General features: G+C 38.4%; 57 protein-coding genes and 1 riboswitch (1 of these 58 only partly in view). Of the genes, 27 read left to right on the forward strand and 30 right to left on the reverse strand.

The window, feature by feature from the left end; translation table 11 throughout:
- From FCS21_RS07440 to ccoG, 4 genes are all read left to right on the forward strand, one after another.
- Positions 1-990, forward strand: the end of a protein-coding gene (locus tag FCS21_RS07440; protein WP_138621993.1) for a PqiB family protein. The gene continues 2,145 nt to the left of window position 1, outside the view; only the last 990 of its 3,135 coding nucleotides appear in the window; its start codon lies beyond the left edge, outside the window; the stop codon is at positions 988-990.
- 204 nt (positions 991-1,194) lie between these two features.
- Entirely contained in the window at positions 1,195-2,172 is a 978-nt protein-coding gene (locus FCS21_RS07445; protein ID WP_138621995.1) for a methylenetetrahydrofolate reductase, read from the forward strand.
- Between the two features lie 203 nt (positions 2,173-2,375).
- A complete protein-coding gene (locus tag FCS21_RS07450; RefSeq protein ID WP_138621997.1) occupies positions 2,376-3,797 on the forward strand; it encodes a sigma-54 interaction domain-containing protein in 1,422 nt (473 codons plus the stop codon).
- A gap of 169 nt (positions 3,798-3,966) precedes the next feature.
- Positions 3,967-5,361, forward strand: coding sequence for a cytochrome c oxidase accessory protein CcoG (gene ccoG, locus FCS21_RS07455; protein ID WP_138621999.1), 1,395 nt, complete (start codon positions 3,967-3,969; stop codon positions 5,359-5,361).
- 166 nt (positions 5,362-5,527) lie between these two features.
- On the opposite strand, the gene FCS21_RS07460 is transcribed toward ccoG, so the two are convergent.
- Both FCS21_RS07460 and FCS21_RS07465 read right to left on the reverse strand, forming a co-directional pair.
- A complete protein-coding gene (locus tag FCS21_RS07460) occupies positions 5,528-6,295 on the reverse strand; it encodes a TSUP family transporter (protein ID WP_138622001.1) in 768 nt (255 codons plus the stop codon).
- A 216-nt stretch (positions 6,296-6,511) separates the two neighbouring features.
- The gene (locus FCS21_RS07465; protein WP_246047090.1) at positions 6,512-8,347 is read right to left on the reverse strand and encodes an SUMF1/EgtB/PvdO family nonheme iron enzyme; all 1,836 of its coding nucleotides are present in this window, start codon (positions 8,345-8,347) and stop codon (positions 6,512-6,514) included.
- Positions 8,348-8,770: 423 nt separating this feature from the next.
- Between FCS21_RS07465 and FCS21_RS07470 the strand changes: the two genes are divergently transcribed.
- Positions 8,771-9,460, forward strand: a complete 690-nt coding sequence (locus FCS21_RS07470; RefSeq protein WP_138622005.1) for a phosphoglycolate phosphatase — start codon at positions 8,771-8,773, stop codon at positions 9,458-9,460.
- A 53-nt stretch (positions 9,461-9,513) separates the two neighbouring features.
- Here the strand turns inward: FCS21_RS07470 and FCS21_RS07475 are convergent, their stop codons facing one another.
- The 3 genes from FCS21_RS07475 to FCS21_RS07485 all read right to left on the reverse strand — a co-directional run bounded on the left by FCS21_RS07475 (position 9,514) and on the right by FCS21_RS07485 (position 12,117).
- Positions 9,514-11,001 carry an FAD-binding oxidoreductase/lyase gene (locus FCS21_RS07475; RefSeq protein ID WP_138622007.1) on the reverse strand — a complete coding sequence of 496 codons (1,488 nt, stop codon included), beginning with the start codon at positions 10,999-11,001 and terminating at the stop codon, positions 9,514-9,516.
- Positions 11,002-11,139: 138 nt separating this feature from the next.
- Positions 11,140-11,361, reverse strand: coding sequence for a cysteine-rich CWC family protein (locus tag FCS21_RS07480; RefSeq protein ID WP_138622009.1), 222 nt, complete (start codon positions 11,359-11,361; stop codon positions 11,140-11,142).
- A gap of 48 nt (positions 11,362-11,409) precedes the next feature.
- Positions 11,410-12,117, reverse strand: a complete 708-nt coding sequence (locus FCS21_RS07485; protein ID WP_138622011.1) for a lipoate--protein ligase family protein — start codon at positions 12,115-12,117, stop codon at positions 11,410-11,412.
- 489 nt (positions 12,118-12,606) lie between these two features.
- On the opposite strand from FCS21_RS07485, the gene FCS21_RS07490 reads away from it, so the two are divergent.
- Entirely contained in the window at positions 12,607-13,458 is an 852-nt protein-coding gene (locus tag FCS21_RS07490) for a delta-class carbonic anhydrase (protein WP_138622013.1), read from the forward strand.
- A gap of 99 nt (positions 13,459-13,557) precedes the next feature.
- Here the strand turns inward: FCS21_RS07490 and FCS21_RS07495 are convergent, their stop codons facing one another.
- The 9 genes from FCS21_RS07495 to FCS21_RS07535 all read right to left on the reverse strand — a co-directional run bounded on the left by FCS21_RS07495 (position 13,558) and on the right by FCS21_RS07535 (position 24,406).
- A complete protein-coding gene (locus FCS21_RS07495; RefSeq protein WP_138622015.1) occupies positions 13,558-14,019 on the reverse strand; it encodes a methyltransferase family protein in 462 nt (153 codons plus the stop codon).
- A 37-nt stretch (positions 14,020-14,056) separates the two neighbouring features.
- Positions 14,057-15,646 carry a thiamine phosphate synthase gene (thiE, locus tag FCS21_RS07500; RefSeq protein ID WP_246047093.1) on the reverse strand — a complete coding sequence of 530 codons (1,590 nt, stop codon included), beginning with the start codon at positions 15,644-15,646 and terminating at the stop codon, positions 14,057-14,059.
- Positions 15,647-15,893: 247 nt separating this feature from the next.
- Positions 15,894-16,688, reverse strand: coding sequence for a thiazole synthase (locus FCS21_RS07505; RefSeq protein WP_138622017.1), 795 nt, complete (start codon positions 16,686-16,688; stop codon positions 15,894-15,896).
- Positions 16,689-16,692: 4 nt separating this feature from the next.
- Positions 16,693-16,905 (reverse strand): sulfur carrier protein ThiS, encoded by a 213-nt coding sequence (thiS, locus tag FCS21_RS07510; RefSeq protein ID WP_138622019.1) that lies wholly within the window; start codon positions 16,903-16,905, stop codon positions 16,693-16,695.
- Positions 16,905-18,074, reverse strand: a complete 1,170-nt coding sequence (locus tag FCS21_RS07515; RefSeq protein WP_138622021.1) for an FAD-dependent oxidoreductase — start codon at positions 18,072-18,074, stop codon at positions 16,905-16,907. Before FCS21_RS07515 ends, thiS begins: the two co-directional genes overlap by 1 nt.
- Positions 18,075-18,203: 129 nt before the next feature.
- Positions 18,204-20,180 (reverse strand): phosphomethylpyrimidine synthase ThiC, encoded by a 1,977-nt coding sequence (thiC, locus tag FCS21_RS07520; protein WP_138622023.1) that lies wholly within the window; start codon positions 20,178-20,180, stop codon positions 18,204-18,206.
- 149 nt (positions 20,181-20,329) lie between these two features.
- Positions 20,330-20,427, reverse strand: a riboswitch (TPP riboswitch).
- Positions 20,428-20,652: 225 nt separating this feature from the next.
- A complete protein-coding gene (locus tag FCS21_RS07525) occupies positions 20,653-21,459 on the reverse strand; it encodes a hydroxypyruvate isomerase family protein (protein ID WP_222927954.1) in 807 nt (268 codons plus the stop codon).
- Positions 21,459-22,388 carry an NAD(P)-dependent oxidoreductase gene (locus FCS21_RS07530; protein ID WP_222927955.1) on the reverse strand — a complete coding sequence of 310 codons (930 nt, stop codon included), beginning with the start codon at positions 22,386-22,388 and terminating at the stop codon, positions 21,459-21,461. The genes FCS21_RS07525 and FCS21_RS07530 overlap by 1 nt, the downstream gene beginning before the upstream one ends.
- A gap of 134 nt (positions 22,389-22,522) precedes the next feature.
- The gene (locus FCS21_RS07535; protein ID WP_138622027.1) at positions 22,523-24,406 is read right to left on the reverse strand and encodes a methyl-accepting chemotaxis protein; all 1,884 of its coding nucleotides are present in this window, start codon (positions 24,404-24,406) and stop codon (positions 22,523-22,525) included.
- A 273-nt stretch (positions 24,407-24,679) separates the two neighbouring features.
- Between FCS21_RS07535 and lexA the strand changes: the two genes are divergently transcribed.
- The 10 genes from lexA (at position 24,680) to FCS21_RS07585 (ending at position 34,304) form a co-directional block, all read left to right on the forward strand.
- Positions 24,680-25,315, forward strand: coding sequence for a transcriptional repressor LexA (gene lexA / locus FCS21_RS07540; protein ID WP_138622029.1), 636 nt, complete (start codon positions 24,680-24,682; stop codon positions 25,313-25,315).
- Positions 25,316-25,836: 521 nt separating this feature from the next.
- The gene (gene coxB / locus FCS21_RS07545) at positions 25,837-26,979 is read left to right on the forward strand and encodes a cytochrome c oxidase subunit II (RefSeq protein ID WP_138622031.1); all 1,143 of its coding nucleotides are present in this window, start codon (positions 25,837-25,839) and stop codon (positions 26,977-26,979) included.
- Between the two features lie 89 nt (positions 26,980-27,068).
- Positions 27,069-28,628, forward strand: a complete 1,560-nt coding sequence (gene ctaD / locus FCS21_RS07550; protein ID WP_246047119.1) for a cytochrome c oxidase subunit I — start codon at positions 27,069-27,071, stop codon at positions 28,626-28,628.
- Between the two features lie 5 nt (positions 28,629-28,633).
- On the forward strand, positions 28,634-29,203 hold the full coding sequence (locus FCS21_RS07555) for a cytochrome c oxidase assembly protein (RefSeq protein WP_138622035.1): 570 nt from the start codon (positions 28,634-28,636) through the stop codon (positions 29,201-29,203).
- Positions 29,204-29,229: 26 nt separating this feature from the next.
- Positions 29,230-30,114 (forward strand): cytochrome c oxidase subunit 3, encoded by an 885-nt coding sequence (locus tag FCS21_RS07560; RefSeq protein ID WP_138622037.1) that lies wholly within the window; start codon positions 29,230-29,232, stop codon positions 30,112-30,114.
- An 11-nt stretch (positions 30,115-30,125) separates the two neighbouring features.
- Complete coding sequence (locus FCS21_RS07565; RefSeq protein WP_246047095.1) at positions 30,126-30,980, forward strand: SURF1 family protein; 855 nt, start codon at positions 30,126-30,128, stop codon at positions 30,978-30,980.
- Positions 30,973-31,557 (forward strand): redox-active disulfide-containing membrane protein, encoded by a 585-nt coding sequence (locus FCS21_RS07570; protein ID WP_246047096.1) that lies wholly within the window; start codon positions 30,973-30,975, stop codon positions 31,555-31,557. The genes FCS21_RS07565 and FCS21_RS07570 overlap by 8 nt, the downstream gene beginning before the upstream one ends.
- Positions 31,558-31,561: 4 nt before the next feature.
- Positions 31,562-32,617: a COX15/CtaA family protein gene (locus tag FCS21_RS07575; protein ID WP_138622041.1), complete on the forward strand. Its 1,056-nt coding sequence runs from the start codon at positions 31,562-31,564 to the stop codon at positions 32,615-32,617.
- A 41-nt stretch (positions 32,618-32,658) separates the two neighbouring features.
- Positions 32,659-33,567, forward strand: a complete 909-nt coding sequence (cyoE, locus tag FCS21_RS07580; RefSeq protein ID WP_246047121.1) for a heme o synthase — start codon at positions 32,659-32,661, stop codon at positions 33,565-33,567.
- Positions 33,568-33,644: 77 nt separating this feature from the next.
- Complete coding sequence (locus tag FCS21_RS07585) at positions 33,645-34,304, forward strand: SCO family protein (protein WP_138622045.1); 660 nt, start codon at positions 33,645-33,647, stop codon at positions 34,302-34,304.
- Between the two features lie 45 nt (positions 34,305-34,349).
- Here the strand turns inward: FCS21_RS07585 and FCS21_RS07590 are convergent, their stop codons facing one another.
- Positions 34,350-35,423 carry a polysaccharide deacetylase family protein gene (locus FCS21_RS07590; RefSeq protein ID WP_138622047.1) on the reverse strand — a complete coding sequence of 358 codons (1,074 nt, stop codon included), beginning with the start codon at positions 35,421-35,423 and terminating at the stop codon, positions 34,350-34,352.
- A gap of 71 nt (positions 35,424-35,494) precedes the next feature.
- Here FCS21_RS07590 and FCS21_RS07595 point away from each other — a divergent pair, with 71 nt between their 5' ends.
- The gene (locus tag FCS21_RS07595; protein WP_246047098.1) at positions 35,495-36,838 is read left to right on the forward strand and encodes an MATE family efflux transporter; all 1,344 of its coding nucleotides are present in this window, start codon (positions 35,495-35,497) and stop codon (positions 36,836-36,838) included.
- A gap of 44 nt (positions 36,839-36,882) precedes the next feature.
- Here FCS21_RS07595 and FCS21_RS07600 read toward each other — a convergent pair whose 3' ends face one another.
- From FCS21_RS07600 to FCS21_RS07615, 4 genes are all read right to left on the reverse strand, one after another.
- Positions 36,883-37,248, reverse strand: a complete 366-nt coding sequence (locus FCS21_RS07600; RefSeq protein ID WP_138622049.1) for a VanZ family protein — start codon at positions 37,246-37,248, stop codon at positions 36,883-36,885.
- A gap of 13 nt (positions 37,249-37,261) precedes the next feature.
- Complete coding sequence (locus FCS21_RS07605) at positions 37,262-37,522, reverse strand: hypothetical protein (protein WP_118056146.1); 261 nt, start codon at positions 37,520-37,522, stop codon at positions 37,262-37,264.
- Positions 37,523-37,559: 37 nt separating this feature from the next.
- Positions 37,560-38,138, reverse strand: a complete 579-nt coding sequence (nfuA, locus tag FCS21_RS07610; RefSeq protein ID WP_138622051.1) for a Fe-S biogenesis protein NfuA — start codon at positions 38,136-38,138, stop codon at positions 37,560-37,562.
- Positions 38,139-38,387: 249 nt separating this feature from the next.
- Positions 38,388-39,143 (reverse strand): ComF family protein, encoded by a 756-nt coding sequence (locus tag FCS21_RS07615; protein ID WP_138622053.1) that lies wholly within the window; start codon positions 39,141-39,143, stop codon positions 38,388-38,390.
- Between the two features lie 87 nt (positions 39,144-39,230).
- Here FCS21_RS07615 and bioH point away from each other — a divergent pair, with 87 nt between their 5' ends.
- From bioH to FCS21_RS07630, 3 genes are all read left to right on the forward strand, one after another.
- Positions 39,231-40,046: a pimeloyl-ACP methyl ester esterase BioH gene (gene bioH, locus FCS21_RS07620; RefSeq protein ID WP_138622055.1), complete on the forward strand. Its 816-nt coding sequence runs from the start codon at positions 39,231-39,233 to the stop codon at positions 40,044-40,046.
- A 90-nt stretch (positions 40,047-40,136) separates the two neighbouring features.
- Complete coding sequence (locus FCS21_RS07625) at positions 40,137-40,451, forward strand: hypothetical protein (protein ID WP_138622057.1); 315 nt, start codon at positions 40,137-40,139, stop codon at positions 40,449-40,451.
- A 44-nt stretch (positions 40,452-40,495) separates the two neighbouring features.
- Positions 40,496-41,518: a putative metalloprotease CJM1_0395 family protein gene (locus FCS21_RS07630; RefSeq protein ID WP_138622059.1), complete on the forward strand. Its 1,023-nt coding sequence runs from the start codon at positions 40,496-40,498 to the stop codon at positions 41,516-41,518.
- Here FCS21_RS07630 and FCS21_RS07635 read toward each other — a convergent pair.
- Positions 41,515-42,171: a TetR/AcrR family transcriptional regulator gene (locus tag FCS21_RS07635; RefSeq protein ID WP_138622061.1), complete on the reverse strand. Its 657-nt coding sequence runs from the start codon at positions 42,169-42,171 to the stop codon at positions 41,515-41,517. The two genes, FCS21_RS07630 and FCS21_RS07635, sit on opposite strands and share 4 nt — an antisense overlap.
- Before the next feature lie 227 nt (positions 42,172-42,398).
- Between FCS21_RS07635 and coaD the strand changes: the two genes are divergently transcribed.
- The gene (gene coaD, locus FCS21_RS07640; RefSeq protein ID WP_138622063.1) at positions 42,399-42,869 is read left to right on the forward strand and encodes a pantetheine-phosphate adenylyltransferase; all 471 of its coding nucleotides are present in this window, start codon (positions 42,399-42,401) and stop codon (positions 42,867-42,869) included.
- Between the two features lie 8 nt (positions 42,870-42,877).
- Here coaD and mutM read toward each other — a convergent pair whose 3' ends face one another.
- From mutM to radC, 5 genes are all read right to left on the reverse strand, one after another.
- Positions 42,878-43,693: a bifunctional DNA-formamidopyrimidine glycosylase/DNA-(apurinic or apyrimidinic site) lyase gene (gene mutM / locus FCS21_RS07645; RefSeq protein WP_138622065.1), complete on the reverse strand. Its 816-nt coding sequence runs from the start codon at positions 43,691-43,693 to the stop codon at positions 42,878-42,880.
- Between the two features lie 37 nt (positions 43,694-43,730).
- Positions 43,731-44,228 carry a hypothetical protein gene (locus FCS21_RS07650; protein ID WP_138622067.1) on the reverse strand — a complete coding sequence of 166 codons (498 nt, stop codon included), beginning with the start codon at positions 44,226-44,228 and terminating at the stop codon, positions 43,731-43,733.
- 202 nt (positions 44,229-44,430) lie between these two features.
- Positions 44,431-44,586: a 50S ribosomal protein L33 gene (gene rpmG, locus FCS21_RS07655; RefSeq protein WP_011041084.1), complete on the reverse strand. Its 156-nt coding sequence runs from the start codon at positions 44,584-44,586 to the stop codon at positions 44,431-44,433.
- 24 nt (positions 44,587-44,610) lie between these two features.
- Positions 44,611-44,847, reverse strand: coding sequence for a 50S ribosomal protein L28 (rpmB, locus tag FCS21_RS07660; protein ID WP_033080349.1), 237 nt, complete (start codon positions 44,845-44,847; stop codon positions 44,611-44,613).
- Positions 44,848-45,047: 200 nt separating this feature from the next.
- Positions 45,048-45,785, reverse strand: coding sequence for a RadC family protein (gene radC, locus FCS21_RS07665; RefSeq protein WP_138622069.1), 738 nt, complete (start codon positions 45,783-45,785; stop codon positions 45,048-45,050).
- 148 nt (positions 45,786-45,933) lie between these two features.
- Here radC and coaBC point away from each other — a divergent pair, with 148 nt between their 5' ends.
- The 4 genes from coaBC (at position 45,934) to FCS21_RS07685 (ending at position 50,363) form a co-directional block, all read left to right on the forward strand.
- Positions 45,934-47,145, forward strand: a complete 1,212-nt coding sequence (gene coaBC / locus FCS21_RS07670; RefSeq protein WP_138622071.1) for a bifunctional phosphopantothenoylcysteine decarboxylase/phosphopantothenate--cysteine ligase CoaBC — start codon at positions 45,934-45,936, stop codon at positions 47,143-47,145.
- Positions 47,146-47,211: 66 nt separating this feature from the next.
- Positions 47,212-47,808, forward strand: a complete 597-nt coding sequence (slmA, locus tag FCS21_RS07675) for a nucleoid occlusion factor SlmA (protein WP_138622073.1) — start codon at positions 47,212-47,214, stop codon at positions 47,806-47,808.
- 120 nt (positions 47,809-47,928) lie between these two features.
- On the forward strand, positions 47,929-49,392 hold the full coding sequence (locus FCS21_RS07680) for an aminoacyl-histidine dipeptidase (RefSeq protein WP_138622075.1): 1,464 nt from the start codon (positions 47,929-47,931) through the stop codon (positions 49,390-49,392).
- Positions 49,393-49,703: 311 nt separating this feature from the next.
- Positions 49,704-50,363, forward strand: a complete 660-nt coding sequence (locus tag FCS21_RS07685; protein ID WP_138622077.1) for a response regulator — start codon at positions 49,704-49,706, stop codon at positions 50,361-50,363.
- 141 nt (positions 50,364-50,504) lie between these two features.
- Here FCS21_RS07685 and fre read toward each other — a convergent pair whose 3' ends face one another.
- The 4 genes from fre to trxA all read right to left on the reverse strand — a co-directional run bounded on the left by fre (position 50,505) and on the right by trxA (position 54,814).
- Positions 50,505-51,224 carry an NAD(P)H-flavin reductase gene (gene fre / locus FCS21_RS07690; RefSeq protein ID WP_138622079.1) on the reverse strand — a complete coding sequence of 240 codons (720 nt, stop codon included), beginning with the start codon at positions 51,222-51,224 and terminating at the stop codon, positions 50,505-50,507.
- A 61-nt stretch (positions 51,225-51,285) separates the two neighbouring features.
- Positions 51,286-52,767 carry a 4-hydroxy-3-polyprenylbenzoate decarboxylase gene (gene ubiD / locus FCS21_RS07695; RefSeq protein WP_138622081.1) on the reverse strand — a complete coding sequence of 494 codons (1,482 nt, stop codon included), beginning with the start codon at positions 52,765-52,767 and terminating at the stop codon, positions 51,286-51,288.
- Between the two features lie 200 nt (positions 52,768-52,967).
- Positions 52,968-54,227, reverse strand: coding sequence for a transcription termination factor Rho (gene rho / locus FCS21_RS07700; protein WP_138622083.1), 1,260 nt, complete (start codon positions 54,225-54,227; stop codon positions 52,968-52,970).
- A 260-nt stretch (positions 54,228-54,487) separates the two neighbouring features.
- On the reverse strand, positions 54,488-54,814 hold the full coding sequence (trxA, locus tag FCS21_RS07705; protein WP_138622085.1) for a thioredoxin TrxA: 327 nt from the start codon (positions 54,812-54,814) through the stop codon (positions 54,488-54,490).
- Positions 54,815-54,979: 165 nt separating this feature from the next.
- On the opposite strand from trxA, the gene rhlB reads away from it, so the two are divergent.
- Positions 54,980-56,266, forward strand: coding sequence for an ATP-dependent RNA helicase RhlB (gene rhlB / locus FCS21_RS07710; protein ID WP_138622086.1), 1,287 nt, complete (start codon positions 54,980-54,982; stop codon positions 56,264-56,266).
- 27 nt (positions 56,267-56,293) lie between these two features.
- On the forward strand, positions 56,294-57,295 hold the full coding sequence (locus tag FCS21_RS07715; protein ID WP_138622088.1) for a Ppx/GppA phosphatase family protein: 1,002 nt from the start codon (positions 56,294-56,296) through the stop codon (positions 57,293-57,295).
- A 66-nt stretch (positions 57,296-57,361) separates the two neighbouring features.
- Here FCS21_RS07715 and FCS21_RS07720 read toward each other — a convergent pair whose 3' ends face one another.
- A complete protein-coding gene (locus FCS21_RS07720; protein WP_138622090.1) occupies positions 57,362-57,664 on the reverse strand; it encodes a hypothetical protein in 303 nt (100 codons plus the stop codon).
- Positions 57,665-57,671: the final 7 nt, after the last annotated feature.

Genomic DNA, 57,671 nt, shown 5'->3' on the forward strand with positions numbered 1-57,671 from the left:
AGTGGCGTCAGCATTTCCGGTGGTTTAAGTGATTTTGTCGTGAAAACTGAGTCACTTGATGCTATTTTACGCGGTGGTATCAGTTTTTATAATCCAGATATGTCACTCACCTCATCGTCACAAAAAGGCGCTGCGCCAGTGAAAGAGTTATCAAATTTCACCTTATTTAAACATATTGAACATGCTCAAAATGCCGGGCAAACTATTAGTATTTATTTTAATGATGTTAGAGGCTTAAAAGTAAACACTAAAGTTGTCTATCAGGAAATTACCATAGGAAAAGTTGAGCGATTAATATTTAGCGAAGATAAAGTAGGGGTTACCGCTTTAGTACTGTTAAATGATTTAGGTAGTCAATTCGCACGACAAGGTACAAAATTTTGGAAAATAGAGCCGCAAATTGGCTTAGTTGGCTCTAAAAATGTTGCAGCGCTACTTGATGGTGTATTTATTGGCTTACTACCGTCACATAACATAAAAGCTAAAGCCAAAAGTGACTTTCAAGCACTGCAATTAGCCCCTACTGTTGAACAGCTGAGTTATGGTTTAAATATTAAATTAACCGCTGATCGCCTTGGTTCGGTGCGCGTCGGTAACCCTGTACTCTACCGGCAAATAAAGGTCGGTAAAGTGATTGGTGTCGACTTATCTCCTACCGCTGATCAAGTGAATATTTTTATTAATATTGCCAAACGTTACGCATCACTGGTTAATCAACAAAGTCAGTTTTGGAATACTAGTGGTGTAAATATTGAGGCTGGTATTTTCTCTGGTATTAATATTGATTCTGAATCAATAGAAACATTACTTGCTGGCGGCATTGCCTTTGCAACTCCAGAGATTAACGACAAGCAGAGTAAACAATCAACCACTGAGGTTGATAAACAAATGGTAAAACTGCCAACAAGTTTTACTCTTCATCAGAATGTCGATAAAGACTGGTTAAAGTGGCAACCTAAAATAACCATCAATAATGAAAGTATGTTGTAGAGCAATAAAACCTTATCTAGCTAATACGGTACGCCCTGTCCCGTATTCAACGACTAAGCCGCTGCTATCAATAGAGCTAACTAAACTTGTTATAACTTAGTGAATAAAGATTCAACGAAGAAGTGAGTCAATGGTTGACACTTTAGGCAAATTGAAAGATTATATAGCCATCTAAACGTCCGTTAAAAATAAAGAAGAGATATTTTGACTACACAATCAGAGTTACAAGCTAGGTACAATGATATTAATCGAGGTGTTTATTTTATTGGTACTACTCCCCCTAAGAGTGATACACCACTTGATAAAGTTGCTGACATTGCTGAAAAATTACTTGAGCGTGTTAGCGATATCGACTTTGACGGCCTGATTGTTTATGACATTCAAGATGAAGATTCTCGCATTAGTAAACCTAGACCTTTCCCATTTAAGTCAACTCATGATACCCGTCTGTATTCTTCTTTATTGAATAAAAAGTCAAGCCGACCAGTAATTACCTATAAAAGTGTTGTTCAATCTAATGGTGATGATTTTAATCAATGGGCCAACGAAGCTTGGGAAAAATATGGAGTAAAAGATGTGGTGCTAGTAGGTAGCCCATCTAAAAACAATGATATTTCATTACCCTTAGCTAGCGCCTATAAAACCTTAGTAGATAATCAGCATAATTTCTTTGTTGGTGGTGTCACTATAGCTGAGCGCCATGCTAGTAAAAAAGATGAACATGAGCGTTTAATTGCCAAACACCAACAAGGTTGTAGTTTCTTTATTTCACAAGCAATATACGATCCTCAAGCGACTATCGACTTACTAACTCGCTACGCTATTGAATGTAAAAAACAAGGCATAAAACCACAACGTTTAATATTAACCTTCTCTCCCTGTGGTAGTGAAAAAACCTTAGAGTTTATTGAATGGTTAGGTGTTAATGTACCTGAAGCAACGAGTTTGCGCATCCTTAATGCACCAAAACCTTTATATGAATCAATTCGCATTTGTGTCAATAGTTTACAACAGATTTTAGATGCAATACTGCCATATAATTTACCACTAGGTTTAAATATTGAAAGCTTAACCAATCGAAAAGAAGAAATAGATGGCTCTATTTTACTTTATAAATTACTACGTTCAGAAATGGATAACTTTTTAGCTAAAAAAGAATTATCCGCGTTAAATAAGTCATAAAAATTTAAAGGCTCATTGTAAGAGTGAGCCTTTAAACTTTCCTCAAGCGACAATCAATTTTTATTTCAAGAATAAGATTAACTGGTAGTGTACTAATATCGCTGCTTCCTATCCTTATAGTATCGATATCACCTGATATTTCTTTTTATACCTGATAAAATACAACCACGATATATCGTGTATTTAATTATAATAAGTATTTTATGACCATAGATATAAAAGAATTTTTAACTGACTCTCTATTACTAAATGCCGTAAGTGAAGGAGTCTATGGTTTTGATACAGATGGCAATGCTGTGTTTGTTAACCCTGCCTCAGAACAAATGACGGGCTGGAAATCAGCAGAACTATTGGGTAAAAACATCCATAAATACCATCACCATACCCATGCCAATGGCACCCCTTACCCTAGCGATGAATGTAACATCTATAACACCATGCGAGATGGTATAGAACGTAAAATAACCCACGAAATTTTTTGGCGAAAAGATGGTACTAGTTTCCCTGTAGAATATACTTCAACCCCCGTATATAAAAACGGTGAGTTAATTGGCGCAGTAGCAGTATTTCGTGATGTTAGCCAGCAAAGGTTGGCTGATAATAACCTGCGCGCCGCGTTGAAAAAAGTACAAGACCTCACTAAAAAACTACAAGCACAAAACAGCTATTTACAAGATGAAATTAATGAGAGTTTTCAAGACTCAGGCTTAGAGGGAAATAGCCAAAATTTTATCGCAATGTTACAACAAATAAAAATCGTCGCACAAACGGATAGTACTGTACTTATCCTTGGGGAAAATGGAACAGGTAAAGAACTTGTTGCACGTAACTTACATCAATTAAGTCAACGAAAAAATACACCGTTGGTTAAAGTTAACTGCGCTGCTTTTTCTGACAACTTACTTGAGTCCGAGCTTTTTGGTCATGAAAAGGGGGCTTTTACTGGGGCAAGTGAAAAACGACGAGGTCGCTTTGAACTCGCTGATAAAGGAACACTTTTCTTAGATGAAATAGGTGAATTATCACCTGACGCTCAAAGCAAATTACTCAGAGTATTACAAGAGCGAGAGTTTGAACGTGTTGGTGGTAATAAAACTATCAAGGTAGATATTCGTATTATTGCCGCAACAAACCAAGATTTATTCGCCATGGTTCAGCAAGGTAGATTTCGAATGGACTTATATTACCGATTAAATGTTTTTCCTATTTTTATGCCCACATTAAGAGAGCGAATCGAGGATATTCCTTTACTTTGTCATAGTATTCTAAGGCAATTAAATAAAAAACTTCATAAAAATATCAAGGGCATCAGTAAAAAAAGCTTAAGAAAACTGGCTGATTACCATTGGCCCGGTAATATTAGAGAGTTGCAAAACATTCTCGAGCGAGAAGTTATTTTATCTAACTCTCATACACTGCATATTCAACAAAAATTAGATAAATCGCACGCTGTGTCACCCACATTTGACAAACCATTAGCAGAGGTTGAAAAGACTTACATTATTGGCGTCTTAAAGGTGTGTTGCTGGAAAATTGGTGGTGAAAATGGTGCAGCCAAAGTTCTAGGCTTACCAGATAGTACTTTACGTTCACGTATGAAAAAACTACAAATACAGCGATCTTAATTTAGTTTACCTAAAAAGCCACGACATATCACAAAAGCCACGCTATGCCGTGGCTTATTAGCTTTATAAGAGACAAAATAATCTTTTAAAAACAATCGGTTAAATGATTTATTTCATGGCATATTTCTTGATATAGATATATTACTCAATTATGTCACGGTAGTAATAAATGAAATTTAATATCAAAGAAGAGCACCTCATCATTAAACCCCATAAATCTCAAACATCCGTTTATGTTAGAGAGCAAAAGGGTTTTTACCAAAAAATTCGCCGTTATTCTAACTGGTTACTGATGTTTGCCTTTATTATCATACCTTTTGTGCAATTTAATAATAAACAAGCCGTATTGCTTGACGTAGTAAAGCAAGAGTTTAGGATTTTCAATTTCACCTTCTGGCCACAAGATTTTATCCTACTCGCGGGAGTTTTCCTGGTCGCAGCCTTTGCCCTTTTTTTTATAACAACTTGGCTTGGACGGGTTTGGTGTGGTTATGTGTGTCCTCAAACCGTCTGGACACTCGCCTATGTTTGGGTAGAGCACAGAATAGAGGGAACCCGTAATAAACGGCTAGCTTTAGATAAAGCTCCTTGGACATTACGTAAAGTTTACAAAAAAACACTTAAGCATCTAATTTGGCTATTGATGTCATTGATTACTGCTACAACCTTTCTATCCTACTTTATCCCAATGAATGAGCTTTATAGCACTATGCTTACCTTTGATTGGAGTGGAGCAGTGACTTTTTGGGTATTATTTTTTGCCCTAGCCACATACGCTAACGCAGGATGGATGAGAGAACATGTCTGCATTCACTTATGTCCTTACTCTCGTTTTCAATCTGCTATGTTTGATAAAAATACGCTGCTGGTAGCTTATGATGCTGATCGTGGCGAGAATAGAGCTGCGCGTAAACAAAAAGATGATCGTTCCATGCTAAAAGATGAAAAGGGGTTAGGTGATTGTGTTGATTGCAATTTATGTGTTGAAGTTTGTCCCGCTGGTATAGATATTCGTAACGGTATTCAATATGAGTGTATTAACTGTGGTCTATGTATTGATGCTTGTGATCAAACCATGGAAAAATTTAACTATCCAAAAGGCTTAATTAGTTACACCAGTGAACAAAAAATCGCAGGTAAAAAAACAAAGCGTTTTAATGTAAAACTCATTTCTTATGGGATGCTGACGCTATTATTAATTATACTATTAGGGCTATGGATTAATAACAGAATACCGATTGAAGCCAATATAATTCGTGATAGAACAGCTCTATATCGCGTTGATTTTGAAGGCACTGTTGAGAACACCTATACATTTAAGCTCCTTAACAAAACTCAAGTGCCATTACATTTCAATATAGGGATTAAAAATTTAGCCATTACGGATATAAAGCTACCTAAAAATTTACTTATTGCTCCAGGCGTTATGCAAGAAGTACCTATTACTTTGGCAATAGATGGTAATTTATTGAAACAAAAAATTACTGCAATAAACTTTACTATTCAATCAGTTGAACAACCTGATATTTTAATTGAAAAGCGCACTATGTTCTTTAGTAATTAACCTTGAGCATAATACCAAACGGATTAATTAGCTGACCCGTTTTTCACTGTCTAGCGAACTTAATTCGATTGGTATTATGCAATCAGAACGATACTCTCACCTGTAATTTAACAACAGTTTTTCAATACGCGCAACTAGATTGCCTAAGGTAATTTGTAGAGCATTGTTAACTAACGGGCTGTAACATATACTTCACTAACATAGCGAAACACATAACAACGACTAAGTAACGCAGATAAGTTACCGGTATTTTAAATAAGCAATGTGAGCCTAACCAAGCACCTATAAATTGTCCTACCATCATGATCATACCTGCAAACCAAATAATGTGACCAGCAAAGATAAACACCACCAACGAGGCAATGTTACTTGAAAAGTTTAAGGTTTTGGCGATTGCAGTCGCTTCAAGAAACTTTTGACCACGTAAGGCTCGTCCAGCAAGAGTAAAAAAAGATCCCGTTGCTGGACCAAAAATACCGTCATAACATCCAATAATAGGGACAATAAAGCGTTGATAAGTGCTTGATGATATCTTCGCAGAGTTATTTTTTTCATCGATAGTCGGGGTAATAAGAAAGTAAATACCAATAGCGGTAATAACCACGGGAATAATCACTGACAACATAGCAGTATCAATAAATTGAATAATAATAGTGCCAACGGTCGAGCCAATAAAGCTTGCTAGCATTAAATGCTTAACCTGATACCAACGTACTCGCCTAGCACGTAACATCATCACGCTTGCGGTAGCAACGCCCATACTTGATTGTAATTTATTGGTTGCCAGCGCCGCTAACGGCGGGATACCACTCATCATTAATGCCGGTAGCGTTAACAAACCTCCCCCACCTGCTAAGGTATCAAGAAAGCCTGCAACAACAGCGATAGTAAATAAAAACAACGCGATTTCAATAGTTAGATTGGCGAATTCCAAAATACTTCCTCTACATGTGTGTGGTTTACGATGATAAAAAACTGCTATATCTTTGATAGGATATTCTGTGTAAGACCTTGGTGTATAAAGAAGTGCCCACGAAGAGTGACTAGACAACACACTATTGTCTTCGCTAGAACACGTCAATATCGAGTGAAATTTAGGCAACAAAAAAGGAGATACAATCTCCTTTTTTATTTAAGCATCAATTAATAATTAATTTTCACGTAATGCTCTAAAGCCTAGGTAGTTAGATCTAAAACCTGGAGAAAGCTCTAACCTAACTGAAGTGCGCGCTAGCCTTGGGGTAAAATTCCAAGCACCGCCACGAGCCACTACTTTATGACTATTGGTTAATTCCCAAACATTGCCAACCGTATCATATAAGCCAAGTTTGTTTGCTCTAAACGACTTTATCGGTGAAGTACTAAGGTTTGACCATTTACTACCGCAATAAGCGCAGTTTGCTTTGCCATTACCTATATCATTTCCCCACCAATAATTCGCTATACTTCCTGCTCTAGCAACATATTCCCATTCGATTTCATTGGGTAAACGATAGTTACGATGTGTTTTTTGCGATAACCATGAAAGATAAGCATTACTGTCTTCATCGCTCACACAAACAACAGGGTGATCGTCGCCTTGTTTAAAACCTGGATTACGCCAATTCAGTACGCTGTTATATTGTGGTTGACCTTGAACAAAAGCTGCGCAGCCATTATCAGTTTCTGCTTCAGTGACATAATTAGTTGCTTTAACAAACTGTTTAAAATCACCTACAGTGATTTGACTTTGACCAATAGCAAATGAATTCAGTATTTGTGCACTACGCGCAGGCTTTTCATTTCGTAAGCCCGCCCCTTTCATATCACCCATTTGAAACTTGCCCGCAGGAATACCAATCAACTCTGGCCCTAACTCGTCACCCGGTAAAATATCTTGAATAACTTCACCATTGGCAAAGTTAATTGATGCTTTGATCAATTCCGCTTTAATGGTGGAGTTTTTGTTTAAACGGATTTGCTCTTTGTGGTCTAAATAGCCTGCTTTGGTAATCACTACATCATGATTACCTGCAGATAACATCACTGAAAGTCTAGTAGAACCGTAGCTAACGCCATCAATAAATACTTCATCATCGTATTGATCCGAACGAACGGTTAATTCATAAAGTACTGATTCATCATTAGACAGAAATTCATTATTAGCATCGATATTAACGCTCTCTTCGCTAGCGGGTGTTTTTTTATAACTACAATAACGAGAAGAGAGGTCTAATAATTTACAGGCTTCAAAGTTAGGTAATGAACCTTCTAATTCAACACTAATGGTTGTACTGTAATTACCTTGGCCACTAAATTCACTACTCAATACTTTATGCTTAATTAATCTAACTTGCGCAGCTGAATTACTTTTGTGTGCGTTAATAAGGCTAGACTCTGTTGCTTTAGCAAATAAGTTATTAACAAATTCTTTCGAGGCTTTTTGTTTTGCTAACAGGTTACTGCGTACAATACATTGCTTTAATGTTTCTTGGGTATCACAAGCAACCATTTGGGTGGTTTTCAATTCACTTTTGGTTTCAAATTCATCACGTAAGCGCTTTACACGCGCAATAATAATTTCTTCAAGTAAGACTTCTCGTGCATTAGCTAAAGTAAATCGTTCTACATTAGCACGGGCAAGTTTTACTTTTAAGTCAGCTAGTAAGGCGACGCTATTTTTAATACCATCTTTATTATTTTTTTGCGCTAGAATGGCTTTACGATAAGCATTTTGTACCTCAACGATATCTTGCTCTGGGTTATCAACTAATGCTTCATATTGCTTGTTCATATTAACTAGCGCTTGATTACGCGCCGTTGTTAACTCATTGCCTTTACTACGTAGTAAATTTAATTTTTCTTCTTCATTAGCAACTTGGGTATTTAATATAGATAATGAGGCGATAAAATTTTCATATTCAGCTTCTTTACTGCTTAATTGAACTTCAAGGCTTTCAACTGAATGATTTTGACTTGGCTTCAACTCAAAAGCTTGAGAACCCATAGAGATACAACTAACTATAATTACGAGTAAAGCCAAGCGCATGTTTATTATTCCTGAATAATGTAATGTTTTATTCCTACAGACAATATCTTGTAAAAGGTATTTAAACAGATATTTTAAAAGATAAGACTGAAAGTAACTTAAAAATATTAATTGATATAGTTTTAGTACTCGCAATCATATTGGGTCGATGGCAAGATCGCAAGTATTAAAAATAGAAAATTATGATTTTTATAGGCTTGTAAACAAAGAAATAAAGTATTTTTTGTGTAGTGTACTACCGATAAATATACCATAAACAAGTGATGGATTAGCAATTAACAATCGATAAATAAGTGATATTAGCATGTTAGCTTACTAGCTATCCAATACTTAGGTGGTAAAATAAACACTAATTATACCCCTTACCCTGATGAGATAACTGTGACTCTGCCAGATAAAAATGTACTACTTTTCGACCTTGATGGCACGCTAGTTGATAGTGCTCCTGACTTAGCTTTAGCACTAAATAGAACGTTGGAAGATTTAAACAAACCGCTAGTTGATCAACACACCATACGTGGCTGGGTTGGTAATGGCGCCAAAGTCTTAGTTCAGCGTGGTTTGTCTGGTTCCGCCACCATTAATGAGCTATTAGATACCGCACTTGTTGAAGAGGCGTTGACTATTTTTCTAGCGCATTACCAGCAGTGTTTGTGTATTGAGTCGGCTTTATATAATGATGTAAAAGAAGGTTTATTTACCTTAAAACTCGCTGGCTATCGCCTTGCTATTATCACCAATAAACCCGCCATATTTATTCAACCTATTTTACAAGGTTTAGGCCTTGGTAATGTGTTTGAGTTACTCATTGGTGGCGATACTTTACCTCAAAGAAAGCCCGATCCTGCTCCGTTACACTATGCCTTAGCACAACTGAACGTGACAGCTGAGCAGTGCTTGATGATTGGTGATTCTAAAAACGATATTTTAGCCGCACAAGCCGCCAAAATAGACAGCGTTGGCTTAACCTACGGCTATAACTACGGTGAAGATATTAGCCTTTATCAACCACAATGGTGTTTTGACCATTTTAAAGCATTATTAACTTTACTGATAAAAAATGAAGAATAAGCTAACCACAACAGATGAGTCGCTTTATTATTCAGTAAAACTATTCTCTAAAACTACTTACTAAAACAGAAATTTTTTGCTAAAGCTGTAGGATAATTACGTTGTTTAGCTAAGATCATTGCTCGCTCAGTTACTTCAACGTTTGAACATTGCTGACTTACCGGGAAGTAATGCTCAGTTAAATAATGACCTAAGGCAGATTCTGCTACTAAACCGCACGCTACTAAATTGGCTAAAATAGCATCTGATGCTGCTAATGCAGACGAGCCTTTAACAATTTCTGCACGAGCATAGTGCTTACCATAAAACGACACATCAGCCGCACGTAAACCAGGGTCTTCGCCAGGAATTTGTTGCGCACCAAATAAGGGCTTTGCCGCTACTTTAGCGTCAGTAAAAGTAGGAATAAATTGCGCCATATGCTCAATTGATCCTAAGGTTCTGTTTTGTACTAATTGCTCTGGCCATTGCAAGTAAATCTTTTCAATAAACTGTGGCGCTAATTGCGGCTGAGCACTTTGCGCTGAACTAGCCACTAAACCTTGTTCAAACAAGGTAATATTTTGTGTCATACCGTGTAATTGAAAATAGCCGTCAGGATAAGGCGTTAATTGCGCCATGCCTTGAGGGGTACCTCGCTCACCATAAAAAACTATTTCTGGCCATAACCCTTGGCATTGTGGCCAATGGGCAACGTAAGCAGCTTTAAATTCCACCATACGTTGGCGCTTAGCGCTGAGCATGTCATCTATTTCACCACTTTTGAAACCACAAGCATTGATAACATAGTCAAAGTGTTGATGATTAATATCAGTACTGGTTTCAGACGTTGTTGATACTTGCCAACTAGTGCTATTTTCTGGTTGAGTAATAGCAACAACTTTACTATTCATTTGTAAGTGACAGCTGGGTAAACGCTCAATTGCTAGACTGGTAATAGCTGCCATACGAAAAGCAGACCAGCCATATTCCTGCACTAAAAGTACAGGAAACTTAAGACTATCTAAATCAACCTGTTGCGCAAATGAAATTAACCAGTCACTGTCTTGTTTAGCATGAGTAGGTATAGGCTTATTCACTAGCGCATCGACTTCATCACGTGAATAAAAGCGAAAGTAGTTACTTGGCTCACCTAACACTTTATTACGATTATCTTGCGCCACTAGCTCACTGTACCTAGCGCGCAACTTTTCTAAGCGTGGTAATAAATCTTCTGGTTGGCCATTATCCGTTTTAGGTAAAGCAATAACCGTTGGTCGAACATTAATACTATGAGGGTAAACTTTTACCGTATCTATCGATTGTTTTAATAAGGTTAAACATTGTTCATCGGAAATTTCGCGATATAAATTACCGCCTGCATGTAAATGACAGATAGGTGGACCATTAACTAGGCTAGGGCCTTTTTCAATTAAGGTAGTATCTAAGCCTAACTCAGCAAAGCGCAGCGCAATAGTTGATCCCGCCACACCGCCGCCAATAATAGCAATTTTAATAGCTGAATTTAGCAGTGGCTGGTGAGTAACGGTATTTTTATTCATAAAGGGTACAATATAAGGCTTTTATAAGGTTATTTTACGTGGATATAAGCTCTTTGCGTAGAGGAGAAACAAAAAACTAAACGAGTAATTTTTTACGCTTATCTTGTGTAAAAAGATCAACAAGATAATCATGTTAAGTTACTGCGTATTAACCACTGGAGCTTTTTGTTGATGGTAGTCTGCAATACAAGCATTACAAATACAAGATTGACCTTTAAGCTGGCTTGGTATTTTATCCAATAAGGCTTGTGGTACTATCACTTCAGCACTCATACACCAACAAGTGCTGTTTTTTTTAACTTCACAGCGATTAGGTTGTTGGCATAACGGGCAAGTACTTTCGTCATTCTGATTAATCATAAGGTTTTTGTCTATTTTACTTAGCTTTGAAAAGTCTTTTAAGTATAGTTAAATGTACAGACCAGTATCAACAAAGGCTTGAGTTAACTGCTGATACAATTGGTCTATGGTTGGCTGCTCAGTTATATGTTCAAAAAGCGTAGTATGTACCTCGGCTTTTACTCGTTCGGTTTTATTTGCTAATTGATAACATAAATTAACCGGTTTAATCAGTTCATCGAGTAATACATCAATAAGAATAAAAGCTTGTGCTAACACTATTTTACCACCACCTTTTTTTATTATCACCCGTTGTGCAGTACCCACTATTTTTTTGCCATTAAGATTAATATTGTAATCGCCGTCACAGTATGAAAAGTCAGTGGCATGTACTTGACTCGCCAAATTAAATTGCTGGAAAAAACCATTAAGCACCGCACATAAGTTTTGGTAGGCTTTACTAATTGAGTACGGACTGTCTTCTGACCAAAGATAAAGATGAGATAAGTTAATAATACCCGGACATTGCGGTACCGGTGCGCCACCTGTTTTTCGTGAATGTAACTGCCACTTATTAGCTAATAATGCCGTATTCAGGGTTTCAGACTCTGGCCACTTATTACCCGCAGGCAATACTAACGTCGGTTCTTTTGCCTGCCAAAGCATTAAGCATTGTGTAAATTCATTGGACTGTATTTGGGCAATCAATTGTGTTTCTTTTTCAAATACTTTCCTAACAGATATATTTTTGTAGTGTTGTAGTTTATTGCGATTCATCGATATTTCCTGTTCAACCACTCACCTTGATTGCCAATATTCTACCGCTAAACAAGATCGATTAACTAGCTTAATATTTAGCTAAACACCAATAATAACAACAAAATTCACTTCAATTTGTTAACCGTTATTTAACGCTTATAGTAGGCAATATATCACCTTCGCGCTGCACTTTTTTGTATAAAAACCGACTTTAAAAGTAAAAAAATAACAATTATTCACATATTAATGCGGTTATGCTTCGGCTAAATTACGCTAATATATTATTAACTTGCAGTGAAAGGGATAAAAAATCTGAGCGACTATAAACGAACTCATGTGTTAATAAAATGCTCGTTAACCATACTCCTAAGTCCGCCATAATTATCGCTCAGTGTTCACCAAAAATATTCAAAAATCACCTACCAATGCTTATCTGCGCCGACAGGAATATTGTAAGGCACTATTGCATGTAAACAACGCATTAATTAATAACCTTAAGGATATAACATGAAGATAAAAATAATTGCATTAACCGTAGCAGCAAGCTTAATACCATTAATAGCCTCTGCTCATAGCGATCATGATCACGTTTCAGATAGCCAGATTAAAACCCAACGCGCTAAGTTAGAAAAAAATACTGCTGGTAAAGGTTTTGGACCACAGTCCCCTCGCGATATTGACTCAATTAAAGGTAATAACTCACGTGCGTTTAGCGCTGCGCCTGCTTATACAACGATGAACCTTTGTAATATCCACTTCCACCAAAATGCTGAACACAAAGGAGGCGAGTTTACTAAATATGCCGGTAATGGTGATGGTCACGGTTTTCAAAGTGGTTATATTTATTCGGGTCAGTTGAGTACTCAAGAAAAAAAACCAACTAAAGCTGCTATTTGCCCCAGTAAGCACGGTGTTTTAAATTCTGGTGATACGATTGAAGTTCACTATGTACACTCTACTGCCCAAGTCACTCCAGGACCAACATTAGGCGCATGTTTAAGTGACTCAATTGGCAACCCACAATTACGTGTCGAAACACAAGTCTATGTTTTAGTTAACGACAACAATGCGTTAGATTTTTCAATGCTAACTGAACATGGTGTAAGTAATGGTTACCAACAAGCGTTAAATATCCCAAGCGATACGGGTACACCTGTACAATATGCTGGCTCTACTACTGGTCCAGGCTATAATGAAAAAGGTTCTCCATTTCAGGTAGCTTGGAGTGTTCGACCACAAGTTGCTAAAGTAAATATTGAAACTGTTGGTAAGTGGTGTGAAGATAATATTTTTGAAGAAGATCATGCTCACGGTGTCAGAAATTTAGTGGTTAATCCTAAATTACTTTCTGCCAATTAATAACAAAAAGTTCTCTCAATGTTAAAAATAAACTGGGTCTGCTACATTAATCACAGTTTATTTCTTTTCATTAGATGATATAGACAAAGAACACTGTACTTAAAGCCAAGTACGCACGCGCTTTTTATACTGAGTAAATTCACCATTAAATAGTCGCGCTAACGCTTTTTCTTCAGGCGCTATTTGAAAATATTGCATATACATCATAAATAAAAAAATTAACGTAATTGCCCATACTGATGCTAAATAGCTTGCCCATGCCAATAGAAAAAATACCAAAGCAAGATACATTGGATTACGCGTAAATTGGTAAATACCTGTAGTGACTAAGCTGCTGGTTGTCTCAGGCTTTAGTGGATTTATCGTGGTTTTTGCTCGTCGAAAAGAAATAATACCCAAGAGCGCAAAAAGAGCACCCACGAAAATAAAACTAAGGACTGAAAAAATTTTTACTGTGCTTGTTAACTCAACTGGGCTAGTAAAAAGACTTAACCACCACATAGCGGCCGCAGTAAACAAGGTAAGTAAAGGTGGTGGAATTTTATTCTCTAATGACAACATGATTAGCCTTATTATTGGTACTTAGTTATATTAGCAATTAGCCAATAATCTTTTGTAATTTTTCTACTACTTGTTCGGGAGAAATATTATATGAAGATTTTGCTTCGGTTATGGCAGTAACCACGGCAATACTTTCTACCCCAGTCGCTACAACCTGCGCTGCTCGCACTAAGTTTATACCGCCAATAGCAACGACCGGAATTTGAGTGATATTATTGTTAGGACGTAACGCCAATACTTGCGTTAAATTATTAAGACCTTGAATTTGTCCGGTCATGTCTTTGGTTGTGGTTGGAAAAACAGCACCAATGGCTAAATAAGACGGCTGAAGTTGCTGCGCTAATAAAAACTCATAACAGCCATGAGTGCTAATACCTAAACGTAAACCAGCTTGCTGAATTTTAAAAAGATCGGCAGCTTGCAAATCTTCTTGACCAATATGTACACCATATGCGCCATGCTTAATAGCTAATTGCCAATAATCGTTAATAAACAAACGAGTATCGTAGCTTTTTGCTAAAAATACCGCTTCAATAATCACTTGCTCAACATCCGCTAAGGCGAGATTTTTGATTCTCAGCTGAATAATTTCTAAACCTAACGGCAACAAACGCTTTAACCAATACAAGGAGTCTATCACGGGGTACAGACCGAGCTTTTTTCCTGCCAAATTTAACGAGTTAAACGCCGGTAATGTCTGATATTTTTTACTTACCTCATCAACTGCTTGTGGAAAAAATGCCGCCTGGTATGGCCAACCTTGTTGCTCAAAAGCGCCATAATATTGATGACCGTATAGCTTACTTACTGGCTCACTCGCGTTGAATCCTTGGTTAATAAAAGCTTTAGCTAAAGTAAAAGCATCGCGTACTAAATAACCATGTGCTAGAAAAGCCGATAATGCGGTAGCGAAACTACAACCGCCACCATGGCTATAATGACTGGCAATGCGTTTGCTAGTTAATTGGTAGCTAATTGCTGCTTGAGTTTTATCTTGGTTATCTTGCTTACCTGGCAGTTGATTTAATTGATGATAGCAGTAATCGCTCGAATCAAGAGCTATTTCGCTATGACCACCTTTAACGATAATGCTATGAATAGCAAAATCATCATATATTTTTTTAGCTAGTCGCTCAGCATCACTTATCTCGGCTAATTGCGCTAAGCTTTGTGCTTCGAGCAAGTTTGGCGTAATTACATCAACGTCTTGTAGTAAAGGCCGAAGCTGCGCTAGTGTCAGTGAATTAAAGCTACCGCCAACAGTGGCTTGTCCAACGGGGTCATAAACACTAATAAGCGTTGGCATTTTTTGCTTTAATTGTTCAAGTAACTGCACTAACCACTTTACTTGTGCTACGTTAGCCACCAAACCAATTTTGATCACCGATGGCGGTTTGTCAGTCATTAATAACGCTGCTTGTTGCTGTAATATATCAATCGACACCGAATTAACCGACAACAATTGTTGTGAATTTTGCACAGTATTAGCGCTAATAAGCTGACAAACTTCCACCCCTAAGCCATGCCCGGTTTTAATATCGGCAGCAATACCCGCACCACCAGAGCAATCACTACCGGATATAGTCCAGATTATCGGTTTTTTGGTCATTAAGTTTGTCTTATTCATATCACTTTCTCTAAGCTATCTACTTTATAAAAACAGACAATGGACTCCCGACAAGTAAGGTCGGGAGTGACGTTAACACAGCAAGTTGACGAAAATAATCTCCATGCCGAAAATGATGAAACTCATCCTATAAAATGAATTACATTACTTACCGCAGTAAAGTCAAATTACAAGCAAATGGCACGAAGTTGACGTGAGCCAATGAGTACATTGGACGCCTTAATTTGCTATTACCGCAAAGAGTCATTTAGTTCTGATGCCAAAAGGGTGTATCGAGTGTCGGCGTAGAGGGATGAGCAGTCTGCCGCTGTTGCATTACCCCTGCCACATAACCTTGTTCACCGGCTTGTAATGCTTGAGCAAAGGCTTTTGCCATCAATACCGGGTTATCGGCCAAAGCCACTGCACTATTAAGCAATACCCCGTCATAACCCATTTCCATCGCCAAACACGCATCAGATGGTTTACCAATACCCGCGTCTACAATCAAGGTGGCCTGGGGTAAACGCAAGCGAATGGTCTCTAAGTTATATGGATTCATCAAGCCTTTACCGGTGCCAATCGGCGAAGCCCACGGCATAATGACTTCACAGCCTAAATCATACAAGCGTTGACACAACACCAAGTCGTCGGTGCAATAAGGTAGCACCTTAAAGCCATCGTTGAGTAGTTGCTCGGTTGCACTGAGTAGCTCAATAGGATCGGGTTGTAGGTTGTAATCATCACCAATAACTTCCAACTTTAGCCAATCAGTCTGGAATATTTCGCGGCTCATTTTGGCTAGCGTCACCGCCTCTTTTGCCGTTTTACAACCAGCGGTATTAGGCAGTAAATGGCCATTATTTTGGCTGACGATCTCTTGTAAATATTGCCATATTTGTTGACCTGACTGTTCTGTAGGGTTTTGTCGTTTAAGCGATAAAGTGACCACTTGTGAACCACTGGCAAGGATCGCTTGTTTCATCACCTGTGGCGAAGGGTATAACGCGCTACCAATTAATAAACGGCTAGTTAACTGTTGCCCATAAATAGTAAGAGACATAAAATTATCCGCCCTGAATTGGCTGCAATACATCAAGACTATCACCGCTTTTTACTACGGTAGAGTCGTAATCTGCTTTACCGACAAAATCGCCATTAAGCGCTACCGCAAAGGTCGTTTTTTGTGGCTCAGTAAAGTGCAATATTAAAGCATTATTGACACTAATATACTCGGCTTCACCTAATGAGTAAGCTTTACCGTTAATATGAATAGTCATTAAACTACCTCTTTTTGTAACTGTTCTGTGTAAAAATAATCGCTATAAGGTAACTGTTCGTTAGTATTATTTATCTGGTTACTGACCAGTGCTAACACTTGTTTTAGCACTACTGGTGCAATTAAGAAGCCATGCCTAAATAAGCCATTAACCTGTATTAAACTACCCTGCATGAAAATTTTAGGTTGGTTATCGCTAAACGCTGGTCGACATTGACTGACGTGTTGACGAATGCTGGCTTCAGCAAAACCAGGGTGCACGCTATAAGCTGCGCTCAATAATTCCATAGCAGAGCGCACTGTCATCGGTGCATTATCATCACTTTCAATTTCTGTCGCGCCAACCACATAAAAACCTTTTTGCTTTGGCGCAATATAAAGCTGATATCTGGGGTGCATTAATCGTATCGGTCTTGAAATGTGTACATCGGGGGCAAAGAGTTGGAATAACTCACCGCGTACTGAACGTAAATCAGCTAACGGCGCGCTGTCGGCTTGGCTATTGTTTATGCTAGCGCCAGTACCTCGACAATCAATCACTAAATCAAAAGACTGACTGGCATTTATGCCATCTTGTTGGTAACTGACTTTACTGTGACTAGCGCTATTGTTAATAGCACAGACATGACACTCACTGAACCAGTTTAGTCTTCTCACGCCAAGGCTAAGCTCACCCTCTTTTTCCAGTTGTTTTCGCAAGGCAATCAATAAACGGCGATTACCTATTTGCCCTTCTTCTGGTAGGTATAATCCTTGATTAAAACTGCGACCAATTTCTGGTTCTAGCGCTAACAGCTCAGCACGATTAAGTGAATGCAACTTGTGCTCTGCATAATTATTATTAAGGTGTCTAACGAAGCGTTGATAATCACCTTTATCTTGTTCATGGCTTACCATGATGGCGCCGGTTTGTTGAAAAAAAGTATATTCATCCAAACTATCGAGCAACGCTGGCCACAAACGTAATGACTCAAAGCCCATGTTAACTATATTAGGTTCACTGTGTAGTGACTCACCTAGCGGTGTTAATAAGCCAGCGGCAGCATAAGCGGCACTGTTATGAGCTAATTTACTATCTTTATCAAATAAGGTGATCTGCTTGCCGGTACGCAGTAAAGACAGGGCGAGTAATCGCCCCATCAAACCTGCACCAATAATGGCAATATTCATATTTACCTACCTAAAGCCATGTCGATATAACGAAAGATATTGCCGAGTTAATCTCTCGGCAATAAACGAAAACGCGTGTAATACGCCTCGATAAAAAGTACTTTTCAAGGAGGCAGTACACGGCTTTTTCTAGTCGGCTAGTTGGTAAATTTCACTACCCGTTGCTTTAAATTCAGCAGACTTTTCTTGCATCGCTTTTTCAATGGCGGCATCCGAGGTAATGGTCACCGTTTCATCAAGTAGTTTGATCTCGATAGCATTTTTATCAAGATCGGCAGCGTAATCACGAACTTCTTGGGAGATCTTCATTGAACAGAATTTAGGACCACACATTGAACAAAAATGCGCTACTTTGCCTGATTCTTGTGGCAAGGTTTCATCATGGTAAGCTTTTGCCGTTTCTGGGTCTAAGCCAATATTAAATTGGTCGTACCAACGAAACTCAAAGCGTGCTTTGGACATCGCATTATCACGAATTTGTGCGCCCGGATGGCCTTTCGCTAAATCGCCGGCATGGGCGGCAATTTTGTAGGTAATTAACCCTGCTTTTACATCGTCTTTGTTCGGTAAACCCAAATGCTCTTTCGGGGTTACATAACAAAGCATAGCGCAACCATACCAACCAATATTAGCGGCACCTATACCAGAAGTAATATGATCGTAACCTGGGGCAATATCGGTAGTTAATGGCCCTAAGGTGTAAAACGGCGCTTCACCACAATGCTCAAGTTGCTCTTCCATATTGGCTTTAATCATATGCAGAGGCACATGACCTGGGCCTTCAATAATGGTTTGTACATCATGCTGCCAAGCAATTTTAGTTAGCTCGCCTAAGGTATGTAATTCAGCAAATTGGGCTTCATCGTTAGCATCAGCCACTGAACCTGGACGTAAACCATCCCCTAGTGAGAATGACACATCGTATTGCTTTAAAATTTCACAAATATCCTCAAAATGGGTATAAAGGAAATTTTCTTTATGATGCGCTAAACACCATTTCGCCATGATTGAACCACCACGCGATACAATACCGGTAACACGTTTGGCTGTCATTGGCACGTAACGCAATAACACGCCAGCATGAATAGTAAAGTAATCAACACCTTGCTCGGCTTGTTCGATTAGCGTATCGCGGAAAATTTCCCAAGTAAGGTCTTCAGCCACGCCATTGACTTTTTCAAGCGCTTGGTAAATTGGCACAGTACCAATAGGTACCGGCGCATTACGCATAAGCCATTCGCGCGTTTCGTGAATGTTACGGCCGGTTGATAAATCCATAATGGTATCAGCGCCCCACTTAGTTGACCACACCAGCTTTTCAACCTCTTCTTCGATTGAAGAAGTTACCGCTGAGTTACCAATATTGGCGTTAACTTTAATTAAAAAGTTACGACCAATAATCATTGGCTCTGCTTCAGGGTGATTAATGTTAGCAGGAATAATGGCGCGACCACGGGCAACTTCATCACGCACAAATTCAGGGGTAATTTGCTCAGGAATACTAGCACCAAACGATTCACCTTGATGTTGCTGCAGTAAAATATCGTCTTTCACTTGTTCTCGCCTGAGGTTTTCACGAATGGCGATATATTCCATTTCTGGGGTGATGATGCCTTGTTTGGCATAGTGCATTTGCGTAACGTTTTTACCTTTTTTAGCGATACGCATTTTAGGTAAATGTTCAAAACGTATTTCATCAACGCCTTCATCGTCAAGACGTTGCTGGGCGTATACTGATTTGGTTTCGCTTAAAAACTCGACATCACCACGGGCATCAACCCACGCCTCACGTAACCGTGGAATACCTTTATGTACGTCAATATCAACATTGTCATCGGTGTAAACACCTGAGGTATCATAAACACATAATGGCTCGTTTGGCTCATATACTGGATTATCTTTACTGCCACTAACTAAGGTATCGGTCAGGGTAATTTCACGCATACCGACTTTAATATCGTGGATTTTACCCGAGACGTAAACCTTCTTTGAATTGGGGTAAGATTGATCAGAAACGTTTTTTAAAAACGCTGCTGCTGCTTCACGTTTTTCGCGTCGTGTTTGTGTTTTTTTTTCTACATTATCAACAGTCGTTGAGTTAGTCATGGTCGCACCTTGTTTTTGTTTTTCTAACTTTCTTACCAAAATGAGGCAAATGAAAGCATGAAAAAAATAAAAATTCGGCGGAGTTTCTCTAGCATAATAGACTAAAGAAGAGGCAAAAAGAGTGGGGTTAAAACCTCAATATTAAGTTTTAGCTACTCTCTCTTGTTTCCTACGCAGATATTAATCTGATCAGGTTTTACGGATCCCGCTTTCGCGATCTCAGCCTTTGGCACTCCGACAAGTGTTGCGTTTATTACTTAATAATTATTTGTTAATTAATAACAGTGTGAGCCACTAGGTAGAGTTAACATAGCCTGGGCAGCTCAATAAACGCGACTAGATTCTAACGTGAGCTAAGCGCGTTTAGCAAGAGCTATATATAGCTTATTTAGCATAACTTATGCTTTAGCTATACCATAAACTAACGCATACCCTCCAATATAAGCTAAAGCTAAGTTAGCAGTTATTTATATTATTTAACCCTTGCAGTGCCAGCTAACCACGCTATATCTAGTTGCTTCATCCAGCCAAGACTGTTTTGGGTAACCACAGTTGGCTTATATTCTGCAGCTACATAACCGTGATAAGCACTATCACGAATATTGGCAAAAATATTGGCAAAACTTAACTCACCAGTAAAAGGTTCGCCACGACCAGGTAAGTCGGCGAATTGAATATGGCCAATTAAATGCCCGTACTGTTGAATGCTGTTACTCACTTGACCATCCATAATTTGCATATGATAAACATCAAACTGCATTTTCAGGTTGTCATGCGCTACCTCATTCATCACATCAAGCATTTGCTGGGTATTATGAATAATAAAGTTAGGCATATCACGAGTATTGACCGCTTCAAAGGTGACTAAAATATCGTGTTCTGCAAAAAAAGTCGCGGCCTTACTTAAGTTACTAATAAGTGTGTCGCGGTACTGTGCTTTGCGAGCATTATCTAAGCAACGCCCTGGTAAAACATTAACCATCTTTACTTGTAATGCGTTGGCATATTCAGCGCAAAGGCTTAACGCTTGTACAAACTGCGCTTGCTTCTCAGGTACTGCAGCCAGGCCTTCACCACCAACCATTAAGTCATCAGCGGGTACATTAATCAAACACACCTCAACGCCAGCGGCACTTTTAGCGGCAACTAAGTCAGCGATACTTTCAACGTAAGGGAATTGTATTTCTACTACCTCAAAGCCAGCATTTTTAGCGGCTTGAAAGCGTTCAAGTAACGGCACTTCGGTAAACATTAACGATAAGTTGGCAGCTAACCTCATTATTGTTCTCCTGTACTTGCGCTATGGCTACGACTGTCTTGTTCGTACATCGCCACCAATGTTGCTGGATCTTGTTCGTTATAACCACGACTGGCGTGCGCGCGCATCAGTTCAGCGCCTAAACCTGCCATAGGTATTGCGCTGCCATTATCTTTGGCTAAAGCATTAGCCATATCTAAATCTTTAAGTAGGGTTTTTACATGCCATTTCACTTCGTCAAAATCTTGAGTAGCCATGCGTGACCCGGTAATTTGCAACGGAATACTATCAGCAAAACCGCCCTTTAACGCTTGTGGGATACGCGAAGCATCAACGCCACAACGTTTAGCCATCGCCATCACTTCAGCCATCACTAACACATTACAGCTTACTAACATCTGATTACAAATCTTGGTGGTTTGTCCTGAGCCGACAGGCCCCATGTAAGTAACTGCAGAACTAAGTGGCGCAAGTAATGGTTTAATTGACTCAACCACTTGCTCATCACCGCCACTCATAATAGCAAGCGTACCCGCTTCGGCGCCAGCGACGCCACCCGATACTGGGCTATCAAGCCATGCTACACCTTTTTCAGCGACTTGCTCAGCAAGTGCCACGGTGGCATCAGGGGCAATGGAACTAAAATCAATAATAGTTTGCCCTTTACTTAGAAAGGGGACTAATTGCTCAACCACTAATTGCACTGCATCGGTATTAGAAACACACATCATGATCACATCAACAGATGCTGCCAATTGCGCTACGCTGTCGCTCGCTTTAGCGCCTAAGTCGACTAACGGCTGACATTTATCCTTGTTACGATTAAATACCGTTAAATCAACCCCTGCATTTAATAGCTGTTTACACATAGGTAAACCCATCAGGCCGATACCAATAAAACCCACTGTAGGCATTTGTTTATCCTTTTCAAAATTTGTTAATAAGTTCATTGAACTGCTTATATTTATGCTGGTTTACAACCAGGCACTTGCACAATAAATATTGACACAAAAAAAAGTGCCTTAAAGGCACTTTTTAGCAACATCTTCGACATTAAGACTGCTTTTTATTACGTTTATATACCTTAAATAGTAAACCTTCCGATGAGCTCCTGTAAAGTGTTCGACTCTTTATTTAAACCATTACAAAGCGATTGAGATTTGATCATATTTTCTTTGGTTTGAGCTGAAGAATCTGAAATCATCACGATATTTTGACTTATCTCTGAAGTTGCAATGGTTTGCTCTTGAGTGGCAGTAGCTACAGTGGCATTAATTTCAGTTAAGCTAACTATTTCTCGAGCAATATCATCTAAAGACAAACCTGTTTTCTTTAAACGCTCAGCATTTTCAAGGGTGCCTTTACTGCCTAACTCAATAGCCCCTACGGTCGTTGAAGCTTTTGAATTTAAAGTCTCGATCATTTCATTTATTTGCTCTGTAGATTCAGCCGTTCTTTTCGCTAACGTTCTCACTTCATCAGCAACAACAGCAAAACCTCTGCCTTGTTCACCAGCTCGGGCGGCCTCAATGGCGGCATTTAATGCCAATAAGTTAGTTTGTTCTGAAATACCCTTAATAACATCTAACACATGAGAAATAGACTTAATTTCTGCTGATAACTCGACCACAGAATTAACCGATGAGGCCATCGACTCTTCTAATTTCTGCATTTGGATGATGGTGTTATTGACAAAGCTTGACGCTTCTAACGTGGTACTTTCTGTTGATAAGGCTATTTGTGAAGCATCATTGGCACTATTTGAAATATCTTGCACAGTCATTTCCATTTCAGTGACCGCTGCGGCAACCGTTTGCGTACTAGACGATTGTACTTCAGTTAAGTGAGTAGCATCTTGTACTTGCTCTTCTACTCGCTCTGAAATATTTTTTACCTGTGTTGCTGAAATAGAGACTTGTTTGAACATTTCATGAAGTTGCGCTAAGAAAAGGTTAAATTTAGTAGCCAATTCACTTATCTCATTGTTATTGTTAACCGGTAAACGCACTGTTAAATCACCATCTTTTTCGGTTAAAGCCCCTACTGCATCGGTAATTTGTTCAATGGGTTGAAATATTTGCGACGCTAAAATACGAACAAATATAAAGCCAACAAAAGCAATCACAACACCCACCATTACGTTTTTGTTTATTGCATCGTTTAACGGGCCATATAATTGTTTTGATGGGATTTCGGCCACTAAGTGCCAGTATATTCCAGTCAGTTGACTACTCGAAATAATGTGATTTTCATTATTCATTTCACGTTCAATCATTTTACCGTTTTTAATCGATTCTAAATCAATAGACTGACCAATTTTTGTTTGCTCACCATGTAACATTATCTTACCTGAATCCGTCACTAAATAGACAATACCAGATTCACCAATACGATAATTTTTAACTAATTGCACCATAGCGTTTAACGTTAAGCCAATACCTGCTACCCCTACTCTTTCACCACGATTGATAATAACGTAATTGATAAATAACGTCGGTTGTTTAGTTATTTCATCAATATCGACACTTAAGACATAATTTTTATTCGACGCTAAAAACTCAGTAAACCATGGATCAGCTTGTTGATTCATTTTTCTGACGTCACCATCACCAGAGTAATAGTTACCCGATGATTTAGAGGCGATAAACGCGCGAAGTGTATTTTTATTATCGTTTTTTATTGCGGCTAAATAATCAATAAAATCTTGGCGTTCATTGATGTTTTCATTATTGTTCAACCACGCTTTAACAAAAGTATTTTGCGCCACTTCTTTTGCGATAATAACCGGTGTAGTTAATTCTAATTCAATAGCATTTTTCACTTCATTTAGTGAAGTAGGTAAGTCTATATCGCGTAACTTTTCTTCAGTATGCGTACGCAAACTATACGAAAAAAGCAAGATTGAAATAGTTAGTGGTAAAACAATAGCCAAAATCAAGCTGATATATAATTTACTTTTTAATAACATAAGATAAATACCTTTTAAAAATTTATTGATCTTTTACTACTACCTAACTGTAGACCATAAAGTTATTTGTCAGCTACCTCAGCATAATTTATTAGAAAATCACTTTTAAAAGTGATCTATGGCTACTATTTTTATGATGAGTATTGATACAGAAATGACGTTGAAAATTTAGGGGTTATTATATAATAAAAGTGCTACAAGCTATGTGGCTTGCCTTTTATTGCAGCCTGTATATAATGACAGTAACACTGTGGAAATTTACAGGCTAAAGCTATGATAGATTCAACAACCGAATTACGCCCGCTGACTAAACGACAGCAACAAATTTATGATTTAATAAAAGTAAATATTCAAGATACAGGTATGCCTCCTACGCGTGCTGAAATCGCTAAGTATTTTGGTTTTAAATCAGCTAACGCTGCTGAAGAGCACTTAAAAGCACTGGCAAAAAAAGGCTATATTGAAATGCTTGCAGGTACCTCTCGAGGGATTCGCTTAGTTGATGACATGCTTGAAGAAGAAGGCTTGCCGCTTATAGGACGTGTTGCCGCAGGTGAGCCTATATTAGCGCAAGAGCATGTTGAAGAACATTATAAAATGGATGGTAATGTATTTCATCCTGCCGCCGATTATCTTTTGCGTGTAAATGGTGAAAGCATGAAGAACATTGGTATTTTAGATGGTGACTTGCTGGCTGTACACCAAACGACTGAAGTAAAAGATGGTCAAGTTGTTGTTGCTCGTGTTGAAAATGATGTTACTGTAAAACGATTTAAGCGTGAAGGTAATATTGTTTATTTACATGCCGAAAATGAAGATTTCGAGCCTATTAAAGTTGACCTAGCTAACCAAGAATTTACTATTGAAGGTATTGCCGTCGGTATTATTCGCAGCGGTCGCTGGATGTAGTTATCACCACATAAGACCATTATTCACCGTAATGACCTTAGCGTTATTACGGCATTTCTTTTTTATCAATTCATACCATGAGCATTATACCCCCCCCCCAAGTTACCACGCTTTTACACCCCCCATAAAAATAACTAAACCCCTTTCTTAATAACACTCTCACTATATTTAACGCTCCTCCCCCCATTAAATTAAAAAAGTTATTTGGTGATATCAAACGAATTAACTTATTGAGTAACTTAGTCCTATTGGTAGTACTTAACTATACAAAATTTGACTTAGATCTATTTTAGGCTTAACTCTATTAACAACAACACATAAAAAGCAAACATATAAAAAGAATAAAATATCGTTGATGCGCTAATAATGCACGGTTCTACTTTATCAAATTATGATGAACATCAATTTCATTTATTAGTAACCGTTGTCATTAGAAAAATAACAGCAGATATTTAGCTCAATGGCTTATGAAAGGCATTGCTGCGCATCTGCTCTCTATCATTAAAACGAGGAGATACCGTGTGGGAAAACATAAGCTAATTTTGCTAATGTTGGTAAGTGTCGTTACTAATGTAGCTTGGGCAGATACACAGCTAAATTTAACAAAAGGAGTAACCGCGGTTAGCAGAGACGTATATGACTTGCATATGTTAGTACTCTATATTTGTACTGTTATTGGCATATTGGTTTTTGGCATTATGTTTTGGTCAATCATCTTTCATCGAAAATCTAAAGGAGCAAAACCCGCTGACTTTCATGAAAGCACTAAAGTAGAAATCTTATGGACAGCTATTCCCATTGTGCTGTTAATTGCCATGGCTATCCCAGCAACAAAAACGCTTATCGCCATGGAGGATAATGAAAATTCTGATGTCACCATTCAAATCACTGGTTCACAATGGAAGTGGCATTACAAATATTTTGATCAAGATATCGAATATTATTCGGTGCTCTCAACACCTCGCGAACAATATCAAAACCAACAACAAACAAGCGTTGTTAAAGATGAAAATTATCTACTCGAAGTCGACAAACCCCTTGTTATCCCTACTAATAAAAAAGTCAGGTTTTTAATCACCTCTGATGACGTTATCCACTCTTGGTGGGTACCTGCTTTTGCTATTAAACAAGATGCTAACCCCGGATTTATTAATGAAGCTTGGACTCGAGTCGATGAGCCAGGCACCTACCGTGGTCAGTGTGCTGAATTATGCGGCAAAGATCATGGCTTTATGCCCATTGTCGTTGAAGTTAAATCACCAGAAGATTATGACATTTGGTTAACTGAACAGCAGCAGCGTATCGCCCAAGCAGCCAATGCAGAGCAAGCCTCGTTAAGTAGTTCAATGTCCAAAGAAGAGCTAATGCAATTAGGCGAAACAACCTACACAGCTTACTGCTCTGCTTGTCATCAAATAACAGGGTTAGGTTTACCACCAGCCTTCCCAGCATTAAAAGGCAGCGCTATTGCTACAGGCACTATCAAAGATCACATCGACATAGTTATTAACGGTAAAGCAGGTACTGGCATGCAAGCCTATGGTAAACAACTAACATTAAAAGAAATAGCCGCTGTCGTTACCTATGAACGAAATGCTTGGGGCAATAATACCGGTGATTTAGTGCAAAGCGCTGATGTAAAAGCCGTGAGTGGAGAACAATAATGACAACAGATACCCTAAACAATACCAGTACTGCTGATATAGAGGTTGCGGTAAACCAAGGCGACAACAGCGGGAACCATGATCACAAAATGACCGGCATAAAACGCTGGCTATATACCACTAACCATAAAGATATTGGTACCTTATATTTATGGTTTGCTTTTATTATGCTGCTAACGGGTGGCGCTTTAGCTATGGTGATCCGCGCTGAGTTATTTCAACCTGGTCTACAACTAGTAGAGCCTGATTTTTTTAACCAATTAACGACAGTACACGGTTTAGTCATGGTCTTTGGCGCTATTATGCCAGCCTTTACCGGCTTTGCTAATTGGATGCTACCAATGATGCTAGGGGCGCCAGACATGGCGCTACCACGGATGAATAACTGGAGCTTTTGGATCCTACCCTTTGCCTTTGCTATTTTGCTCGGTTCTTTTTTTATGGAAAGTGGTGCACCTAACTTCGGTTGGACTTTCTACGCGCCCTTATCAACAACTTACTCAAATGGTAGTACTGCTTTCTTTGGTTTTGCCGTTCATATTATGGGGATCTCTTCAATTATGGGCGCCATTAATATTGTTGTTACCATCATGAATATGCGTGCGCCTGGCATGACTTATATGAAGATGCCATTGTTCGTCTGGACTTTTTTTATTACCGCATATTTATTAATTGTCGTTATGCCTGTTCTCGCGGGCGTAGTAACCATGATACTAACCGACACGTATTTTGGTACTAGCTTCTTTGATGCCGCTGGTGGTGGCGATCCTGTTATGTTCCAACATATTTTTTGGTTCTTTGGCCATCCTGAAGTATATATTATGATTTTGCCTGCATTTGGCATTATCTCTACTACTATTCCGGCATTTTCTCGCAAGAAACTTTTTGGCTATAGTTCCATGGTTTACGCAACGTCATCCATAGCCTTACTGTCGTTTCTTGTTTGGGCACATCATATGTTCACCACCGGCATGCCGCTATTTGGTGAATTATTTTTTATGTACTGCACTATGCTAATTGCCGTGCCTACTGGCGTTAAAATTTTTAACTGGGTAGCAACCATGTGGCGCGGTTCGCTTAGCTTTGAAACACCTATGCTATTTTCCATTGCCTTTGTAATTTTATTTACCATTGGCGGTTTTTCAGGATTAATGCTGGCAATGACACCCGTTGATTTTCAATATCACGACACCTACTTTGTTGTCGCTCACTTTCATTATGTCTTGGTTACTGGCTCGTTATTCTCTCTTTACGCTGGCGCTTATTTCTGGCTACCTAAATGGACTGGCCATATGTACAACGACACGCTAAGTAAGTGGCACTTTTGGTGTTCTTTAATCTCAGTAAACTTATTGTTTTTCCCAATGCACTTTTTAGGATTAGCAGGCATGCCGCGCAGAATACCTGATTATGCATTACAGTTTGCTGATTTTAATAAGTGGGTAAGTATTGGTGGCTTTGCTTTTGGTTTGTCACAACTTATCTTTCTGGCGGTAGTTATAAAATGTATTCGCGGTGGTGAAAAAGCACTAGCAAAACCTTGGGATGGGGCCGTAGGGTTAGAATGGACAGTAGCAAGTCCTGCTCCCTACCATACTTTTAGTGCACCACCATCACAACAAGATATTGATAAACAACACGAGAATTAATTTATATGTCTAGTGATACTAACAGCGCTAAGAGCAATAAAAATAATACTCTGGCAAATAACAACACCACAGTAAAAAAATTACTGCTTGTGGTGCTAGCAATGTTTGGCTTTGGTTTTTTACTCGTGCCTTTATACGATGTATTTTGTGATATTACCGGTTTAAATGGCAAAACGAGTAATACCGCCGCAAGTTATAACACCACAGGTATCGATAGCTCACGCACCGTAAAAGTACAATTTATTACCCGTAATGCAAAAGGAATACCGTGGCAATTTGAACCGGTAATTAATGAGATAAATGTCCATCCAGGTGAGATGAAAGTCGTCTCTTTTTATGCAAAAAACAATGCCTCTTATGACATTACCGGACAAGCAGTACCTTCAGTATCGCCAGGTTTAGCGGCTAATTACTTTCATAAAATTGAATGCTTTTGCTTTACCCAGCAACCGCTAACAGCAGGAAGTGATGTCGAAATGGGTTTACAATTTTATGTAGATATAGAGCTACCCTCTGATATCAATACCTTAACGTTATCCTACACTTTATATGACATAAGCGAAAAATCGTCATAGGATTCCACTAAAAAAAGGGCTAAACAATGACTAATAAAGAATACGAAAATTATTACGTACCCAGTCAAAGCCATTGGCCAATTGTTGGTGCGGTGGCGCTATTTTTTATTGCTATTGGTGCGGCTAACTATGTAACCGATTTAGCCAAGGAACAAAGTGGATATGGCGGTTATTTACTACTAGCTGGTATTGCGCTGGTTATTTACATGCTAATCGGTTGGTTTAGTGATGTTATTAGAGAGTCTTTAGCAGGTAAGTACTCAGCACAAATGGGAGAATCATTTCGCCAAGGGATGAGCTGGTTTATCTTTTCTGAAGTCATGTTTTTTGCCGCTTTTTTTGGTGCTTTACTGTATTTACGGGTGTTTTCGGTGCCTTGGCTGGGTGGGGCAGGTAACAACGCCGCTACCGGCGCGGTACTTTGGCCTGACTTTGTTGCCCATTGGCCTTTACTCACTACACCTGGAGGCACAACAACCTCAGCCATGGGATGGTTTGGCTTACCACTACTGAATACGATTTTATTATTAACCTCTTCTATTACCGCTCACTTTGCTCATAGTGCACTAATAAAAAATAACCGCAGTGCACTTAAAACCTGGCTTGGTTTAACTATAGTGCTTGGTTTAGCTTTTATCTTTTTTCAAGTACTGGAGTATGCACACGGCTATTCTGAAGAAATGCGTCTATTTCTCGATAGTGGCGTTTACGGAAATACTTTTTATTTATTAACGGGCTTTCACGGCATGCACGTTACTTTAGGCTGCATTATGTTGATAGTAATGTGGTTTAGAATATTACAAGGTCATTTCACCCCTGAAAAACATTTTGCTTTCCAAGCGGCAAGTTGGTACTGGCATTTTGTTGATGTGGTATGGGTAATACTGTTTGTTTTTGTCTATATTTTATAAGGTGTTATTTTTTGAAATATATTCAACAGCCGAACACAAAAAAACCAACATCATTGCTCAACAATGCCCTTTGGGTAGGGCTAACGCTTATCGTTTTTATTTGTTTAGTGAAGCTGTCTATCTGGCAGTATAACCGTGGAGTAGAAAAGCAGCAGCGAGCTATTCGTATGGTACAGCTTAATGCTGAGTCGCCATTCACGTTAAGTAAAATTGTCGAGCTTGCTAAACCATATCAACTATCTAAATCATCTAAAGAGGTACTGCTTAACGCGCAAGAAAGTATTAATGATTTTCCTGTGATTATTAAAGGGATCTTTAATCGCGACTACCTCTTTTTACTCGATAACCAAGTTGAAAAAGGTGCTTTAGGCTATCGAGTATTACAAGTGGTAGAAACTGCCAATTATGCGGTATTAGTTAATTTAGGTTGGGTGCAAGGTTCAAAAGATCGCAGTGTGCTCCCTGACATTACCCCTTTATATGGTCAAACTAGTTTTCAAGGGAATGTGCGTATTATTGAACAAGGCATTATGTTACAAGCACAAAACTTTACTCAGCCAAGCTGGCCTTTACGTGTACAACAAATTGAAGTAGATAAATTTTCTACCCTGATCTCAACCTCAATAAATAAGCCGCTATTGCCTTTTGTTATCTATGTAAATGCAAAGGAAGATATCGGTTATGTAAAAAATTGGCAGCCAATGGTGATGCCTGCTGAAAAACACTTAGGCTATGCTTTTCAATGGGCTGCTTTAGCTATCGCTTGGCTAATATTGATGATTGTTTTTCGGATAAAAACACAGAAAAAGATTACCAATAACACTGACCATAATAAAAAGAAAAATAAGGCTTTCACCTATGACTAAATTAATGACTTCCTTTAATACGAACAACGCAAATCATAGCAGTCGTGGTAGTTTATTGTTGTTAATTACGGTGTTTGTACTGCCGCTACTCTTAGCTAAACTCGCTTTAGATAATCAGTGGTTAAAACTTGGCGTCACGAATCAAGGTAAATTATTATCACAAAAACTCACCGTGGAGGAGTTAGGTATTAATCAGTCAGCTTTTACTCAACAATGGCTTATTATTTATAAACTCCCTGACGTATGCCCTGAGTTGTGTTTACATAACATTGAAACCGTACATAACAGTTATGTCGCGCTCGGAAAAGATATGCCAAGGGTTTCGGCCTTATTACTTAATAATAATATTTTTTCTACTCAACAATATAAACAACTGGCTAAAAGTCAGTGGCAGATAGTACCGGTAACGCCGCAAATGAATAAACTACTACAAGCGCCACAAGTACTTATTGCGGACCCTTTAGGTAATATTATTTTAAGATATCAACTACCAGAAGAAATAGTGCAACAAGTCGATTTTAGTAAGGCAATCATCGCGGATATGAAAAAGTTATTAAAATATTCTAAGGTGGGTTAACTTGATGGCAAAGCACAGTAAAGAAGTACAGACACTACAACATTTAGTACTGTTCAGCCTGTTATTGGCTATTGTGGTTATTGGCTTGGGCGCTTATACCCGCTTAACTCATGCTGGCTTAGGTTGCCCTGACTGGCCAACCTGCTACGGCTTGATTGATGTTCCTCAAACCAGTGAGCAAATTGCCACCGCCAAACAAGCCTTTCCACAAAGCCCTGTTGAACCAAGTAAGGCATGGAATGAAATGATTCATCGCTATTTCGCTGGCAGCCTTGGTTTACTTATTGCTGCTATCGTATTATTTTCAATTAAATTACGTTTTTCAAAAAATACTAAAATTAACTACCCCATCTTGCTGCCACTTTTTATTTTATTGGTGGTTGTTTTTCAAGCTGCACTTGGCATGTGGACAGTCACTCTTAAATTAATGCCGATAGTGGTTATGGCGCACTTACTGGGTGGTTTTACCACACTTTGCTTACTATTCTTATTATATTTGCGCATTAAAGCGAAAGGAGTTCACGCTAAAGGAGCAAACTTAGTGGATTCTCAGTTAAAAAAATACCGTCGTTATGCGTTATTAGGCATTAGCATTTTAACGGTACAAATTGCTCTGGGCGGTTGGACGTCTTCAAATTATGCGGCAATGAGTTGTGTAGAGTTACCTATTTGTCAGGGGGATTGGTTAGCTAATTTAACGTTTGAGCAGTCATTTGACTTAATTCCTCCCAGTAAAGAAAGCTATGAATTTGGTCATCTAGCACATAATGAACGCGTAACTATTCATGTCAGTCATCGTTTAGGCGCTATTATTACGAGTACATTTCTCGCGTGGTTGGCCATTATGGTCTTTATCAAAGCAAGGAACTATTCGATAAAAACTGCCGCCATGACGTTATTAGTGTTATTAATTATTCAAATTAGTTTGGGGGTGAGTAATGTTTGGTTTTCGTTACCGCTAAAAGTAGCCGTTGCCCACAATATTGTCGCTGCTTGTTTAATGCTAAGTCTAATAGCGTTAACGTATAAATTAAAAAATAATTCTAAGGAGGCATTATGAGTAAAGTTATTCATAAAACGATAACAGTAATATCACCTGCAATGAATACTGAACACCAGCCCTTTGCTATCAAGCCTGTTTTCACCAATTGGCGTGCTTATTACGATATCACCAAGCCTAAAGTTGTCGCTCTATTGGTGCTAACCGCATTAGTAGGTATGAGTCTGTCTGTACCCGGGGGATTACCATGGCAATTACTCATACCTGCCATGCTTGGTATTGGTTTATTGTCTTCTGCCGCCGCCGCGATTAATCATATTGTTGACGAGAAAATTGACACTGTGATGGGCAGAACTCATAACAGACCTTTACCTGAAGGAAGGCTTAGTGTTACTAATGCCATTATTTTTGCCACAACGATGGCTTGTTTGGGTTTTGTTATTTTATATAGCTTAGTTAACCCACTTACTGCATTTTTGACCTTAGCGGGCTTGGTAGGTTATAGCTTTGTTTATACTATGTATTTAAAGCGTGCCACACCGCAAAATATTACTATTGGTGGCTTAGCGGGTGCCATACCACCGTTATTAGGTTGGACCGCAATGACCAATGAAATTACACCTAACGCCTTGTTGTTAGTGCTTATTATTTTTACTTGGACACCACCTCATTTTTGGGCGCTAGCGATACATCGTAAAGATGATTACGCTAAAGTAAATATTCCTATGCTACCGGTAACCCATGGCGTAAGCTTCACTAAAACGCAGATACTGCTATATACAGTCTTACTGTTTTTGGTTTGTTTACTGCCTTATTTAGTGGGGATGAGCAATTGGTTATACTTAATTGGTGCTTGTAGTTTAAATGTGATTTTTTTTGCTTATGCTTTTCAGCTTAAATTTCATGCAAAAACAGATACCGCGATGGCAACATTTAAGTTTTCAATTGTGCACCTTATGTTACTTTTTATTATTTTATTACTCGACCACTACTGGCTACCAATAGGTTAATAATTATAAATTTATTAGTGTCGCTCACCCATTAAAGCCAAATGGCTGCTAAATAACAATGTTAAAGAAGGACTTCAATGAATAAAAAAATCTATGGCATTATTGCCTTAATTTCAATCACCGCAGGTGCGGTTGGTTTTCATCTTATAACCCAAACCAAACAACTTTCTACGCCTGAATATGCCTTACATTATAAGCAAGCACGACCACTGCCCGCTTTTACCTTAACGGATGAGCTAGGGCAGCCTTTTAATAATAACCAGTTGCTCGACAAATGGTCACTTGTTTTTTTTGGTTATACTTCATGCCCCGATGTTTGCCCAACAACGCTACAAAACCTTAATTTTATTTATCAAGATCTCACCACTATTGCCAAGAATAGCCAAGTGCTATTAATATCAGTTGACCCGAAAAGAGACAGTAGTGAAAAACTAAAAAAATACATTAACTACTTTAATCCTAACTTTAAAGCACTGCGCGCAGAGCACGATGTGCTTTTTCCTTTTGCTAGAAATTTAGGGTTGATGTACGCCATTACAAATGCAGAATCGAGTAAAAATGTAGTTACAGGAGAGGAAAAATACTGGGTTGATCACAGTGCTTCATTAGTATTAATCAATCCTGCTGGCAAAGTTGCTGCCATTTTTAGGCCTGAGCAAGCGATAGGCGAAGTACCAACAATTAATAGTGATAATTTATTAAGCGACTATAAAAAAATAGTCGCGCTCTACCAATAATTGGTATAAGTACTATAAGTACACCAAAAGGCAACTATTTAGCTTTTATAAGTGATACCAACTACCATCTTCTTTTAAGATAAACCAAGGTTTAGAATACCAGTAGTAACGTCCTGGCTTACTAATACTTGCCGCAGTGCAATTAGCACGCACTCGACCAACAGGAAGGTCATCACTAAACGTGATGCTAAAGCTTTTATCATCATGCCAAGTGATTTTTTGTTTGCCTAAACTAGAGATATAACAACTTAACGCTGATTTATAAAAGTCACTAGTATCAACATCAAATATAATGCTTTTGGCTTCTTTATATTTAAATACTGTTTCCGCATTGTCACCAGTAAAACTAATATGAAATGCTAACGAGTTTAACTTATCACGTAAGCTAGACAGTTTGTCATAAGGCTTAGAAGCTGGAAACCTAGGTACACTGGTTAAATCAGTTGATAAATCAATTGCACCTGATTGCTGAGAAAAAGCAACAAAGTTATTCGCTTTAGCCCATGCTTGTACGGCTAAATCATATTCGCCATAAGGGTAAGCATAATATCGCCAGCTTTGCCCTGTCTTCTCTTTAATAATGGCTTCAGCTTTTAATAATAATTCTGTTTGTTTACTTAACCATTGTGCTTGCGTTAGTCCTTCACTAATACGTACCATTGAATCATGTTCGTAACCATGGTTAGCAATAATAACGCCTTCATCTGCCATTGATTTTAGTTGTGCCCATGACAAATATTGTGATTTCTCTTTACTATCGTTACGATTAATAATACCGGGATTGACATAAATGGTATACGGAAAAGAAAATTTATCTAAAATGGGCTTAGCGTTTGTTAACACATTGATGTAAGCATCATCAAAAGTAATAGCGACACTTTTATCCGGTAATGGTTGTTGCTTTTTAATACCGTCAATGAGTTCAGATAAAGGTACTACTGTAAAGTTATTATCTTTGAGATATTGTAAATGTACTTCAAATTGTTTTGGCGAAATACTCGTACTTGCTGGCGTACTTTCGCTAACGTGGTGGTATTGTAAAATAACGGCTGCATGACTACTAAGCGTAACGCTCAATAATAATGAAACTGAAAGTAGTCTCCGCCACATATGTTTCATGGTATATATCCTTAAAATGTAATGAAATAGGTATAATGATATCTTTTCTATTGGAACTTTAGGATATTTTTTTGATAAAGACTAGCTCTTTCGAACAACACAAACGCTTATTTTACTTAGCTTTACCCATGGTTTTGTCAAATATCACCGTTCCCCTACTCGGGCTAGTCGATACGGCTGTAATAGGGCATCTCGAGCATGCTTATTTCTTAGGCGGCAGTACCATTGGCGCTATGCTCATTACCCTAGTCGTGTCACTTTGTGGCTTCTTACGAATGTCGACAACGGGTTTAAGTGCGCAAACACTAGGACTCGGCGATTTATCCAAAAATTTGCTCGTATTACTGCGTGGCGTTTTTCTCGCCTTTATTATTGGACTATTACTCATTTTACTGCAAAGTCCTTTTCTTGATATTGCACTAACGGTTGCCGGTGGCTCAGAAAAAGTACAATGGTATGCCTATCAATATGCACAAATTCGTATTTGGGGAGTCCCTGCATCACTAGCAAACTTGGTAATTCTGGGTTGGCTCATCGGTAATCAACAGGGAAAAACGGTGATGTGGGTACTCATTGCCACCAACTTAGTCAACGTTTTTTTAGACTTGGTGTTTGTTTATGTTTTTAATTGGCAAGTACAAGGCGTGGCTTTAGCAAGCTTACTCGCAGAATACTCGGGTATGTCATTAGGTATAGTTTTTATTGCAAAATACTATAAAAACGCGTTGAAAAAATTACTCTTAGATAAGCAACAATTCAACCGACTATTATTAAATAAGCAAGTATTACGCAATTACTTCCAGCTCAATCGTGATATTTTGATCCGTACATTATGTTTACAAGCTTGCTTGTTGTTTATCACTTTTCAAGGTGCACGGCTAGGTGATACTGTCGTCGCCGCTAATGCTATTTTGATGAATTTTCTACTACTAATTTCTTTTAGTTTAGATGGTATTGCCAATGCAACTGAAGCTATGGTGGGTAAAGCTCATGGGGAAAAAAACCTTAAAGAGCTGAAACGAACGGTAAATATATCACTGTTTTGGAGTTTTATCTTTGCTTGTTTTTATGCGTTGTTATTTGCCGTTTTTGGTTCTTTTTTCTTAACGATAATTTCAGACATTCCTAGCGTTATAGACTTCGCTCAACAGTATATCGCGTGGATGGTATTACTACCGCTAGTTTCCTGTTGGTGCTTTTTATATGATGGTGTTTATATTGGTTTAATGCAGGCTAAGGTCATGCGAAATAGTATGATAGTAGCAACTTTCGGCTGTTTTTTTCCCGTATGGTATTTATTACAAGATATGGGTAATCACAGTTTATGGGCTGCTTATTCGGCATTTATGCTGGTGAGAGGGATAAGTTTAGCGTGGCATTTTCATTACTATCAAGCAGAAAGTACTTATGCTTAACTTTGACCAGCGAAATGTTTAACATCGCTTTTAAATAAGAGGTGCTAATACTTAACGTTACATGAGCTACAGTAGTTAATAAGCTGCGCGAGTATAATGCCACAAGCCAAACCGACAACATTGGCAGCCATATCAAGCCATTCGCCATAGCGATTAACATAAGGTTGAATTAACTCAATCGCACCACTAAAGCCAGCAAAGCCTAAAGCTATCCATAACCAATATTTAGGCTTTGCTAATGCTACAGGTAACATTAACGCGCCATAAGCAATAAAGTGGTGGGTTTTATCAGTGCCGGGTACTTGCGGCAAGTGAGCAACAGGCCATAAAGATAAAGTGGCAATAGCAGCAAGTAAAATAACCGTCATGCTAAGCCAATATTGTTTTATTAACTGGATGATAAGTGTCATTAGGTATTATCTATTATTTACTTGAGCGTTTGCTTGTCGATTGGGTGCGATAGAGTATATTTAGCCAGCGATTCGCAAATATGCCTGCATAACCATACGCGGCTAATAAGCATGCTAATATCAGTGTCATAATACCAATTATTTGCCAAAGGTGATGATAAAAATAGCCCAAAGCAATAAAGAACAAACCAATAATAAAAAGGCCAAGCCCACGTAAAAACAGTCTTAAACTGTGCTGTGGGTTTTGGCCTAGTTTTTCTAATAATTTAATCATAGCTAATTAGCGAGGTTTGAACTTTCACCGTTACACTTTAGTAATAAGAGTGTTCGCCGCGCTCATGTTCGGTAGCATCTTTAACGCCTTTAATTTCACCTGCCATTAACTCAATTAATTGCTTTTCAATACCATCTTTTACGGTAACGTCAATTTGTGCACAACCATTACAGCCGCCGCCAAATTGTAGTACTGCATAGCCATCGTCGGTAATTTCTACTAAAGTACATTCACCACCATGACCCGCTAACTGAGGGTTTACTTCTGCTTGTAAAAAGTAATGTACTCGTTCAAACAAAGGCGCATCATCAGCCACTTTACGTAATTTAGCATTAGGAGCTTTTAACGTTAACTGCGATCCCATTTTGTCAGTGGTAAAATCAATTTCAGCATCTTCTAAAAAACTTTTACTATCAGCATCTACCATCGCTGAAAAACCATCAAAAGGAAGTTTAATATCATCAGCCTCAACCGCATCAGGTGGACAATATGATACGCCACATTCAGCTTTCGCTGTACCAGGGTTTACAACAAAAACACGAATATGAGTACCTTCAGCTTGTTGTGAAAGTAAATTAATAAAATGCTTTTGAGCGTTTTCTGAAATAGTGATCATTGTTTTTTGCTCTCTTTGCTCTTTGAAACGGTTATCGCTTTACAATAACATGACTTTAACGCCATGTTAAAGTCTCTTTGATTCACGATAGAAGTCTCTAGTTTAAGGTATCTAGTTAAAAAATACCCGACTACTTTAGTCAAGTATAACCATTTTACGCTGCTATCTAGTTATGTGCCAATGATTTCTATGCTTTTGTTCTAGCCTTGACGTTTTTAGCCACAAGTGATCTATGGATTAAGTAGCTCTCTATTTAGGTAATGTCAGACAAACCGTAACTAAGGTAACTGTTTCAACGCCAGCTTGCTTTAATAATTTACTGATTTCACTGGCAGTACTACCCGTGGTAACCACATCATCAACAAGCAATATATGCTTAACATTACTCGCTAATGAGTATTGTAAAGCAAAGGCATTCGCTAAGTTCTTTCGTCGTTGATGACCTGTTTTACCCATCTGACTATCATTATTTTTCACTCGGATAACAAGGTTAGCCTCATAGGGTAATGATAATTGCTCAGCAAAATCTTTTGCGATGAGGTGTGCTTGATTATAACCTCGTATTTGCCATTTTTTAATATGTAAAGGTACTGACAATACTAAATCGACAGGTTCAATAATATTAGTTTGTAACATTTTTTGCCATTGAGCGCAGAGCAAAGTACTAAATAAACCCGCTAACTCAAAACGACCTAAATATTTCATTTGAGCTAGCCAATGATTAAAAGGGTAAATGTAGGGTGATACAGCAAATAGTCGCTCAAAATGAATTTTAGGTAAAGCATGATAAATAGCAGGCCAATTCAGTAGATTTCCCGCAACGACGTTTTGATCAAAATAAGGTAAATCATTAATGCAGTGTTGACACAATAGCGCCTGTGAGAGCTGATAACCAAGTAAGTCGGTGTTATTAATTTTTGCACCGCATAAATCACAACAACTAATGTGCTTAAGGCCATTAAGGTAATAGCTTTTAAACTTAGTTAAGTCTAGCTTCCATAGCATATCACTTCCCTTCTGCTACTGTTCAATATGTTATAAACTGATATTTTATTCTTTCATTCTCTAAGTACCTAAGGCGCTCTGATAAGCATGGCAAAAAATTTAACACTTTCCACATTTTCTCCTCTCAACTCACTTAAAAAACCTATCATTCCTATTGTACTTATTCATGGTTGGGGGCTAAATTCAGGTGTTTGGCAACCACTACTTGCGCTGTTCAATGACAATAAAGACAGTCACTACCAACTAATAACAATTGATCTTCCTGGTTTTGGCCTCAATAGTGACCTTGATATAACACCATACTCTTTAACTAATATTTGCCAACATATTGAACAGGTTATTGACCAACCTGCTATTTATCTTGGTTGGTCTTTAGGTGGATTAATTGCCACAGAAATGTCACTCAAATACCCTGAAAAAGTTTTAGCATTAATTACGGTGGCCAGCAGTCCTTATTTTGTCGAACAACAAGTTAATCATTGGCCGGGTATAAAAGCACAGGTATTAGATAATTTTCATAAACAATTAGCTAATGATACTGAAAAAACAATCAGTGGCTTTTTGAAAATACAAGCGATGGGTAGCCCACATATTCGACAAGATTTGAAATTAATCAGTCAGCTAGTTATGGCGCACCCTCTCCCTGATCAAAAAGTTTTAGCTCATTCACTAAAATTATTAAGTCAGTGTGATCTTCGCCGGCAACTAACTGATATCAAGCAACCTTTTTTGCGTTTATACGGCCTTAACGATAGCTTAATACCTAAAACAGTTATTGAAAAAATTCGCCACTTAGCACCTGACAGTGATGAGTATTTGTTTGAGTCTGCTTCACACGCACCATTTATCTCCCATCTCGATGAATTTCATCAGGTGTTGAGCGACTGGCTAGCATCCATTTAACGATACAGTATATATAACTTCACCTTTACTTTTTGACTATTTAGGTCAATAATTAACCATTGCAAAGTTATTATTATTAGGAGATTGCCCGTGGAAATACCATCAGCATTCAATTCAGGTTTACAGGGCTTACAAAATGCAAGTGCAACTGCTAACAAGGCTGCAGCTGATATTGCTACGAATACAACATTAAATACTGACGTACAAAAGGCCCCTGGTAACCAAGGTGAAGTAAGCACCGAAATAAGCACTGAGCTAAGTAGTTCAGCTAAACCGTCACAATTACCTGATTTAAATCAAGAGATTGTGAATTTAAAAGTGGCTGAATACCAAGCAAAATCTTCGACAGAAGTCATTAAAAGTGCCGATGACGCTCTTGGCACTTTACTCGATGTCACCGCTTAATTTGTCCATTTTAATCGAGTAACAATTGGTAAATAATTTTACTTATGAATATTACTCCGCACACCACAAGTTTACCTTTAGCAACGGTGGTCAATCAGCCTACGGATGGTTTGCGTCGTGAGAATAATCAACGAGAAATTATCACCAAGGTTATTGGTACCAACCCATCAGCTGCAGATAAAGGTGTCGCTTCAGATAAAGAACGTGCTAGAACACCCGCACAAAGCAATGAACAACTTGATTTTACTAGCCTAAGAAAACAAGCCGAGCATGCAGCAAGCGTTATTACTGAGCAAGATAACCATCAAAATGAACAACAAAGCGGTCAACAAGAACAAAACACAGAGAAGGGACAAGAAGAACAAGATAACCCTAAAGTAAACGCTGTTAAAAATGGTCAATCTGACCAAAACAGCGAGCAAGTACAGGTTGATGAAAAGATTATTAGCCAGTTACAGCAAAGAGACAAAGAAGTAAAAGCACACGAATTAGCTCATGCTAGCACAGGTGGTGCTACTACAGGCTCTCCTTCTTATACTTTTGAAATAGGTCCAGATGGCAAAAAATATGCAGTCGGTGGTGAAGTAGCCGTAGATTTAAGCAGCGTAGCTGGCGATCCTCAAGCAACCATAGTTAAGATGCAAAAAGTGTATGCCGCGGCATTAGCGCCAGCAAATCCCTCAACACAAGATACTAGAGTAGCGGCTAGCGCAGCACAAAAAATTCTCGCGGCACAATCAGAGCTATTAGCCCTGAAAAACGAGAAGTTATCACAAGCACATAGTGCTAATGCCAGTAGTAGCCCAGAGAGCAAAGCCAGTTCGAACTTTTATACTAATAACAGTCGTAATAGCAGCGATGAATTTGATGCGTTAATTAATCGAACCTTTTACGCACAAGATGCTATTGCACCTAGTTCATCTACTGAGCAGCTAAATTCTTTAGCGGTGAATACAGTACAATCTAGTGAAGTTCTACAACGTGCGAACCGCATTGAGAATTTTTACTTCAATATCAGTCAAGGTTACGAAAAACCTGATAACTTTCAATTTGAGATAACAGCTTAACTTATCTCTCTCTCTTTTTGACATCGTTGTAAATACACATCACGGGCTTGATTAAGCTCACTAATAGCATGTGCTTTAGTGTATGGTCGCAAAATAACTAATATTTTAAGTACGCCTTGGTAAAATACCGAATCATTAATTTCATTAACCATAGTCTGAGTTTGATGAAAGCTTACCCAAAAAGTATTAATAAGACGTAGAATACTGACAATATCAGCCAATTCATCATCATTAAAATCAATAAAGTCGGCTTTTTTAAGTGAAATTAATAGCTGGCTAACACGCTCTGAAATAGATTGCTGTACCTCAACATACTTTTCTCGTAAGGCAGGGTTTTTATCTAATAACACGGGTAAATTGCTATAGAAAAAGCGAAACCTCATCGTGGTCTGAAAAACCGAATCCATGTAAAGAATCAATGAATCAAGCGGCTTTATTTGTGCAGAAACCTTAGGCAAAGTATCTAATAACAAGCTACGAGCGTATTCTTCGTAAATAGATAAAATAATGTCTTCTTTATTACGAAAATGATAATACAGATTACCAGGACTAATGGTTAAGTGAGCCGCTATATGGTTAGTAGTAACATTACGCTCTCCTTGCGCATTAAATAATTCAATACTGGCTTGGATTATTTTATCTCTAGTTTTCATGCAATTACTTCTTATCTTATTTGATTAAAACTAACTCAATCATACTATCAAAATTCAGTAGATATAAAGGGTTTTGAGTAAATACTTTAACATTTTTCTTTTATTAATGATTTATGATCAATATTACTAATGATCGATGGCTTACCACTAACATTAAAAGTGCTTGTCACTCGCTTACCGATGACATTACAATGACCAGTAACAATCGATAAAAAACACAACATATCATCATGATAAAAGCTATCTATCCAGGCACTTTTGATCCGGTTACTAATGGCCATAGCGACTTAATTGTTCGCGCCAGTAAGTTATTCAGCGAAGTTATTATCGGCGTTGCTTCAAGCCCGAGTAAACAACCTCGCTTTGATTTAGCACAGCGTGTTGCTATGATTGAACAGGTTACCCAGCATTTAACCAACGTCACCGTTGTTGGCTTTAGCGGCTTACTTGTTGATTTTGCTAAGCAACACCAAGCTAAAGTGCTTATTCGTGGTTTACGCGCAGTATCTGACTTTGAGTATGAATTTCAACTCGCCAATATGAATCGTCGCTTATATTCAGAGCTTGAAAGTGTGTTTTTAACTCCCTCTGAAGGCAATTCATTTATTTCATCTACCTTAGTGAAAGAGGTCGCTTTGCACCAAGGTGATGTCAGTCAATTTGTCCATCCAGTGGTAAAAGCAGCACTAGAGCAATAAAAACTAGATTAATCGTATTGGCAAGTAGGACAAAAGACAGAGCTACGATTAGATTGCCTAATTTCCTCTAATTTAGTCTTACAAACCATACAGGCTTGCCCTGCCCGACCATAGACCATCAATGATTGGGCAAAGTAGCCTGGCCGACCATCTGCCTGAGTAAAGTCTTTAAGGGTCGTGCCCCCTTGTGCAATAGCTGCACTTAGCACGCTTTTGATAATATGAGTTAAACTATTCATGCGTTTTTCATCAACGTCACCTGCTTTGCTTGTCGGTAAAATACCTGCCTGAAATAATGCCTCATTCGCATATATATTCCCCACGCCAACCACAACATGATTATTCATAAGAAAAGTTTTAATAGGCACTTTTCTGTTACGCGCTTTTTCAAACAAATAGCCCTCAGCAAACTCGTCACTAAGTGGCTCTGGACCTAATTTGCTTAATAAGCCCAGTTCATCTTCATCATTAGCTAACCATAACACAGCACCAAAACGCCTAGGATCATTTAAGCGTAAGGTCTTGCCATGTGCAAAAACCAAATCAAAGTGATCATGCTTAGCAATAACGGTGTCCTGCTCAATAACTCTTACCGTACCAGACATACCTAAATGCATTAAGACTGTACCCGTTGAAAAACGTAATAGCAGATACTTAGCACGTCGTTCAACGTTCAGTACTGGTAAACCTATCACTGAGCTAACTTCATCAGGAATAGGCCATCGTAAGCGATGATTGCGAATAATAACGTTGCTTACTTGTTGATTAATAATATGGGGGCTTATACCTAAGCGACATACTTCTACTTCGGGTAATTCTGGCATAATGTCTTCTTATAGCTGAGGGTGAGAACCGTTGTCATTACAAGTTAATAGGGAGTAATTGTTGCGCTAATGTAGCGGGTAATGCCAGCCATATATTGTCTTGTTGCTGATAAATTAATAGCTGATCATTAAGGGGATATAATATCAAGGTTCTTGCGTGTAACTCACTAGCCAAGACAATAGTTACGGTAATACCTTGGGCATTATCAATTACCATGTCGGCCGCTTGCACTAAGCCCTGACTTTGCTGCCAAGAAAATATCATTTGCTCAATTTGCTGCTCAGTTTTGTCCAGTATGATACCTTTCGTGGTTACCTGCCAGCCACGACCAGCACGCTCTACCAAAACATGTTGCGTATCTGATAGTTCAATGTCCAAGGTTAAAATAACGCTATGTTGCGGGAGAATTAATCGCTCAGCTTTATTATTTTCCTCATCAGGAAAAAGCTTATCGTTAGTCGCATTAATTAATAAAATAATAGTCATCACCGAAAAGATGATGACATTGTTCCAACCTGTTCGAGATAATTTCATACTCTTTCCAATAAGCTGATAAAGCTGATAAAGCTGATAAAGCTGATAAAGCTGATAAAGCTGATAAAGCTGATAAATATATCATACCCAATTTTATATAAAATAGCCTCTAACTACCTTTTATAGAGATCGTCTCTGTGGACTGTTTAACGGGCATAAAAAAACCCGGTAAGAACCGGGTTTTTAGTCGAAACAAAATTAATTACTTAATTTTAGCTTCTTTATAGATTACGTGCTTGCGAATGGTTGGATCAAATTTTTTGATTTCCATTTTTTCAGGCATAGTCTTTTTATTCTTATCTGTAGTATAAAAATGACCAGTACCAGCACTAGAAACTAAACGAATTTTATCGCGCATAATAATTTCCTTAGAATAAAGTGATTAAACTTTTTCGCCACGGGCACGGATGTCAGCTAATACTACATCAATACCTTTTTTATCGATAATACGCATTCCTTTCGGAGTTAAACGTAATTTAACGAAACGATTTTCGCTCTCAACCCAAAAACGGTGAGATTGAAGGTTAGGTAAAAAACGACGACGAGTCGCGTTTCTTGCGTGAGAACGGTTGTTACCAACCATTGGCACCTTGCCTGTTACTTGGCAAATTTTAGACATTTGAGTACTCCAATATTAATTTCAGCTCGAGCTATATTTTCCCCAAGACCGTCGTCTCGGGATCCTGAAAAAGGTGGCATATTATAGAGAAACTGATTAATTAATACTAGTCTAAATGGGAAAATACTAAAAAAAAGACTAAAAAACACAACTTTATTTGAATTTTCATTAGCTTATAAATAGCATCATTGGCAACAAAATCAGTAAAGTTCGTTGTGCTCTGCAAAAGAATAGCATTGATTACCTGCCACAATAATATGATCTAACACGCGTATATCAATTAACTGTAGCGCTTGAATTAATCGTTCGGTGATTTGTTTATCAGCAAGACTTGCTTCAGCAATACCCGATGGATGATTGTGGGTGAGTATTACCGCTGCCGCATGATGCTTTAACGCTTGCTCTACCACGACTCTAGGGTAAACAGCTGCCGCATTAAGTGTACCAAAGAATAAGCGTTCAAAGGTTAATACATGATGTTGATTATCTAGAAAAAGTACAGCAAATATTTCACGTGTTTCTAAGCGTAATTCACTTAACAAATAATCTCGTGTTGCTTGAGAGGAAGTTAACGAACAATCTGTCTCTTGAAGACTTTCAGCTAAATAACGTTTAGACATTTCTAAACACGCCTGTAACTGTACATATTTTGCCGTACCAAGACCTCGTCTAGCACAAAAATCTTGCTGACTTGCTGAAAATATTGCCGCCAAGCTGCCAAAACTACTTAATAACTGTCGCGCCAAATCGACCACATTACAACCCTTGACACCAGTACGTAAAAATATAGCTAACAGCTCGGCATCACTTAGACTTAACGCTCCTGAATTTACTAGCTTCTCTCGTGGCCTTTCTGATTCAGGCCAATCTTTTAAAGTATTTGGCTTTATAGTGTTAACTTTCGCCGAGGATTTACTCAATCTTGACCCTTTTAACATAACTGCATCCTTGCTTTACCTTTTAATGTTAATTATAAGCAGAAGATCACGTCTATTTAGCAACGCTTATTTCTAAACTCTTATTTTAAAATAATCACAATCAATGTTATCTTAGCGGACATATTGCTTACTTTAAGATTAGCAGGTTATGCGGATTCTTCAGGACAAAAAAATAGTACTCGGTATTAGCGGCGGTATTGCTGCCTACAAAACACCAGAATTAGTGCGTCGACTCAAAGATTATGGCGCAGAGGTACGTGTGGTTATGACGGATGGCGCGAAAGCGTTTATTACTCCCTTAACGCTGCAAGCGGTATCGGGTAATCATGTATCTGATAGCTTACTAGATAGTCAAGCCGAGCTTGCTATGGGGCATATTGAACTAGCTAAATGGGCCGATTTAATTATTATAGCCCCTGCTACAGCAGATATTATTGCTCGCATTGCCGCGGGTATGGCCAACGATTTACTATCAACATTATGCTTAGCTACTAGTGCTCCCGTAGCCATTGCTCCAGCGATGAATCAGCAAATGTGGCACGCTAAAGCGACTCAAGCTAATATCGATACATTAACGCAGCGATCGCTTTATGTATGGGGTCCTGGTGCCGGTGAGCAGGCTTGCGGAGATGTTGGTTTAGGACGTATGTTAGAAGCAAATGAATTAGCCGCATTAACGAGCGATTTTTTTGCCGAAAAGTACTTACACAACCAACACTGGGTAATTACCGCAGGACCAACGCGCGAGGCAATAGACCCTGTTCGTTATATTTCTAACCATAGTTCAGGTAAAATGGGTTATGCCATTGCCCATGCAGCATTACGTGCTGGCGCTCAAGTAACCTTGGTGTCTGGACCAGTAAATATAGCTGCTCCTGTAGGCTGCCGCCTCATTCAAGTGACGAGTGCCGAGCAAATGCATCAGCAGGTATTGGCCAATGTTAAACAAGCAACCACCTTTGTTGCCTGCGCAGCAGTAGCAGACTATCGTGTTGCTAATATTGCCGATGAAAAAATAAAAAAAGATAATGAGCAAATGCAAATTTCGTTGATTAAGAATCCTGATATTGTTGCTGATGTAGCAAAGCTAGCTAATAAGCCTTTTACCGTGGGTTTTGCCGCAGAAACGCAAAATGTTGAGCATTATGCTCGAGGTAAATTAATGCGAAAAAATTTAGATTTAATTGCTGCTAATGATGTTGCTATAGCAGGACAGGGCTTTAATAGTGATGATAATGCTTTAACGCTTTACAGTACGATTGATAAAATTGATATTCCGCTAGCTAATAAACAAATTGTTGCCAAGCAGTTAGTGTCATTAATTAATCAATATTACCTCGCTAAAAACAACAAAAAATGACATTAAGCACAAGTAGATTGATTAACTTAATGGACAGAATAATACTAACAATAGAGAATTTTTTATATGGTTGCCACACAAAGTAAAAGTCCAAAGCCAAACCGTAAACACCAAATATTAGAATCCTTAGCGTTAATGTTACAAAACTGTCCTGGGCAGCGAATAACTACCGCAAAATTAGCCGCTGAAGTTGGTTTTTCCGAAGCGGCTTTATATCGTCATTTCCCTTCAAAAGCACGCATGTTTGAAGGATTAATCGACTTTATCGAAGAATCTATTTTTTCACGCATCAATTTAATTCTTACCGATCATAAAGAAGCGCTAGTTCGTTGCCATCATATTTTGCATGTACTTTTAGTGTTTTCTGAACGCAATCCTGGTATGTGTCGTATATTAGCTGGTGATGCTCTCATGGGTGAAAATGAACGTTTACGCGGCAGAGTTCATCAGTTCTTTGAAAAGCTAGAATCACAATTCAAACAAGTATTAAGAGAACGAAAACTACGTGAAGGTAAAACATTTTCTATTAATGAAGCGGCTTTAGCTAATCTACTGGTGTCATTTGCTGAAGGAAAAATGAGTCAATATGTTAGATCTGGCTATACTAAAAAGCCGAGTAGCGATTTTAATGAACAATGGCAATTTTTAATGGCCGATAAGTAATAACTCTTTTTTGGCAAACAGATTAAAAAACAAAGCAATACTGTCATCATTTAGCGCTAAACGCTAAGCAGTAATCTTCAACGACTGAAATGAGTCGTCTTATATTTTTCGAGGCAAAAAATGAGCTCTCTCTCACAACTTTCACCTAGTCATTTATGGCAATTATTTGAAAAAATTTGCAGTATTCCACATCCATCTAAGCATGAACAAAAAATATCATTATGGATACAAAACTGGGCTAAAGAGCTTGGTTTAACTATTAAAGAAGACGCTGTTGGTAACTTAATTATTAAAAAGCCAGCAACCGTCGGTATGGAAGACCTTAAAGGCACAATTTTACAAGCTCATATGGATATGGTGCCACAAAAAAACAGCGATACTGACCATGATTTCCTTACCGATCCAATTAAACCTTATGTTATAGAATCAGGTGATTGGGTAACCGCACAGGGCACCACCTTAGGTGCAGACAATGGTGTTGGTTTAGCGTCAGCTTTAGCCGTTTTAGCCAGTGATGATATTCCTCATGGCCCTTTAGAAGTGCTGATAACCATTGATGAAGAGGCAGGTATGACCGGCGCGTTTGGCTTAGCAACTGGTTGGCTTGAAGGTGATATATTAATTAATACTGACTCAGAGCAAGAAGGTGAAGTGTACATGGGCTGTGCTGGTGGCATTGATGGTAATGCCAACTTCTCGCTAGCTTTTGAAAAAGTTCCTAGCGATTATCAAGCATTTAACTTGTCTATTTCTGGTCTAAAGGGGGGGCACTCTGGTGTTGATATACATACTGGCCGTGCCAATGCGAACAAACTATTAGTCCGTTTTTTATTAAATGCCAGCATTGACTATGATATTAGTCTAACAGAGCTCAACGGTGGTAGTTTACGTAACGCCATCCCTAGAGAAGCCAACGCTAGTTTTGTTATTGCCAAAGACAAGGTTGCCCCCTTAAAAGTGGCATTAGCTGATTACTTAGCAACCATTAAAGCGAACTTAGCCAGTATCGAAACTGATATTGATATGCTGCTCATTTCACCAGAAGATTTTGAGCAATGTTGGAGTAAAGCGACACAAGCTGCTATTTTACGTGCGCTAAATGGATGCCCTAATGGTGTTGTACGTATGAGTGATGATATTGACGGTATAGTTGAAACATCACTAAACCTTGGTGTTATGAATACTCGTGGTAGTAAATTTAATGCTATGGTATTGATACGTAGCCTACATGATGATGGGCGTTTAGAGACCCAACGCACGGTACAGTCTGTGTTTGAATTAGCGGGCGCTGACGTTATTTTCTCGGGTGCTTATCCTGGTTGGAAACCTAACACCGACTCTGCCATTATGAAGACTGTACGAGATACTTATCAAACTCTCTTTAATAAAGTACCAGCCGTTATGGTAATTCACGCAGGTTTAGAGTGTGGTTTGTTTAAAACGGCTTATCCACATTGGGATATGGTCTCTATTGGACCAACAATTAAGTTTCCACACTCACCAGATGAAAAAATAGAAATAGCGTCTGTTAACCAATATTGGCAATTATTAGTGGCTGTGTTGGCTAACATCCCTAAAAAGTAACCATGTAACTCACAATACCCAAGAGAGTAAGCTAGCGACTAGCGAGCAACATAAAATAATTACTTAAGTTATCGTTTATATTGCTGGTTTACCTCTATCATGTCACAACAAGCTATTGTCTGATCTCAATAACCTAAAGATAAAACACCGCACTTTGCAGTGTGTATTCATTCCCCCCCAAAAAAACAAGTATTAATAAGCATTCTTACAATTCATAGCTTTAACGATCAATGTCGACTATTCATAACTAACCTTTGTTATTAATTTTTTTTCCGTTAGAATGAATGAACTACTTTTTAGGATACTTGCTAATGATTCAGCCAGAAAAAATAATAATAGCTGACGATCATCCCTTGTTTAGACAAGCTTTACTAGGGACATTAAAAGCTAAGCTAACTTATACAACTTGGGTAGAAGCACAAACTATTGAAGAGCTCGAACTACAGCTCTCTAAGCATAATGATAGTGATTTGCTATTACTCGATTTAAATATTCCAGGTGCCCATGGTTTTAATACCTTAATTCATGTGCGTACTCATTTCCCACAAATTCCCGTTGTTATCGTATCAGCATATGAAGATCACGATACTATTGGCAAAGCGATGTCCTACGGCGCTGCTGGTTTTGTGCCAAAGTCGACACCTGTGGATGATATTTACTCTGCTATTGTAGCGGTATTATCAGGGAATATTTGGCTTCCTAGCTCTTTTGAACAAAAACACATAGATAATAATGGTCAAGACATCGCTGAGCGCGTAGCAAGTTTAACCCAACAACAATATCGTATATTAATGATGTTCGCTCAGGGCATGCTCAATAAACAAATTGCCTACGACTTAAATGTCTCTGAGGCAACCATTAAAGCGCACGCGACCGCTATTTTTAGAAAACTTGATGTACGTAATCGCACTCAAGCGGTCATTGCCATCGCGCAGTTACATTTAACTGAAGCTGACTTTCAAGCCAATTAAGTGTGGCCTACAATAGCCCGCACTCGCTTTTTATCGCTTTTTATCGCTTTTTATCACTTGCTTTATCAAGTGATATTTCTAGAAACAATAAAGCACGTCGATGACGTGCTTTATTGTTTCTATTAGCCTAGCTTTTAACAATTAAATAAAGGCAAAAGCGTCTGCATACATATGCTCTAATAACGCACCATGCTTAACAAAGTCACCACGAATAGCACCGACCATATCAAAGCGTCCTGCTAAGTAAATATCGTAAGAGGCAAAGTTAGCAATATCTTCCATAGCGGCTTGGTGTACTAACCCAGTTTTACCTTGCCATGACTTTGCTGACGCTTCAGTCATATGTTCAACAACGGGAATAAATTTACCATGAGGCAGTTGTGCAATAGTCGCCATCGTTTTTTCTAGCTCATAAACGGCACTTTCTTCACGCAACCCCCAATAAACAACAACTTGACGCTGTGATTTTTGTTCAGCTAAATACTCAAACATTGATTTGATATATGAGAAACCAGTACCGCCAGCAAGTAATAATAATGGTCGCTCACTCTCGGTACGTAATTGGGCATTGCCTAAAGGTATCTCAATCGTGACTGCTTCGCCACTTGCTTGGCTAGCTTTAATGCATTCTATAACCTGCATAGGATAACTATCAGCAGCAAAAGCTCCTATTTGTAACTCAATCAGGTCACTATTAGGTGAACTAGCAATTGAGAACGGGCGCTTATCTTTATCACTCATAACAACGTTTACATATTGGCCAGCAATAAAATCAACTTTTTCATTCGGTTTTAATAATACTTTATAAACATGAGTCGTTAATGATGATAACGACTGTATTTGACAACTAACTGTCTTCATTCTTTAACCTTTTACGTTATTGGTAATTTTTATTTAAACGAGCTATGTATATGTAAACCCGCTACATAATAGCTAAGTCGTCCCAAAGTTCATCTACTTGATTTTTTATTTCTTGTGTCATTTCGATAGGTTCGCCCCATTCTCGATTTGTTTCACCTGGCCATTTATTAGTAGCGTCTAAGCCCATTTTAGAACCTAAACCAGAAACAGGTGAAGCAAAATCAAGATAATCGATTGGGGTATTATCAATTAGAACTGTATCTCGACTCGGATCCATTCGCGTGGTCATGGCCCAAATAACATCTTCCCAGTTTCTAGCATTGATATCATCGTCACATACTATCACAAATTTAGTATACATAAATTGGCGTAAAAACGACCACACACCCATCATTACGCGCTTAGCATGACCTGCATATTGCTTTTTAATGGTCACAACAGCAAGACGGTATGAGCAACCTTCTGGTGGTAAGTAGAAATCTTGAATTTCAGGGAATTGTTTTTGTAAAATAGGCACAAACACTTCATTAAGCGCCACACCTAAAATAGCGGGCTCATCTGGCGGTCTACCCGTATAAGTACTATGGTAAATAGCATCTTTACGCATAGTAATATGCGTTACCGTCATGACTGGAAAGTTATCTACCTCGTTATAATAACCGGTATGATCACCATAAGGCCCTTCAGGTGCGGTCTCAACAGGGTCTAAATAGCCTTCCAAAATAATTTCGGCTGTCGCCGGCACTTCTAAATTATTACTGATTGATTTAGCGACTTCAGTTTTCGCACCACGTAATAAGCCAGCAAAGGCATATTCAGAGAGCGTATCTGGCACAGGTGTTACCGCCCCTAAAATAGTCGCGGGATCAGCACCTAAAGCAACGCAAACAGGGTATTTTTCACCAGGGTTTTCTTTTTTAAACTCTTGAAAATCAAGTGCGCCACCACGATGCGATAGCCAGCGCATAATCACTTTGTTTTTACTTAAGACTTGTTGGCGATAGATACCCAAGTTTTGACGCTCTTTATGTGGGCCGCGCGTAACGGTTAAGCCCCAGGTAATTAATGGTGCTACATCGCCTGGCCAACACTTTTGTATTGGTAATTTAGTTAAGTCTACTTCATCACCAGATAACACGACTTGTTGACATAATGGTTTTTTAATCACTTTTACCGGCATATTCAATACTTGTTTATACACAGGTATTTTACCAATAGCATCACGAAAGCCTTTTGGTGGTTCAGGCTCTTTTAACATAGCGAGTAATTTACCAACGTCGCGTAACGCACTAACATTTTCTTGTCCCATTGCTAAAGCAACCCTATCTGGCGTACCAAAAAGGTTAGTTAGCACTGGCATCGGGTATCGCTCACCCTGCTCATTAACTGCATTTTCAAACAGTAATGCAGGACCTTTGGCTCTTAGCGTTCGGTCGCTAATTTCAGTCATAGTTAAATGGGTTGAAATAGGTTGTTTAATGCGCTTTAACTGGCCTATTTTTTCAAGCTGAATAATAAAATCTCTTAAATCACTGTATTTCATAATGCTCTATTTAGACTCTACTCTAATTAAAAAGCCAGTCGAAGTGACTGGCTTTGTTTAGGACTTGTTGAACTTAATCTTTGACCCTAATCTTTGGCGTATGCAAAGTATCGGTAAAACAGTCTGTCGATATAATATTATCTACGTACTTAAATGTTCTATACGTACTTAGCTAGGCTTTGGATTATAACCAATGAGTATTATTTACGCTTCATTGAATCAAAAAACTCATCATTGGTTTTAGTCATAGCAAGTTTGTCGATTAAGAATTCAATGGCACCTATTTCATCCATTTCATGGACAATTTTACGTAAAATCCACATTTTTTGTAATTCATCAGGCTTAGTAATAAGCTCTTCACGACGAGTACCACTACGGTTAATGTTAATGGCTGGGAAGACGCGTTTCTCAGAAATTTTACGTGACAGGTGTAATTCCATATTACCTGTACCTTTGAATTCTTCGTAAATAACTTCATCCATTTTAGAACCAGTTTCCACTAATGCGGTCGCGATAATGGTTAAACTACCACCTTCTTCAATATTACGTGCCGCACCAAAGAAACGTTTTGGACGATGTAAAGCGTTAGCATCAACACCACCAGTTAAGATTTTACCTGACGAAGGAATTACCGTGTTGTACGCACGCGCTAAACGGGTAATAGAATCAAGTAGGATAACGACATCTTTTTTGTGTTCAACTAAACGTTTAGCTTTTTCAATAACCATTTCAGCGACTTGTACATGTCGACTAGCTGGCTCATCAAATGTTGAAGCTATAACTTCGCCTTTTACAAGACGTTGCATTTCAGTTACTTCTTCTGGACGTTCATCAATCAATAATACCATTAATTCGGCTTCAGGATTATTGTGAGCAATACTCTGCGCGATATTTTGTAGTAGTAATGTTTTACCCGCTTTAGGTGGGGCAACAATTAAACCACGTTGTCCCTTACCAATGGGTGAAGCTAAATCTAAAATACGTGCGGTAATATCTTCGGTTGAACCATTACCACGTGCTAGAGAGAAGCGATCGGTTGGATGAATAGGTGTTAAGTTTTCGAATAATATTTTGTTACGGGTATTTTCAGGTCGATCAAAGTTAACTTCTGTCACTTTTAATAAGGCAAAGTAACGTTCGCCTTTTTTCGGTGAGCGAATTTTACCTTGAATGGTATCACCCGTACGCATACTAAAGCGGCGAATTTGGCTTGGCGATACATAAATATCATCTGGGCCTGCTAAATATGAAGAGTCTGCTGAGCGTAAGAAACCAAAGCCATCTTGTAGAATCTCTAACACACCGCCGCCGAAAATATCATTATCACTTTCAGCATGGGATTTTAAAATAGCAAAAATTATGTCTTGTTTACGAGTTCTAGCAAGGTTTTCAAGCTTCATTGTTGCGGCAAGCGCAACCAATTCATTAATGGATTTTTCTTTTAGTTCGGTAAGGTTCATAGGGGGTTTCTTAAAGTATTTTAAGTAATGTGCCTTGGGCGATTGCCGACACTAGTGTGTATTCAATATAGTTATGTTTTTGTTTTAAATAAGTAAGGATAGAGATGGTAAAGCGATGTTATTTTGTACTTAGGGGGTAAATTTAGCACTAAAATTTGTTTAGGTAAAGGTAGAATGAAAATGTAAGAAGAAATTTTACACTAAAAATTAAAAAGCCCACTAACATGATTATCAGTTACTAGGCTTTTTACCTATTCAATTTATAAATTTTTATCTAAAAATTCTTTTAATTGAGTTTTCGATAGTGCGCCCACTTTCGTGTCAGCAATCTCACCATCTTTAAAAAGCAATAAAGTAGGGATACCACGAACACCGTACTTAGGCGGTGTAACAGAGTTATCGTCTATGTTTAATTTACCTACAGTCACTTTACCATCGTATTCAGTGGCAATATCATCAAGTACTGGAGCAATCATCTTACATGGACCACACCATTCAGCCCAAAAATCAACTAAGACTAAACCTGATGCTTTTAAGACATCGGCTTCAAAACTATCATCAGTTAGCTGAACAATTTTATCGTTCATTATATTCTCCGTTTGTTATGGCTAAAGCGCCTTTATGGTAATTATACCGTGATTAACTGCTTTTCCAATACTGTTTTATGTAACATTAATATTAATTACGCAGTTTGTATGAATTAATTATTTATTAAGCAACCATTTTGCTAACAAAACTGTTAAGCTAGCGCCATGAAAAAAACACACTTAACAGAAACTAAATTCGCTGACCTAAATCTTGCTCCGCAAGTTGTTACCGGACTAGAAGCCATGGGCTTCGACTATTGTACATCTATTCAGGAAAAGTCTTTACCTGTTCTTTTGCAAGGCACTGATATTGCTGGCGAAGCGCAAACAGGTGAAGGTAAGACTATTGCCTTTTTAGCTGCCACTTTCCATCATTTGCTTCAAAAAGAAGCACCTACGCATAATCAACCGCGTGCCTTAATCATGGCGCCGACACGTGAATTAGCAATACAAATTCATCGTGACGCTACTGAAATGGCAAAAAGTACCGGATTACGTCTTGGAGTTGTATATGGGGGCGAAGGTTATGAAAGTCAACGCCTAGAACTTGAAAAAGGTGTCGATATTCTTATTGGCACTTGTGGTCGTTTACTTGATTACATGAAACAAGGCATCTACAACCTAAGTAAAATCGAAGTCATTGTACTTGACGAAGCAGATAGAATGTTTGATTTAGGCTTTATCAAAGATATTCGTTATATGTTTGATAAAATGCCTCCTGCTACTGAACGTTTAAGTATGTTGTTCTCAGCAACCTTATCATTCCGTGTTAAAGAGCTCGCCTTTGATCACATGAATGATCCAACCAGTGTCGAAGTTGCCGCTGGACAAAAAACCAATAGCCGCATTAGTGAAGAATTATTTTACCCTTCTAATGAAGATAAAATGACCTTATTACAAACGTTAATTGAAGAAGATTGGCCAGAAAAAGCCATCGTATTTGCTAATACCAAGCATGTTTGTGAAAAAGTTTTTGACCATTTAAGTGCTGATAATATTCGTGTTGGCTTATTAACTGGTGATGTACCACAGAAAAAACGTCTTAAAGTATTAGAACAATTTACTGACGGCACACTCGATATTTTAGTAGCAACCGATGTAGCCGCGCGTGGTTTACATATTCCGAGTGTAACGCATGTCTTTAACTATGACTTACCTGATGACTGCGAAGATTATGTGCACCGCATTGGTCGTACAGGTCGTGCTGGTGAATCAGGGCATTCCATTAGTTTAGCGTGTGAGCAATATGTATTTAACTTGCCGGCCATTGAAAGCTATATAGAACATGAACTACCGGTAACAAAATACGATAGTGATGCGTTATTAACTGACTTACCTAAACCTAAACCTCGCCAACGTCGCCCTAGAACAACGAGTAATAGACAAGGTGGTCGCTCAAATACAAGACCGAACAACCGTGGTAGTAATAACCATAGCGGTAATCGTAGTTAATTCACTAATTATCTGGGATAGAGTCGATTGAGTAACTTAACGAGCCAAAATCAAGCTAAAGCTAAACCCAAGGCAATACCACAGTATGATGATAGTCATTATGCGGTGGTAGATTTAGGCTCTAATAGTTTTCACCTACTAATTACCCAAGTGGTAGACTCACCAACGGGTAAATCAATAAAAATCGTTAATAAAGTTAAACAAAAAATTCGTTTAGCTGCAGGGTTAGATGAGCATAATTTTCTGACCGATGAAGCTATAACACGTGGTCTTAATTGCCTGAAAAAATTTGCTTTATATCTACATACTATTCCGGTTACTAATATTCTGATTGTCGCTACCGCAGCACTACGTATTGCTAATAATAATCAACTTTTTTTTGATGCCGCCAAAGATATTTTACCTAAACAGATAAAGTTACTGAGCGGAGAGCAAGAAGCAAAAACAATTTATGCTGGGGCAGTACATACGGCCAGAGCAGCCAATCAACTACCCACGAATACTAAACAATTAGTACTTGATATTGGTGGTGCCAGTACCGAAATGATTGTTGGTGTAGGTTGTAGCGCAAAAAAAGTAGTCAGTTTGAATATGGGTTGTGTTAGCTTAATTACTCAGTATTTTGCTAAAGGCCTATTAACAAAAGAAAGCTTTAGTCAAGGCGTTGCGCATGCCACTGCCGTTATTGACGCTGTTAAAGCAGAGTTCATTGCTCTGGGTTGGCAATCGGCTACCGGTAGCTCTGGTACGATGCAGGCCATCATAGAAATACTCAGTCACCGTCAGCAACCTGCAATAATCACATTAAGTTTTCTGTATGACATTAGAGAGCGGCTTCTCCGCTGTAAAACAATAGATAATATAGATATCGACGGATTAAGAACTGATCGAAAAGCCGTATTAGCCGGTGGTTTATGTATTTTAATTGCTTTATTTGAATGCTTAAATATTAAAGAATTACGTCTTTCTAGTGGTGCACTGCGAGAAGGATTACTGTTTGAATTAGCCCCTAACGCTAAAATTATCTAATACTGTTAACCTTCATTAGCTTCCCTACTCAACCCTTCATTAGCTTCCCTACTCAACGTAGTAAGATTAACTCTCGCTATCATCTTTACGCCATAACGCTCTGAAATACCAAATAGCTATAGGTATCTCAATAAGACTATAACTGAGTAAGGTAAACCAAAACCAGTTTAGCTCATAACTTAAAAAATCAAATGCTATTGCAAGCCCCCAATATTTACTAGCGACAATAAGCAGTGCTACCGCTGAAACTACGCAGTCGAGTAGTGCTACTTTTTGTAAATTTTTTCCTGCTACTTGGGGATATAACCAAGTATAAGCAAGAAAAAGAATAGTCACGTTGAGTAATATAATACTTAATTGAGCAGTCATCTCCCCC

The organism is Colwellia ponticola (genome assembly GCF_005885605.1).
GTDB classification, from domain to species: domain Bacteria; phylum Pseudomonadota; class Gammaproteobacteria; order Enterobacterales; family Alteromonadaceae; genus Colwellia; species Colwellia ponticola.

What these genes read in the sequence shown, in the direction of transcription:
- FCS21_RS07450 (WP_138621997.1), top strand. Translation starts at nt 2,376, where the DNA reads ATGACCATAGATATAAAAGAATTTTTAACTGACTCTCTATTACTAAAT.
- ccoG (WP_138621999.1), top strand. Translation starts at nt 3,967, where the DNA reads ATGAAATTTAATATCAAAGAAGAGCACCTCATCATTAAACCCCATAAA.
- FCS21_RS07465 (WP_246047090.1), bottom strand. Translation starts at nt 8,347, where the DNA reads ATGGGTTCTCAAGCTTTTGAGTTGAAGCCAAGTCAAAATCATTCAGTT.
- FCS21_RS07475 (WP_138622007.1), bottom strand. Translation starts at nt 11,001, where the DNA reads ATGAATAAAAATACCGTTACTCACCAGCCACTGCTAAATTCAGCTATT.
- FCS21_RS07480 (WP_138622009.1), bottom strand. Translation starts at nt 11,361, where the DNA reads ATGATTAATCAGAATGACGAAAGTACTTGCCCGTTATGCCAACAACCT.
- FCS21_RS07485 (WP_138622011.1), bottom strand. Translation starts at nt 12,117, where the DNA reads ATGAATCGCAATAAACTACAACACTACAAAAATATATCTGTTAGGAAA.
- FCS21_RS07490 (WP_138622013.1), top strand. Translation starts at nt 12,607, where the DNA reads ATGAAGATAAAAATAATTGCATTAACCGTAGCAGCAAGCTTAATACCA.
- FCS21_RS07495 (WP_138622015.1), bottom strand. Translation starts at nt 14,019, where the DNA reads ATGTTGTCATTAGAGAATAAAATTCCACCACCTTTACTTACCTTGTTT.
- thiE (WP_246047093.1), bottom strand. Translation starts at nt 15,646, where the DNA reads ATGAATAAGACAAACTTAATGACCAAAAAACCGATAATCTGGACTATA.
- FCS21_RS07505 (WP_138622017.1), bottom strand. Translation starts at nt 16,688, where the DNA reads ATGTCTCTTACTATTTATGGGCAACAGTTAACTAGCCGTTTATTAATT.
- thiS (WP_138622019.1), bottom strand. Translation starts at nt 16,905, where the DNA reads ATGACTATTCATATTAACGGTAAAGCTTACTCATTAGGTGAAGCCGAG.
- FCS21_RS07515 (WP_138622021.1), bottom strand. Translation starts at nt 18,074, where the DNA reads ATGAATATTGCCATTATTGGTGCAGGTTTGATGGGGCGATTACTCGCC.
- thiC (WP_138622023.1), bottom strand. Translation starts at nt 20,180, where the DNA reads ATGACTAACTCAACGACTGTTGATAATGTAGAAAAAAAAACACAAACA.
- FCS21_RS07525 (WP_222927954.1), bottom strand. Translation starts at nt 21,459, where the DNA reads ATGAGGTTAGCTGCCAACTTATCGTTAATGTTTACCGAAGTGCCGTTA.
- FCS21_RS07530 (WP_222927955.1), bottom strand. Translation starts at nt 22,388, where the DNA reads ATGAACTTATTAACAAATTTTGAAAAGGATAAACAAATGCCTACAGTG.
- FCS21_RS07535 (WP_138622027.1), bottom strand. Translation starts at nt 24,406, where the DNA reads ATGTTATTAAAAAGTAAATTATATATCAGCTTGATTTTGGCTATTGTT.
- lexA (WP_138622029.1), top strand. Translation starts at nt 24,680, where the DNA reads ATGATAGATTCAACAACCGAATTACGCCCGCTGACTAAACGACAGCAA.
- ctaD (WP_246047119.1), top strand. Translation starts at nt 27,069, where the DNA reads ATGACCGGCATAAAACGCTGGCTATATACCACTAACCATAAAGATATT.
- FCS21_RS07555 (WP_138622035.1), top strand. Translation starts at nt 28,634, where the DNA reads ATGTCTAGTGATACTAACAGCGCTAAGAGCAATAAAAATAATACTCTG.
- FCS21_RS07560 (WP_138622037.1), top strand. Translation starts at nt 29,230, where the DNA reads ATGACTAATAAAGAATACGAAAATTATTACGTACCCAGTCAAAGCCAT.
- FCS21_RS07570 (WP_246047096.1), top strand. Translation starts at nt 30,973, where the DNA reads ATGACTAAATTAATGACTTCCTTTAATACGAACAACGCAAATCATAGC.
- FCS21_RS07575 (WP_138622041.1), top strand. Translation starts at nt 31,562, where the DNA reads ATGGCAAAGCACAGTAAAGAAGTACAGACACTACAACATTTAGTACTG.
- cyoE (WP_246047121.1), top strand. Translation starts at nt 32,659, where the DNA reads ATGAATACTGAACACCAGCCCTTTGCTATCAAGCCTGTTTTCACCAAT.
- FCS21_RS07585 (WP_138622045.1), top strand. Translation starts at nt 33,645, where the DNA reads ATGAATAAAAAAATCTATGGCATTATTGCCTTAATTTCAATCACCGCA.
- FCS21_RS07590 (WP_138622047.1), bottom strand. Translation starts at nt 35,423, where the DNA reads ATGAAACATATGTGGCGGAGACTACTTTCAGTTTCATTATTATTGAGC.
- FCS21_RS07600 (WP_138622049.1), bottom strand. Translation starts at nt 37,248, where the DNA reads ATGACACTTATCATCCAGTTAATAAAACAATATTGGCTTAGCATGACG.
- FCS21_RS07605 (WP_118056146.1), bottom strand. Translation starts at nt 37,522, where the DNA reads ATGATTAAATTATTAGAAAAACTAGGCCAAAACCCACAGCACAGTTTA.
- nfuA (WP_138622051.1), bottom strand. Translation starts at nt 38,138, where the DNA reads ATGATCACTATTTCAGAAAACGCTCAAAAGCATTTTATTAATTTACTT.
- FCS21_RS07615 (WP_138622053.1), bottom strand. Translation starts at nt 39,143, where the DNA reads ATGCTATGGAAGCTAGACTTAACTAAGTTTAAAAGCTATTACCTTAAT.
- bioH (WP_138622055.1), top strand. Translation starts at nt 39,231, where the DNA reads ATGGCAAAAAATTTAACACTTTCCACATTTTCTCCTCTCAACTCACTT.
- FCS21_RS07630 (WP_138622059.1), top strand. Translation starts at nt 40,496, where the DNA reads ATGAATATTACTCCGCACACCACAAGTTTACCTTTAGCAACGGTGGTC.
- FCS21_RS07635 (WP_138622061.1), bottom strand. Translation starts at nt 42,171, where the DNA reads ATGAAAACTAGAGATAAAATAATCCAAGCCAGTATTGAATTATTTAAT.
- mutM (WP_138622065.1), bottom strand. Translation starts at nt 43,693, where the DNA reads ATGCCAGAATTACCCGAAGTAGAAGTATGTCGCTTAGGTATAAGCCCC.
- FCS21_RS07650 (WP_138622067.1), bottom strand. Translation starts at nt 44,228, where the DNA reads ATGAAATTATCTCGAACAGGTTGGAACAATGTCATCATCTTTTCGGTG.
- rpmG (WP_011041084.1), bottom strand. Translation starts at nt 44,586, where the DNA reads ATGCGCGATAAAATTCGTTTAGTTTCTAGTGCTGGTACTGGTCATTTT.
- rpmB (WP_033080349.1), bottom strand. Translation starts at nt 44,847, where the DNA reads ATGTCTAAAATTTGCCAAGTAACAGGCAAGGTGCCAATGGTTGGTAAC.
- radC (WP_138622069.1), bottom strand. Translation starts at nt 45,785, where the DNA reads ATGTTAAAAGGGTCAAGATTGAGTAAATCCTCGGCGAAAGTTAACACT.
- coaBC (WP_138622071.1), top strand. Translation starts at nt 45,934, where the DNA reads ATGCGGATTCTTCAGGACAAAAAAATAGTACTCGGTATTAGCGGCGGT.
- slmA (WP_138622073.1), top strand. Translation starts at nt 47,212, where the DNA reads ATGGTTGCCACACAAAGTAAAAGTCCAAAGCCAAACCGTAAACACCAA.
- FCS21_RS07680 (WP_138622075.1), top strand. Translation starts at nt 47,929, where the DNA reads ATGAGCTCTCTCTCACAACTTTCACCTAGTCATTTATGGCAATTATTT.
- FCS21_RS07685 (WP_138622077.1), top strand. Translation starts at nt 49,704, where the DNA reads ATGATTCAGCCAGAAAAAATAATAATAGCTGACGATCATCCCTTGTTT.
- fre (WP_138622079.1), bottom strand. Translation starts at nt 51,224, where the DNA reads ATGAAGACAGTTAGTTGTCAAATACAGTCGTTATCATCATTAACGACT.
- ubiD (WP_138622081.1), bottom strand. Translation starts at nt 52,767, where the DNA reads ATGAAATACAGTGATTTAAGAGATTTTATTATTCAGCTTGAAAAAATA.
- rho (WP_138622083.1), bottom strand. Translation starts at nt 54,227, where the DNA reads ATGAACCTTACCGAACTAAAAGAAAAATCCATTAATGAATTGGTTGCG.
- trxA (WP_138622085.1), bottom strand. Translation starts at nt 54,814, where the DNA reads ATGAACGATAAAATTGTTCAGCTAACTGATGATAGTTTTGAAGCCGAT.
- rhlB (WP_138622086.1), top strand. Translation starts at nt 54,980, where the DNA reads ATGAAAAAAACACACTTAACAGAAACTAAATTCGCTGACCTAAATCTT.
- FCS21_RS07720 (WP_138622090.1), bottom strand. Translation starts at nt 57,664, where the DNA reads ATGACTGCTCAATTAAGTATTATATTACTCAACGTGACTATTCTTTTT.